Source organism: Marinobacter zhejiangensis, assembly GCF_900114775.1.
Classification (GTDB): domain Bacteria; phylum Pseudomonadota; class Gammaproteobacteria; order Pseudomonadales; family Oleiphilaceae; genus Marinobacter; species Marinobacter zhejiangensis.
On record NZ_FOUE01000002.1, the window covers coordinates 170,267 to 227,937 of the forward strand.

At 55.3% G+C, this 57,671-nt stretch carries 51 protein-coding genes (2 of these 51 running past the window's edge); 29 read left to right on the forward strand and 22 right to left on the reverse strand.

Annotated elements, in window-relative coordinates:
- Nucleotides 1-5 carry the 5' end (the start) of a UTRA domain-containing protein gene (locus BMZ67_RS18480; RefSeq protein WP_175481851.1) on the reverse strand. The gene continues 709 nt to the left of window position 1, outside the view, so 5 of the gene's 714 nt are visible here — the first part of the coding sequence; it begins with the start codon at nucleotides 3-5; the stop codon falls past the left edge of the window.
- A gap of 199 nt (nucleotides 6-204) precedes the next feature.
- Between BMZ67_RS18480 and BMZ67_RS06275 the strand changes: the two genes are divergently transcribed.
- Both BMZ67_RS06275 and BMZ67_RS06280 read left to right on the forward strand, forming a co-directional pair.
- Complete coding sequence (locus BMZ67_RS06275; RefSeq protein WP_092021104.1) at nucleotides 205-2,652, forward strand: metallophosphoesterase family protein; 2,448 nt, start codon at nucleotides 205-207, stop codon at nucleotides 2,650-2,652.
- Nucleotides 2,653-2,880: 228 nt separating this feature from the next.
- The gene (locus BMZ67_RS06280) at nucleotides 2,881-4,812 is read left to right on the forward strand and encodes a purple acid phosphatase family protein (protein WP_092021105.1); all 1,932 of its coding nucleotides are present in this window, start codon (nucleotides 2,881-2,883) and stop codon (nucleotides 4,810-4,812) included.
- Nucleotides 4,813-4,848: 36 nt separating this feature from the next.
- Here BMZ67_RS06280 and BMZ67_RS06285 read toward each other — a convergent pair whose 3' ends face one another.
- The 9 genes from BMZ67_RS06285 to BMZ67_RS06325 form a co-directional block, all read right to left on the reverse strand.
- A complete protein-coding gene (locus BMZ67_RS06285) occupies nucleotides 4,849-5,619 on the reverse strand; it encodes a glutamine amidotransferase (protein ID WP_092021106.1) in 771 nt (256 codons plus the stop codon).
- A 14-nt stretch (nucleotides 5,620-5,633) separates the two neighbouring features.
- Nucleotides 5,634-6,209 (reverse strand): NnrU family protein, encoded by a 576-nt coding sequence (locus tag BMZ67_RS06290; RefSeq protein ID WP_092021107.1) that lies wholly within the window; start codon nucleotides 6,207-6,209, stop codon nucleotides 5,634-5,636.
- 151 nt (nucleotides 6,210-6,360) lie between these two features.
- On the reverse strand, nucleotides 6,361-7,077 hold the full coding sequence (locus tag BMZ67_RS06295; RefSeq protein WP_092021108.1) for a YebC/PmpR family DNA-binding transcriptional regulator: 717 nt from the start codon (nucleotides 7,075-7,077) through the stop codon (nucleotides 6,361-6,363).
- Nucleotides 7,078-7,194: 117 nt separating this feature from the next.
- Nucleotides 7,195-7,836: a hypothetical protein gene (locus BMZ67_RS06300; RefSeq protein WP_092021109.1), complete on the reverse strand. Its 642-nt coding sequence runs from the start codon at nucleotides 7,834-7,836 to the stop codon at nucleotides 7,195-7,197.
- Between the two features lie 33 nt (nucleotides 7,837-7,869).
- Nucleotides 7,870-11,007, reverse strand: a complete 3,138-nt coding sequence (locus tag BMZ67_RS18690) for an efflux RND transporter permease subunit (RefSeq protein ID WP_092021110.1) — start codon at nucleotides 11,005-11,007, stop codon at nucleotides 7,870-7,872.
- A gap of 6 nt (nucleotides 11,008-11,013) precedes the next feature.
- Nucleotides 11,014-12,084 carry an efflux RND transporter periplasmic adaptor subunit gene (locus BMZ67_RS06310; protein WP_092021111.1) on the reverse strand — a complete coding sequence of 357 codons (1,071 nt, stop codon included), beginning with the start codon at nucleotides 12,082-12,084 and terminating at the stop codon, nucleotides 11,014-11,016.
- 176 nt (nucleotides 12,085-12,260) lie between these two features.
- A complete protein-coding gene (locus BMZ67_RS06315) occupies nucleotides 12,261-12,566 on the reverse strand; it encodes a hypothetical protein (protein WP_092021112.1) in 306 nt (101 codons plus the stop codon).
- Nucleotides 12,567-12,782: 216 nt separating this feature from the next.
- Nucleotides 12,783-13,583, reverse strand: coding sequence for an oxygen-binding di-iron domain-containing protein (locus BMZ67_RS06320; RefSeq protein WP_092021113.1), 801 nt, complete (start codon nucleotides 13,581-13,583; stop codon nucleotides 12,783-12,785).
- 188 nt (nucleotides 13,584-13,771) lie between these two features.
- The gene (locus BMZ67_RS06325; RefSeq protein WP_092021114.1) at nucleotides 13,772-14,194 is read right to left on the reverse strand and encodes an SRPBCC family protein; all 423 of its coding nucleotides are present in this window, start codon (nucleotides 14,192-14,194) and stop codon (nucleotides 13,772-13,774) included.
- 318 nt (nucleotides 14,195-14,512) lie between these two features.
- Here BMZ67_RS06325 and BMZ67_RS18820 point away from each other — a divergent pair, with 318 nt between their 5' ends.
- The 14 genes from BMZ67_RS18820 to BMZ67_RS06400 all read left to right on the forward strand — a co-directional run bounded on the left by BMZ67_RS18820 (nucleotide 14,513) and on the right by BMZ67_RS06400 (nucleotide 23,126).
- Complete coding sequence (locus BMZ67_RS18820; RefSeq protein WP_139214334.1) at nucleotides 14,513-14,785, forward strand: CPCC family cysteine-rich protein; 273 nt, start codon at nucleotides 14,513-14,515, stop codon at nucleotides 14,783-14,785.
- A gap of 361 nt (nucleotides 14,786-15,146) precedes the next feature.
- Nucleotides 15,147-15,653 carry a YdeI/OmpD-associated family protein gene (locus BMZ67_RS06340; protein WP_092021117.1) on the forward strand — a complete coding sequence of 169 codons (507 nt, stop codon included), beginning with the start codon at nucleotides 15,147-15,149 and terminating at the stop codon, nucleotides 15,651-15,653.
- A 123-nt stretch (nucleotides 15,654-15,776) separates the two neighbouring features.
- Nucleotides 15,777-16,079, forward strand: a complete 303-nt coding sequence (locus BMZ67_RS06345) for a DUF2004 domain-containing protein (RefSeq protein ID WP_092021118.1) — start codon at nucleotides 15,777-15,779, stop codon at nucleotides 16,077-16,079.
- A gap of 71 nt (nucleotides 16,080-16,150) precedes the next feature.
- Nucleotides 16,151-16,483, forward strand: a complete 333-nt coding sequence (locus BMZ67_RS06350; RefSeq protein ID WP_092021119.1) for a hypothetical protein — start codon at nucleotides 16,151-16,153, stop codon at nucleotides 16,481-16,483.
- Between the two features lie 222 nt (nucleotides 16,484-16,705).
- Nucleotides 16,706-17,389, forward strand: coding sequence for an SMI1/KNR4 family protein (locus BMZ67_RS06355; RefSeq protein ID WP_092021120.1), 684 nt, complete (start codon nucleotides 16,706-16,708; stop codon nucleotides 17,387-17,389).
- 244 nt (nucleotides 17,390-17,633) lie between these two features.
- Nucleotides 17,634-18,107 carry an SMI1/KNR4 family protein gene (locus BMZ67_RS06360; RefSeq protein ID WP_092021121.1) on the forward strand — a complete coding sequence of 158 codons (474 nt, stop codon included), beginning with the start codon at nucleotides 17,634-17,636 and terminating at the stop codon, nucleotides 18,105-18,107.
- Nucleotides 18,108-18,222: 115 nt separating this feature from the next.
- Complete coding sequence (locus BMZ67_RS06365) at nucleotides 18,223-18,771, forward strand: hypothetical protein (protein ID WP_092021122.1); 549 nt, start codon at nucleotides 18,223-18,225, stop codon at nucleotides 18,769-18,771.
- A 158-nt stretch (nucleotides 18,772-18,929) separates the two neighbouring features.
- The gene (locus BMZ67_RS06370) at nucleotides 18,930-19,502 is read left to right on the forward strand and encodes a hypothetical protein (RefSeq protein ID WP_092021123.1); all 573 of its coding nucleotides are present in this window, start codon (nucleotides 18,930-18,932) and stop codon (nucleotides 19,500-19,502) included.
- 10 nt (nucleotides 19,503-19,512) lie between these two features.
- Entirely contained in the window at nucleotides 19,513-19,791 is a 279-nt protein-coding gene (locus BMZ67_RS06375; RefSeq protein ID WP_139214335.1) for a hypothetical protein, read from the forward strand.
- A gap of 153 nt (nucleotides 19,792-19,944) precedes the next feature.
- Nucleotides 19,945-20,280, forward strand: a complete 336-nt coding sequence (locus tag BMZ67_RS18570; protein WP_175481853.1) for a hypothetical protein — start codon at nucleotides 19,945-19,947, stop codon at nucleotides 20,278-20,280.
- A gap of 43 nt (nucleotides 20,281-20,323) precedes the next feature.
- The gene (locus BMZ67_RS06385; RefSeq protein WP_092021125.1) at nucleotides 20,324-20,926 is read left to right on the forward strand and encodes a hypothetical protein; all 603 of its coding nucleotides are present in this window, start codon (nucleotides 20,324-20,326) and stop codon (nucleotides 20,924-20,926) included.
- Nucleotides 20,927-20,995: 69 nt separating this feature from the next.
- Entirely contained in the window at nucleotides 20,996-21,517 is a 522-nt protein-coding gene (locus tag BMZ67_RS06390) for a hypothetical protein (protein WP_092021126.1), read from the forward strand.
- 159 nt (nucleotides 21,518-21,676) lie between these two features.
- Nucleotides 21,677-22,282: a hypothetical protein gene (locus BMZ67_RS06395; protein WP_092021127.1), complete on the forward strand. Its 606-nt coding sequence runs from the start codon at nucleotides 21,677-21,679 to the stop codon at nucleotides 22,280-22,282.
- A complete protein-coding gene (locus tag BMZ67_RS06400; RefSeq protein ID WP_245749897.1) occupies nucleotides 22,275-23,126 on the forward strand; it encodes a sulfurtransferase in 852 nt (283 codons plus the stop codon). Before BMZ67_RS06395 ends, BMZ67_RS06400 begins: the two co-directional genes overlap by 8 nt.
- 792 nt (nucleotides 23,127-23,918) lie before the next feature.
- On the opposite strand, the gene BMZ67_RS06405 is transcribed toward BMZ67_RS06400, so the two are convergent.
- On the reverse strand, nucleotides 23,919-24,794 hold the full coding sequence (locus BMZ67_RS06405) for an AraC family transcriptional regulator (RefSeq protein WP_092021128.1): 876 nt from the start codon (nucleotides 24,792-24,794) through the stop codon (nucleotides 23,919-23,921).
- Between the two features lie 173 nt (nucleotides 24,795-24,967).
- On the opposite strand from BMZ67_RS06405, the gene BMZ67_RS06410 reads away from it, so the two are divergent.
- From BMZ67_RS06410 to BMZ67_RS06460, 11 genes are all read left to right on the forward strand, one after another.
- Nucleotides 24,968-26,458: a CoA-acylating methylmalonate-semialdehyde dehydrogenase gene (locus BMZ67_RS06410; RefSeq protein ID WP_092021129.1), complete on the forward strand. Its 1,491-nt coding sequence runs from the start codon at nucleotides 24,968-24,970 to the stop codon at nucleotides 26,456-26,458.
- 24 nt (nucleotides 26,459-26,482) lie between these two features.
- Nucleotides 26,483-27,649, forward strand: coding sequence for an acyl-CoA dehydrogenase family protein (locus BMZ67_RS06415; protein ID WP_092021130.1), 1,167 nt, complete (start codon nucleotides 26,483-26,485; stop codon nucleotides 27,647-27,649).
- A gap of 40 nt (nucleotides 27,650-27,689) precedes the next feature.
- Nucleotides 27,690-28,469, forward strand: a complete 780-nt coding sequence (locus BMZ67_RS06420) for an enoyl-CoA hydratase (RefSeq protein WP_092021131.1) — start codon at nucleotides 27,690-27,692, stop codon at nucleotides 28,467-28,469.
- A 49-nt stretch (nucleotides 28,470-28,518) separates the two neighbouring features.
- Complete coding sequence (locus tag BMZ67_RS06425) at nucleotides 28,519-29,607, forward strand: enoyl-CoA hydratase/isomerase family protein (RefSeq protein WP_092021132.1); 1,089 nt, start codon at nucleotides 28,519-28,521, stop codon at nucleotides 29,605-29,607.
- 52 nt (nucleotides 29,608-29,659) lie between these two features.
- On the forward strand, nucleotides 29,660-30,553 hold the full coding sequence (gene mmsB, locus BMZ67_RS06430) for a 3-hydroxyisobutyrate dehydrogenase (protein WP_092021133.1): 894 nt from the start codon (nucleotides 29,660-29,662) through the stop codon (nucleotides 30,551-30,553).
- Between the two features lie 621 nt (nucleotides 30,554-31,174).
- Nucleotides 31,175-32,689, forward strand: a complete 1,515-nt coding sequence (locus BMZ67_RS06435; protein WP_092021134.1) for an ATP-binding protein — start codon at nucleotides 31,175-31,177, stop codon at nucleotides 32,687-32,689.
- Nucleotides 32,690-32,691: 2 nt separating this feature from the next.
- Nucleotides 32,692-35,529: a Z1 domain-containing protein gene (locus BMZ67_RS18660; RefSeq protein ID WP_217642462.1), complete on the forward strand. Its 2,838-nt coding sequence runs from the start codon at nucleotides 32,692-32,694 to the stop codon at nucleotides 35,527-35,529.
- Nucleotides 35,522-36,532 (forward strand): PD-(D/E)XK motif protein, encoded by a 1,011-nt coding sequence (locus BMZ67_RS06445; protein WP_092021136.1) that lies wholly within the window; start codon nucleotides 35,522-35,524, stop codon nucleotides 36,530-36,532. Before BMZ67_RS18660 ends, BMZ67_RS06445 begins: the two co-directional genes overlap by 8 nt.
- On the forward strand, nucleotides 36,525-38,612 hold the full coding sequence (locus BMZ67_RS06450) for an AIPR family protein (RefSeq protein ID WP_092021137.1): 2,088 nt from the start codon (nucleotides 36,525-36,527) through the stop codon (nucleotides 38,610-38,612). Before BMZ67_RS06445 ends, BMZ67_RS06450 begins: the two co-directional genes overlap by 8 nt.
- Nucleotides 38,613-38,690: 78 nt before the next feature.
- The gene (locus BMZ67_RS06455; RefSeq protein WP_092021138.1) at nucleotides 38,691-39,347 is read left to right on the forward strand and encodes an HhH-GPD family protein; all 657 of its coding nucleotides are present in this window, start codon (nucleotides 38,691-38,693) and stop codon (nucleotides 39,345-39,347) included.
- Between the two features lie 66 nt (nucleotides 39,348-39,413).
- The gene (locus BMZ67_RS06460) at nucleotides 39,414-41,381 is read left to right on the forward strand and encodes a DNA (cytosine-5-)-methyltransferase (protein WP_092021139.1); all 1,968 of its coding nucleotides are present in this window, start codon (nucleotides 39,414-39,416) and stop codon (nucleotides 41,379-41,381) included.
- Nucleotides 41,382-41,582: 201 nt separating this feature from the next.
- Here the strand turns inward: BMZ67_RS06460 and BMZ67_RS18665 are convergent, their stop codons facing one another.
- Nucleotides 41,583-41,855: an HNH endonuclease gene (locus BMZ67_RS18665; protein WP_217642463.1), complete on the reverse strand. Its 273-nt coding sequence runs from the start codon at nucleotides 41,853-41,855 to the stop codon at nucleotides 41,583-41,585.
- A 103-nt stretch (nucleotides 41,856-41,958) separates the two neighbouring features.
- A complete protein-coding gene (locus tag BMZ67_RS18670; protein ID WP_217642464.1) occupies nucleotides 41,959-42,384 on the reverse strand; it encodes a hypothetical protein in 426 nt (141 codons plus the stop codon).
- 362 nt (nucleotides 42,385-42,746) lie between these two features.
- Here BMZ67_RS18670 and BMZ67_RS06470 point away from each other — a divergent pair, with 362 nt between their 5' ends.
- On the forward strand, nucleotides 42,747-44,879 hold the full coding sequence (locus tag BMZ67_RS06470) for a TonB-dependent siderophore receptor (protein WP_092021140.1): 2,133 nt from the start codon (nucleotides 42,747-42,749) through the stop codon (nucleotides 44,877-44,879).
- 66 nt (nucleotides 44,880-44,945) lie between these two features.
- Here the strand turns inward: BMZ67_RS06470 and BMZ67_RS06475 are convergent, their stop codons facing one another.
- The 8 genes from BMZ67_RS06475 to BMZ67_RS06510 all read right to left on the reverse strand — a co-directional run bounded on the left by BMZ67_RS06475 (nucleotide 44,946) and on the right by BMZ67_RS06510 (nucleotide 55,341).
- A complete protein-coding gene (locus BMZ67_RS06475; RefSeq protein WP_217642465.1) occupies nucleotides 44,946-45,206 on the reverse strand; it encodes an ACT domain-containing protein in 261 nt (86 codons plus the stop codon).
- Nucleotides 45,203-46,975 carry an acetolactate synthase 2 catalytic subunit gene (gene ilvG, locus BMZ67_RS06480; RefSeq protein ID WP_092021141.1) on the reverse strand — a complete coding sequence of 591 codons (1,773 nt, stop codon included), beginning with the start codon at nucleotides 46,973-46,975 and terminating at the stop codon, nucleotides 45,203-45,205. The genes BMZ67_RS06475 and ilvG overlap by 4 nt, the downstream gene beginning before the upstream one ends.
- Before the next feature lie 315 nt (nucleotides 46,976-47,290).
- Nucleotides 47,291-49,009, reverse strand: a complete 1,719-nt coding sequence (locus BMZ67_RS06485) for a neutral/alkaline non-lysosomal ceramidase N-terminal domain-containing protein (RefSeq protein WP_092021142.1) — start codon at nucleotides 49,007-49,009, stop codon at nucleotides 47,291-47,293.
- A 135-nt stretch (nucleotides 49,010-49,144) separates the two neighbouring features.
- Entirely contained in the window at nucleotides 49,145-50,770 is a 1,626-nt protein-coding gene (locus tag BMZ67_RS06490; protein ID WP_092021143.1) for a methyl-accepting chemotaxis protein, read from the reverse strand.
- Nucleotides 50,771-50,871: 101 nt separating this feature from the next.
- Nucleotides 50,872-51,621 (reverse strand): (2Fe-2S)-binding protein, encoded by a 750-nt coding sequence (locus tag BMZ67_RS06495; protein ID WP_092021144.1) that lies wholly within the window; start codon nucleotides 51,619-51,621, stop codon nucleotides 50,872-50,874.
- Nucleotides 51,608-53,629: a Fe(3+)-hydroxamate ABC transporter permease FhuB gene (fhuB, locus tag BMZ67_RS06500; RefSeq protein WP_092021145.1), complete on the reverse strand. Its 2,022-nt coding sequence runs from the start codon at nucleotides 53,627-53,629 to the stop codon at nucleotides 51,608-51,610. Before fhuB ends, BMZ67_RS06495 begins: the two co-directional genes overlap by 14 nt.
- On the reverse strand, nucleotides 53,619-54,578 hold the full coding sequence (locus BMZ67_RS06505) for an ABC transporter substrate-binding protein (protein ID WP_092021146.1): 960 nt from the start codon (nucleotides 54,576-54,578) through the stop codon (nucleotides 53,619-53,621). Before BMZ67_RS06505 ends, fhuB begins: the two co-directional genes overlap by 11 nt.
- Entirely contained in the window at nucleotides 54,568-55,341 is a 774-nt protein-coding gene (locus BMZ67_RS06510; protein ID WP_092021147.1) for an ABC transporter ATP-binding protein, read from the reverse strand. Before BMZ67_RS06510 ends, BMZ67_RS06505 begins: the two co-directional genes overlap by 11 nt.
- A gap of 205 nt (nucleotides 55,342-55,546) precedes the next feature.
- Between BMZ67_RS06510 and BMZ67_RS06515 the strand changes: the two genes are divergently transcribed.
- Nucleotides 55,547-56,314, forward strand: a complete 768-nt coding sequence (locus tag BMZ67_RS06515) for a pseudouridine synthase (protein ID WP_092021148.1) — start codon at nucleotides 55,547-55,549, stop codon at nucleotides 56,312-56,314.
- On the opposite strand, the gene BMZ67_RS06520 is transcribed toward BMZ67_RS06515, so the two are convergent.
- Nucleotides 56,307-57,671: the 3' portion of a sensor domain-containing phosphodiesterase gene (locus tag BMZ67_RS06520; protein WP_092021149.1), read on the reverse strand. Its footprint extends 504 nt past the window's final position; the window shows 1,365 of its 1,869 coding nt (coding positions 505-1,869); its start codon lies off the right edge, out of view; its stop codon occupies nucleotides 56,307-56,309. The two genes, BMZ67_RS06515 and BMZ67_RS06520, sit on opposite strands and share 8 nt — an antisense overlap.

Here is a 57,671-nt window from a genome sequence, read left to right on the forward strand (position 1 = left end):
TTCATGGCTGACCTGATGATTGAAACATTCTGGCCATTATGGCACGGCTCTGTGACGGTTTTATGGGCACCAGTTCGGCTATTTGGTACGTACCAGTTGTAACAAATTATTAAATTTCCTGAAATATTTGAATCACGTTTCTGAAACGTTCGCTCCTTATTTTGGTACGTACCAATATTGGTATATACCAAAAAGGAGCTCGTAATGTTCATCCCTTATCGCTCAGCCCTGGCACTGGGCTTGTCGGCATTGGTGCTGGCAGGTTGTGGTGATTCGTCAGACTCATCGGCCTCGGCGGACTCAGGTTCGAATTCCGGTGGCGGTAATAACATCGAAGAGCCGGTCGATCCGCAACCGGTGATTGTGCCGCCTCCCCAGGCCGAGCAGACTCCGGAATTTATTGTGCGCCCGTACCTTCAGGCGCCGGGTCCCGACACCATGACGGTGATGTTTGAAACCGAAAACAGCGAGCCGGAAGTGTGGGCGCGCCCGTTTGGATCCGGTCAGGAGTTCCATAAGGTCAGCGGTGAGGTCCACTCGGACGATGGCCTGGTGTACCGCGCGCCCCTGACGGCACTTGAGTCCAACACGCTGTATGAGTACTACGTGCTGACCCACGACGCAGAGAGTGCCCTGCGGGTGACTCAGCCGTTTGCATTCAAAACCTGGCCCAATGCTGGCGACGATGTGAGCGAAGCCCGGTTTATCGCGATCAGCGATACCCAGCTGGACCGAACAATCTACGAAGTGGTGCTCAATAATGTTGTCACCGACGGTTTCATGACCGAAGAATGTGACGGCACCAAGCCTGAGACCTGCGCTGAAAACATTGCTGCAATCACCATTTCCGGGGACGTGGTACAGACCGGTGGCAACCGGGGTAACTGGCGTAACCAGCTGTTTGGGCGGATGGCTGAGATCACCCCTTATGTACCTCTGGTAACTGTGCCAGGCAACCACGACTATTACAGTAATGCCGAGCTGCAGCTGTACCGAAGCTACATGGCCCCGCCGGAAAACGGCTCTGTTGGCTATGAAGACCATTGGTACTACCTCGACTACCTCGACCTGCGACTGGTTGGCCTGGACAGCTACCCGATTTCCGGTGCCCACGGTAAGTTCAATGCAGATACCTTGGCTGTTCAGCGGCAATGGCTCAAAGAAACACTGAGAGACGCTGAAATCCAGCAGAAACAGTTTGTAATGGGGATGTTCCACCACGGTTGTCTGTCGGAGATGTGGAATGCGGGTGAAAGCATTGGCACCTGTGAACTGGTGGCTGAACTGGAACAGTACAGTGAGCGCACTGGCGCAGTGACTGGCCATTTCTTCGGTCATACCCACAGCTATTCCCGTGGTCAGTCCCAGGACACCTCGCACCTGTGGCTGAATGCCGCCAGCGCCTCGGGTTACATCGAGCCGTTGGATGATGCTGGCTTCCAGAATAGCCAGATCAGCGACTACGACACCTTTGAGGTGAGCCGCAGCGAGTTCGGTTACAGCGTGCTGACGTACCGCTTTGGTCAGGATTCATCACTGACCTTGCAGCGTAAGAAGGGTGGTTATGACGGTGATACCGATTTCAATATTGTCGATGAAGTCACCTTTGCTGCCGCCTCGAACAGTAACTTGCCGCAAGCGACTGCCGGCACTGGAGAGCTTGCTTTGGCGGATGTCGAACTGGCGATTCAGGTTGGAGCGCCAGAGCAGGTCCATGAGGTGCAGTGGCAGGTCTCTGAAACTGCGGACTTCAGCGGCCCGGTGTTTGATGTCTGGGGCAATGATACCCGCCGTCATAACCTGTTCTATGACGAGGCTTCGCAGGTTGGCGGAGACCTCTACCAGGGGTTTGAGGCCATCGACACTCAGCAGGGCGCTGATATTTTCCGACTGGACCTCTCTGCGTTACTGGCTCGCAAGACGGTGCGCCCAGGCGGGGATGACCACTACCGCTGGAACAAGCGTTACAGCTCCCAGAACACCCACACCTCTAGCTACGATGACTATGCTGGCCAGAACCGGCCGGTGCTGGCGCTGAAGCCAGGCACGACTTACCACTGGCGCAGCCGTGTCAGGGACACCGCGATGAACTGGTCGACCTGGAGTAACAGTTACAGCTTCACTATGGAAGGAACCCGTACCGAAAACCTGCTGGTTAATGGTGGCGGAGAAGCGGGCGACCTGACTGGCTGGACCATCACCAGTGGAGCGATGAACGTGGTTGTCGGTGCGCAAAACGGGCTGGCCGCGGCCGAAGGTGAGCGCTATTTCACTGGCCGGGGTTTTGGTAACCCTCACCCGGACGACTGCTGTACCGAAGCGGCGTACCAGCTGATCGATGTGTCTGGCTATGCGGCCACGATTGATGCCGGCCAGGTTTACCTGGAGGCGGAAGTGGCTATGACAACATGGAACGGTGTTGATGAGCCTGAGTTCCGGGTGGAAGTTCTGGATGCTGGCGGCCAGCCGATGCCGTGGTCTGGGGCTGCAAGCCTGACCACCAAAGCTGCAAAAAACTGGGACACCATGACCATCAACGGGCTGCTGCCTACCGGCGCGCGAAGCATCAAGGTGCATATCGGTGGAACCCGTAAGCAGGGCAACGATAATGACGTCTACTTCGATGGCATGTCCATAAACCTGCTGTACTGAGTTTCCTGTCACCTCATAACCCGGGCCACCGTTATCGGTGTCCCGGGTTTTTTATGGTCCGGCGTTCGTGATGGCTACCAGACTGGTAACTGGTAGGTACCAATCGTCATAAAGCTTTAAAACCGTAGCAACGTAAAACTAATCAAGCTGACATGTCGGTCCGTTACATTGGCTCGCGCCAAACTGGTGTAGACCAAAAAAATAGAAGTCAGAACCAAGGAGATTGACATGGGACGCCCTTACCAGGCCTTGTTGGCGATCGGTGTTAGTGCACTGATGCTGGCCGGTTGTAACGACAGCAGTGACAGCGAGCCCAGCGGGAGTGCTGGTACAGAGCAGCCCGGCACGCCGGATCAGGAATTTGTAGCCGCACCGTCCAGCGAGCTTGCCCCGGCGTTCATAGTGCGGCCTTACCTGCAAGCACCGGATACTGACGCCATGACGGTCATGTTTGAAACCGGGGATCTGGAACCGCAGGTGTGGGTTCGTCCCTTCGGCAGCGGAGAGGCGTTTGCTGAAGTCGCGGCCGAAGTCGCGTCAGACGATGGGCTGGTTTATCGGGCGCGGGTGACTGGCCTGGTGTCGAACACTCTTTACGAATACTACGTACTGACGGCTGGCGAAGACGGAAGCCGTCGCGTCACCCAGGCCTTTGCCTTCAAAACCTGGCCGAATCCAGGAGACGGTGTCACTGATGCTACCTTTATTGCCCTTAGTGATACCCAGCTTGATCGTGAAATCTACGAACCGGTGTTGCGGAACATCGTTAACCAAGGGCTTATGGTGGAGGAGTGCCAACGGGATCAGCCCGTTACCTGTGCCGAAAAGGTTCGTGGTATCACCATATCCGGTGATGTGGTGAATATCGGTGGCACCCGCGATCAGTGGCGGGATGAGCTGTTTGGCCGGATGTCCGAGATTACCCCGTATGTGCCCTTGATTACGGTTCCCGGTAACCATGACTACGGTGGGAACGCCGAGCTTGAGTTGTACAAGACCTATATGGAACCTCCTAGGAACGGCTCAGCCAATTTTGAGGAGCACTGGTATTACCTGGATTTTCTGGATTTACGGTTGATCGGGCTGGACAGCTACCCGATCTCCGGCTCCCATGGCAACTACAACCAGCAAACCCTGACCATCCAGCGCCAGTGGTTGCGGGATGTTCTGGCAAACGCGGAGATGGAAGCCAAGCAGTTTGTTGTGGGCATGTTTCACCACGGCTGCCTGTCGGAGATGTGGACGGCTGGCGAGAGCATCGGCTCCTGTGAACTGGTGTCTGACCTGGAACAGTTCAGTCAGGATACCGGAGCCATCAGCGGCCACTTCTTTGGTCATACCCACGCCTACTCCCGGGGGCAATCCATCGATGTTCCCCACCTATGGTTGAATGCCGCCACCGCCTCCGGTTACATCGAGCCCCTGAACGATTGGAGCCATCAACTGACCCAGGTTCGTGACTACGACACCTTTGAGGTAAGCCGCAGTGAGTTCGGTTACAACGTGGTGACACTGGCGTTTGGCCAGGAACGCCGGCTAACTCTGGAGCGGAAGAAGGGCGGAGCCGACAACGATACCGGGTTTGAGGTGGTTGACCGTGTGGAGTTCCAGCCGCGGTTCAACGACAGTTTTCCAATCGCAACCGCTGGTGATGGTGATGAGCAGGTCATGAGAGTGAACCTGGGGATTCAGGTCGCCGACCCGGAGCGGGTGCGGGAGGTTCACTGGCAGATCTCTGAGAGTGAGGATTTTAGCGGAACGATCTATGACATCTGGGGCAATGAAACCCGGGTTCAGAATATCCACTATGACGATGCCGCCAAGGTCGAAGGCGATGAGTACCTGGGATACCGGTCCATCAATACTCAGGATGGTGCGGACATCTTCGCACTCGACTTGTCCGGACTGCTGGCCTGCCGTTCCATACGCCCTGGCGCCGATGCCTATTATCGCTGGCACAAGCCTTCGCTTGAGCAGAATACCCATGACTCTTCAGATGACCCGTATAGCGGAACACTGTGGCCGAAGCTGACCATCTGGCCGGCAAAGACCTATTACTGGCGAGCCAGGGTCCGTGATGAGGTGATGAGCTGGTCGATCTGGAGTCCGGTCTACCAGTTGAGCACATCGCTGTTCTACCCGCCGCGGATTTGTTCCTAGCTGGCAGCAGCCCCGGTGCCCCAGGTAATGTCGAGCTTAGCGCCCCAGTACGACCCGGGTCAGGAAGGTTTGAAGCAGCGACGCGGCGTCCGGAGTGTCGGTTACTGCACCGATCAAGTCGGCAGGTTCCAGGCCTTCGGTGCGGAGAGCGGGGCTTTGGACCTCTAGATACGCCCGCATCACGTCGGCGCTGAACTCCGGGTGGAACTGCACCCCCCAGGCCTGCCGGCCAACCCGGAAAGCCTGGTGGGGTTCATGCTCAGAGCTGGCCAGCAGGGTGGCTGCGGGCGGTAGCTCCAGCACGGACTGCAAGTGGGTCAGTTGGGCCGGGAAGCAGTCGGGTAGGGTGCCTAGCAGCGGGTCGCTGGCGGCATTTTGGTTGAGCTGAACGGAAAAGGTGCCGGATTCCCGCCCCTCGGGGTGGTACCCAACCTTGCCACCAAGGGCGTGGGCCAGCAGTTGATGGCCGTAGCATACCCCCAGAACCGGGATGCCGGCCTCCACCACCATGGCCAGCCACTGCGCCGTGGCCTCGCTCCATGGAGCTTTGTCCGACACCATGGCGGGCGAGCCGGTAATGATGACGCCATCCCAGTGATCCGGATGCCCGGGGTCTTCGCCCTCGGCGACTCGGATTGTTTGAATCTCCAGTTCCTCGCCTTCCCCAATTCCTGAGCCTGGCAAAGCCTCAGCCTCATCTTCAGACACAGTGCCTAGCCCTGCCTTGAACCATTGCTCAAAGTCGCCAAAGCGCTGGTGAATGGCGGGGTAGGTGGAGCCTGTCTTGATGATGGCGAGGCGGGGCATGGCAGGGCTCCGAATCAGAACGCGACGGGCGCTACGCCAATAAGCTTGGCGTGAAGTCCGGTGATGAAGGCCGCGTAGAGCGCCAGGCCGGCCACAATGGCAATGATATCGTTGAAGCCTGTGGTTGGCAGGGCTGGGGTGGCCCTGGGCTGCCGCCGTTTCAGGGAAATGCGGTCAACCACCGCCCAAGCCAGGAAGCCGCCAAACAGTAAAACGTCGTGCAGCATGCCATTAGCCAGAAGGTGCGCCAGCGCCCACAGTTTGACTGCAACCAGCATCGGGTGTTTCAGCGTGGTTTTAATTCGGCCGGGAAGGTAGGCGGCGAGAAACAGCGGGAACACGGGGATCAGCAGCACCATCGCCAGGTGGCGGAGGCCAGTGGGTGGTACGTAGAGTGAAACCGGGTCCAGACGGGCAAGGCCATAGCCCCAGATGATCGCAATCAGCCCGATGGCAGACACCAGGGCGTACAGGCCCTTGAACGGCCACTCACCCAGGGATTGGGCCATGCGGTTACGCAGCGGGTCATTGATAATGGACAACGAATGGATGCCCAGGAATAACACCAGGCCAACAATCAATACAGTCACGGCTTTAGCTCCCCAAGTGTGCTCGGTTTTTCAGGAGCTTAGCTAATCCGGGAGCGGCGGGGAAGGGGCGAGTGAAGGTTTGTGCGGAGTGGGGTGGTGGCGCCTGGCGGGGGACTTCCCGCCAGGACGGTCACCAGGTATTACCGGTAACTCAGAGTTCGGCGTTGTGGAACACGTTCTGAACGTCGTCCAGATCGTTAAGCATGTCCATGAACTTCTCGAACATTTCCACATCTTCCCCTTCCACGGGCGTGGTGGTCTGGGGGATGAACTGGATGTCGTCGACTTCGAACTCGATGCCTTCAAAGGCTTCGGTCAGGGCTTGCTTGGCCTTGCCGTATTCGGTGTGAGGGGCGAACACGGTGATCAGGCCGTCTTCGTTCTCAATGTCGGTCACATCGACATCGGCCATCATCAGTGCTTCCAGGGCCGCTTCTTCGTCGTCACCCTTGAATGCCAGGATAGCGCAGTGGTCAAACATGTGGCTGACGCTGCCCTGGGTTCCGATCTTGCACTTGGTCTTGGTGAAGCAGAGACGGACATCGCCGAAGGTGCGGTTCGGGTTGTCTGTCAGACAGTCAACGATCACCATGCAGTTGCCCGGCCCAAAGCCTTCGTAACGGGCCGGGTTGAAGTCTTCACCAGCACCGCCCTTGGCCTTCTCGATCGCTTTGTCGATAACGTGGGTAGGCACCTGGTCTTTCTTGGCCTTCTCGATCAGGCCACGAAGCGACAGGTTTCCGTCCGGATCACCGCCGCCCTGTTTGGCACACATGTAGATCTCGCGGCCGTACTTGCTGTAGACCTTGGTTTTTGCTGCGGCCGTTTTGGCCATGGATTCTTTTCGGTTCTGATAGGCTCTGCCCATTGCACTGCCCTGCTTGTTCTAAGGATTCGTTCTGGAATACAACGGTCCCGGAAAGTCTCAGGACCGTAGGAAAGGGCCAAATTTTACTGGACTATGGAAATTGGGGACAGGGGAAATTTAGTTCCCGCCGCCAAGCATGCCGTCGCTTTCCAGTCGGGGGACCATAACATTGCTAAAGTTCTTCACCCCGTCCTCCAGAGAAACCGGGTTAATGGTTTTGGATTGGGCCTTCCAGACCGCGTGGCCTGTTGCTGTGTCAAACAGCGTGGTCTGGATGTAGACCTCCTGCAGTGAGGTGAAGTAGCCCGGCATCATCACCGTTTCATACTGCATCCCCACATAGTTGCCAAACCGGGGCTCAACCACCGGCATGGCTACCTGGTTGACCTGGGGCGGGGTGTACTGGTCGCGCACGCTGTTGTCGATCAGCGTAGTTACCAGTACCGCGTCTGCACCGTTTTCACGGATGGCTTCTTCGGCGTGACGGTGCAGGGTTTCCTTGTCCATGGAGGCAAGGTGCCCAGGCACGTAGTCTGACGCTGCCAGGGCCACGGTACCGGTACTGGCGATCTTGCCTGCCAGCGACTGTTCGACGATGGTCCGCACCTGTTCGTTGTCGCTGATCGCCATGACCATGATTTTTTCGAACTGTCCGGGGCTTTGTTTGTCGAGGGCCACGGACAGCAGGTCGGTTGTGGTGGTGGTGCATCCTGCCAAAATCATGAAAGCCGCAGCGATCAGACTCATCCTGATATTCATTGTTCATAACTCCTTGAGTTGTCAGTAGGTTTCTTACTCACTGCGAAACCGGAAAATGGTAGCGTACAGTACTGGTACCACGACCAGTGTGAGAACGGTCGCAAATCCCAGGCCAAACATGATGGTCACCGCCATGGCGACGAAGAACGCATCGCTCAGTAGCGGCAACATGCCGAGAATGGTGGTCAATGCGGCCATGGCGACGGGAATCAAGCGGCTGACGCCGGATTCCACCACCGCTGTGACCGGTGGCCTGCCGGCCTCCAGTTCCACGTCAATCTGATCCACCAATACGATGGCGTTCTTGATCAACATGCCTGCCAGGCTCATGAACCCCAGCAGTGCCATGAAGCCAAAGGGCTGGTTGAACATCAGCAGACCAATGGTTACGCCAATGATGGCCAGCGGCACCACCAGCCAGATCACCAGGGTCTTGTACACCGAGTTGAACAGCGCCAGCACAATGAACACCATCAAGCCGAAGAAGGCCGGGATCGCCTGGGCAATGGAAGTCGCTGCCTTTACCGAGTCTTCATTCTCACCACCCCAGGCAAAGTAGTAGCCCGGCATGTCCTTGATGGGAATGCGGTCCCGATAACGGATTGGGATGGTGTTCGCGGTATGCTCGATGCTGCCACCACCATGGCGCTCCAGGTAAGTGGACAGGTCAGCGTTCAGCGCTTTTTCCACATCCACCTTGATGTCGCTCAGCAGCTCGGAGGACAGGCCATTACGTTGGTCAAAGTGCAGCCGAAGCATGGTGACACGATCCTGCCGCCAGATGTGCGGGTCTTCAAAGCCCACCTGAAAATGAGCCACCGCCTGGCCCATCGGCACCATCTTCTGTGCCACCGGGCTCCAGATGGGCGCCTGGTCGTAGTTTTCCAGACTTCGACGTTCGTTCAGCGGTGACCGTGCGATGATCGGAATCAGTTCATCACCCTCACGGTAAATACCCGCTCGGACGCCGTCCACAGAGAAGGCCATGGCATTGGCAATATCGCTCCGATCAAGCCCCAGCTTCTGCGCCTGGGCGTCGGCGAGAACCGGCTCGATCACTTGAACACGCTCACCCCATTCATCGCGGAAGCCCTTGACGTTGGGGTGGTTGCCAATGACCTCAGCGGCCGATGCGGCCAGTCGGCGCAGTTCGTCTGGGTCGGGGCCCGATATCCGTAGCTGGATCTTACCCCCGGTGGCGGGGCCGAGCACAAACTGGCGGGTGTTGATGATGGTTCCAGGCTGCAGGATTTCGAGGTCCGCCTGTACCTTGTGGGTGATATCACCAAGAATACGGTAGTCATCCACATCCACCAGCAGGCGGGCAAAGTTGAGGCCTGGTTGTTCCGGTGTGTAGGTCAACAGGAACCGAGGGGAACCACCACCGACCTGAGTGGTCACGTGGGTGACATTGTCATACCCGGCCAGCCGGGTTTCGATTTCTTTGATGTTTTCCAGGGTGGTGGAAATATCGGAATCCTGCGGATACCACACATCGACATAGAACTGTGGGCGGGTAGAGTCCGGGAAGAAGCTGTTTTTCACCCACCCGAACCCGAACACCGCCGACAGGAAGACAACACCGGTCACGCCCAGGCTGAGCCAACGGTAGCGGATGGCTTTGGTCAGCAGGCTCCGGTAGGTCTGATAGAAACCGGAGCTGTAGGCGTCATTGCCGCCACTGCTGGCCACTTTCAGGAACTCATGGCAGAGCAGGGGGGTAATAGTGACCGCGGTAAACCAGCTCAGTGACAGCGATACCAGAATCACCGTGAACAGGGAACGGGTGTATTCGCCGGTTGAATCCTGCGACGTACCAATGGCCGCAAATGCGGTAACCGCAATTGCGGTGGCGCCAAGCAAGGGCAGGGCGGTCTGGCTGACAACATCCTTCGCCGCCGTAATGGAGTCTATACCCTGTTGAAGCTTCATTCGGATGCCGTCGGTGACGACGATGGCGTTGTCCACCAACATGCCAAGGGCAATGATCAGGGCGCCGAGTGAAATACGTTCCAGGGTAATGTCCATGATGTCCATGAAGATGAACGTACCCATGATGGTGACAAGCAGCACCGCACCGATGATCAGACCACTACGCAACCCCATGAAAACCAGTAGCACCGCCACCACGATACCGATGGCCTGCAGCAGGCTGACAGTAAAGCCGCGGATAGCCTCGGTGACCGCATCGGATTGCATGGAAACCACGTTCAGCTCCATACCCAGCGGAATCTGAGGTCGCAGTTCGTCGAGCTTGGCGTACAGGCCGTCGCCCATGATGACTACGTTCCCGCCGCTGCGGGTGGCAATCGCCAGTCCAATCGCAGGCTGGCCATCAAAACGCAGCAGGTTGGATGGGGTTTCGGTCAGCCCCCGGGTGATGGTGGCGATATCCCCAAGCAGGATGTGCTGGTCGGGGTTACTGCTGCTGGTGATCAGCAACGTGGAAAACTGATCGATGGACGTAATGCCGCCGGACACTTTGATGGCCAGCCGGGCGTCGTCGGCACGGGCATAGCCGCCATAGGCTACGGTGTTCTTTTCGCCCAGTGCACGGGCAATGTCCTGAGGGGAAATGCCCAGCGCGGCAATCTTCTCCCGCCGGGGTTCAACGTAGATGACCTGCTCCGGTTCGCCGTAGAGGGCAATGCTTTTAACGTCTTCGACCTGCAGCAACTCCCGCTTCAGGAACTTGGCGAATTCGTAAACTTCGTTCTCGGTATAACCCTCGCCGGTGATGGCCAGGTAAACCCCGTAAACGTCGCCGAAGTCATCAACGACAATGGACGGACCGGCCCCAGGCGGCAGGTCTGCCTGGACGTCACCCACTTTGCGTCGAAGCTCGTCCCAGACCTGGGGCAAGGCGTCCTTGTCGAACTGGTCGAGTATCTTGACCGATACAATAGAACGGTCGCGGTAGGAGTGGGATTCGACATAGAACAGCTGGCCCATCTTCTGGGCAGCGCGCTCGATCAGGTCGCTGACCTCTTGCTCTACCTCTTCTGCGGTTGCCCCGGGGTAGGGGGTAATGACCTTCGCCTCCTTGATCGTAAATTCCGGATCTTCGAGACGGCTGAGATTGTTGAACGAGTAATAGCCTACCAGGACCAGCACCAGGGTCACCGCCCAGGTGATCACTCGGTTTTTGATACTCCATTCGGCGATATTCATCGTTGGTTAGAACTCCACCTTGTCGATGGGGTTAACCTCCAGGCCTTCCGACATCCTGGATGCACCGGCAATGACTACGACATCCCCCGGGGTCAGCCCGGAAAGCACCGTAATGTTGCTGCCGCCAACAAACTCGCCGGTGGTGACTGCCTGCCGGCTGACGCGGTTGTCCGAATCAACCAGCCAGACGCCGGGTTCATTGTCGAGGCTGCTCGACAGTGCTGACATTGGGATCACCACAGGACCCTGGCTTTCGCCATCCGATGTGGATTGTCGGGCCTTGACCGTTGCTGTCATGCCCGGCAGAAGGTTGTAACCGGCGGTCTCTTCGATGCTCAGCACATACTCAAAGGTTTGCGTGTCCTCGCTGGCCACCGTGGCAAATTCCTTGATGGTGAGCGGAAAAGTACGACCGGGAATGCCCTCGAAGGTGCCTTCAATCAAGGCCTGGGCATTCTCCGCCCGCCGCACCACCAGACTTTCCGGCACACTGACCACTACCTCCAGGTCATCGTTGTTCTGCAGGCTCAGTACCGGCTCCTTGACCTGAACCTCCTCGAAGTTCTGCACGAAGGTGCGGGCAACTACGCCGTCGAACGGTGCCACCAGACGTGTGTCGTTCAGGGCCTTCCTGGCTTTCGACACGTTGGAGACAGCGATGTTGTAGTTGGCCTCAATGGTGTCGTATTCCGCCTGGGAAACGTAGTTTTTCTCAATCAGTTCCTTGGCACGGTTGAAGTTGGCCTCGGTCCGGGACAGGTCAGCGAGGGCAGCGTCGAGGTTACTGCGGAAGTCTGAGTCATCCAGCAGGCCCAGCTCCTCCCCTTGGGTGACTTGCTGGCCTTCCTTGACGGGAAACTCAACCAGGCGGCCGGGTACCTGAAAGGCCATGGTCACCCGTTGGGCGGCACGGACCGTACCAGGGAATTCTCGGGACAGCAGGGCATCATCTCCGCCCACCGTCATCACTTTTACCGGTTGAACGACCGTTGTTGCCGGAGCTTGTGGGGGTTCACCGCAGGCGCTGATCAGGGTAGCGGCCAGGGCGTATACAGCCATCCATCGCTTGTTTCTCATACCGGTAAAACCTTCTAGCTCAAGGGGAGTGTTTCAGGGGCCCTTTAATAGTAGAAAGCGGAGGCGATGAAGGAAAGCAAATTAGCGAGAAAACACGAGGTTGCCGGGGTTGCCGGTATGTGCCGGAAAGATAGGAAGGGGAGGGAGAACCGGGAGGTCGCCCTCCCGGTGTCGGCTCACGCTGCGACGGATGGAATGTCGCGATTGAGCAGTTGCCGCTTGATATCGGTCATGAGTCGATCGGCATCGACCTCAAACCCTTGTCTGGCTTCTACAAAGTGCAGGGTCGGAACATACTGGTGGGTTACACCGTCCCGACTCCAGGTCACCACCGGAGCCCGGAAATAGCGACCAGAGGGGGCCTTCTGCTGCTGTGTGGCAAATTCGTTTTGCCAGCCAATATGCAGATCGGTTACGTGGCATGATTGCTCGATCTGCAGTTCCTGGGTCAGACCAATGATGCGGTTTGAACTAATGGCCATGGTAAGCCTCCTTTTCACATGTAATGTAACGGGAGCTGCCAACCGGATGGTTTTATTCAAGCTCCCAAACGATACCCCATTAGGCTTTCTTGGGTTACGGGCCGTCCTGGCCTCACTTGTCATTGATGTGAACAACTGTACACATTAAATGACTGTGGTGAACAGAGGGCTTTGAGCCGATGGCCTGTTATAACAATGTGGTTTGTACCTATAACCTCAGACGAAGTCCGTTGGCGGCAGGTAGTTCTCGCTGGTCATCAGGTCGACGCCGCAGTTCACGGTCGATACCCAATCGAGGAAGCGATTAATCATTTCCTTGCCTTCGAAGCGCTTGCCGTGCTGCGGGACAATCATCTCAACGTCCATGCCGCGCACCATGTCTGCCCACAGCTGGCAGACTTTCTTGGAGCAGATGTAACGTTTGTGGAAGCCAATCATGTGGGGAATATGGGCATCGAAGTCTTTGACCGGCATGTGTTCATCGCGGGCGGCCAGGGATGCACCCAAGTCACCTGAGAACAGGATCTTGGACACAGGATCGTAGAACTGCAGGTTGCCCACGGAGTGCATGAAGTGAGCCGGCAGACACTGAATGTAGCTTTCCCCGAAACGAACGTTGGCGCCTGCATCCGGGATACCGGTGATGCGGTCATAAACGTTGACGTTCAACTGGTTGACCACGTAGCCCGAGGCCAGGTGGGGCAGGAAGCGGGACCAGAGACGGGAGGTAACAATCTGGGCCTTGGTGTGTAACAGCCAGCGGTCGATGGCACCAATGATGTCCGGATCCTGGTGCGATGCAAAGACATAATCCAGCTCGCTGATACTCATGTAACGCGAGGCGGCGACAGACAGCGGCGTGTAAGTCAGGTCACCACCGGGGTCAATCAGCGCTTCGTGCTTGCCGTCCACCAGCAGGAACTGGTTGGATTGAACACCTTCGCCGGTGACCAGTGAATCGAACATCAAACATTTGTGATGGCCATTATCGAACAACACAATAGGCTCTGACGCCATGAGTATCTCCTGACTTTGCTGGAAGCGTTCAGGGCTTCCGGAAAATGCGGCCGTGGCAGCGGGCCGATGGGAGGCGTCAGGTTAAGGAAAAGCGGGAACGGGCTTTTGCCCCAAATCAATAAAGCCGACTATATCGGGTAACAGAGTGTAAAGAGAGGGAAAAGACGGCCAGAACTTGGCCGTCCCTGTTAGGCCATCCTGGGCACGCGTCGAATGCCCTTGCGGATACCTTGCTCCAGTGCGGACTGAACCAGCTTGCCGGTGAACGGAATCACATCGTCGAAGGTGATGGTGTAATTGATTCGGGTATGGCCTTCCGGAGTGTCCTCGAAACGGATACGCCCCATGTGGTTCTTCAGCGGGCTCATGCTGGTGATGGTGTACTCGATCAGCGAATCCGGCTCAAAGCCAATCACCGTTTCTTCCAGGCCAATAGGCCCGATACCGATCTTGCGCACAGAGCCCAGACCATTGGGATCCGCCTGGTCGCTGTCCTTGATGCGCTTGGCCGGCGCGCCCAGCAACTTGCCAAAGCGCTCATGCTCCGCAAACAGCGCAAACACCTTGCTCCTTGGTACCTCAAACGTTTCGTCGATCTCGATGGTGTACATGGTCCGGTCTCAGTCATTGTTGTAAGAAAAAACGTCCAGACAGAGTAGTCGGTTCGGCACTAATACGAAAGTCGTGTGTGGGTAATGGACGGTGATTGGCCCCAAAGGCAGATAAGGAATACTTCGCCCCTGTTGCCTGATCGTGTGCGCAAAAGCACGAACCTGCAGAATTTCATGGCGAAGCGATTTGGGGTTAGCTAAGCTGTTGTTTTAAATAAAATGTGATGGCGCGTATGTGCTTTGATATCGAGTAATTATGACGTAGTCATATTTTTAATTATTGAAGCGTACTATTTAATTGATGTTGTGTTTTTAGATATGAGAGAAGAGAGCCGAACCGTAGAGTGCCCTTGCTGCGGGTATATTTGTTTGAAAAGTGGAGAGTATGGTGAAATTTGCCAAATCTGTTATTGGGAGTATGACGAAGAAGTTGAGTTTCGTGGTACAAATCCGTCAGTTTTGAATCATGGGTTGACGTTAATCGAAGCTCGAAATAATTTCGATCAGTTCGGTGCCTGCGAAGAGAGATTGGTTCAGTACTGTTTGCCACCTGAAGCACGAAAAGAGTACAAGCATGTTAGCGAAACCTAGGTGCACAAACATATTGTCGGCTACATGGAAGGAAGAAAGGTATGACTAAAGCCTTTGTTATTGGCCCCTTTATTGGCGGACTTCTCTCTATTCTCTATAGCTTTTTTACCGCCTCCGCGCATGGAAGGAACGTGCTCACTGGCGAGCCCATGGACCTACAAGGGATTCAGGCAATTTATGTTTTCGTCAATGAAAATGGATTGGCTAGCTATCTGGTAACTCTGCTACCAGTATTCGTAATTACTACATTGGTTTCGTGCACAGTGGTGTACTTTTGGGGCCGGCACACATAATCCAGTCGCTTAAGCGCGCCGCTTCGTTCTGAGATCAGGCAGCCACCGATACTCTGAGAAAAAAGATCATGAAACCGTCTTTAGTAGGGAAACACTTTTCTTTTGAGGCAGATTTGGAGAGCTGGGCCGAGGGGATGGATTACTGTGCTGTCTGTGTGCCCGCGGAGATCACGAACGCCTTAGGAACCAAGGGGCCGGTATTGGTCAAAGCCAGCGTCAATGAATCAAAACCGTTTCAGGTAAGTCTTTTTCCCGTTGGTGGTGGTCAACACTACATCCGGATTAAGGCGAGCATTCGTAGGCTCACAGAAATCAAAGTGGGTGATCACATTCGGCTGAGCTTCGTGGTTTTAGATCCTGACGACGTGAAGGTTCCTGATGACCTTATGAAGGTGCTTACTACCGAAGGCATGGCTGACGCTTTTATGGCAATCCCACCAGGACAACGAAATTTCATTATCCGTCGGATACAGGAGGCTGCCAAGCCGGCTACCCGTGAAAAAAGGGTATACGAGGCGGTATCCGCTGCCCTTGAGAGAAGATCGAATATGAAAGGTCAGGATGGCGTTGGTTAATGTCCGTGACTTTATCTTTTTGGAAACTCGGGTTAACAAGCCCGCCAGAGTGATAGACGCGCCATACATCTATATATACGGAGCAAGGCTTGGCCATGCTCCTTGGGAAAAGGATGATTAAAAATGCAAAGCGCCACGCTTGAATATATCAAGGGACAGTATGGTAATGAAGACCAGGAGTATGGCGTTAATTTATTTGTTCGTCACCATCTTGAGGAAATAGAACCAGAGTACTGGATGAAGTTGGTGGGAACCAAAGAGCCGAGTTCGGCCCAGGTGCTTGACTCCCTGGTGCTGGTTGGGCAATGGGAATCGGAAGGGAATATTATCTATGACTATTCGCTTCCTGATAATGTCACTCAGTATTTAATTTCCGTAACCGTTGGAAAGGTGGGGGAGATCCTTTCTGTTGAAATGGAGAGTTGATAAATATTGTGGTACGTTAATTAAATTGAGCTTGCGCTAAGCTTCGATTTTTTTGGAAATGGAGATAATAAATGCGTCTAAATGTTGATGATGAGTTTGAGGTGGTAAATCCAGGCCATTCCGATTTGGATAAAATTATTGGTGAAATGGCTGAAGATGAGTTCATCGTGCTCATTCGCGAAGATGAATATTATATTCAGGCTTATTTCGACAGCGATCCGGAAGCGTCAGTGATTGAATATAGAGAAGGTCAGGAAGGAAACCATTTTAGCGCCTCAGCGATATCCAAGGAAAAAGTTCTTGAAGCGTTTTCGCTATATTTGGATGGAAATGAAGGCTTTAAAAAAATACATCAATGGGAAATGCTGGAAATCGATGAAATCGAGTATCTTGAAGAAGAGTGATAAGGGCTCGTTTTGTTCAATCTGACAGCGCCCTCATACTTGTTGTAACTACCCTACCTGTTTTGAGATCAATAGCGCAACGTCTGTGTATGAACGTCGCTGCTTGGGGTGATTAAAAATATCTGTATAGAGTCAATTGAAATGCCTTGGAATGATCGCTGAAACAAGAGAATTTCGGTTCACATCGATGACAGTTATGGGTAGAGGGTGAGAGTTTGAAATATGGAAGATGCCTGCACAAAAATTAAGGAAAAATTAGCAGAGCTTAGGGCCCTGGACGGTGATCAGGATTTATTTGGTGCCGCCTTTCATGGATATAAGCTCAATGAAGTTTGTTCTGAAAATGAAATTAAAGCCTTTGAGGAAAGGTTTGGTTGTGTACTACCTGCTGGCTATAAAGAATTCCTGACAAGGGTTGGCAATGGCGGGGCAGGCCCGGGTTACGGGGTGTTCCCGCTCGGGCTAATGGATAGGAATTTTGGCTTTGCCGAATGGGATAACGATTTTGTTAGCCCGGACAAACGCTTTAAATTCTCCGGCCCATATAATGATACGTCAATCCTTTATAGGGGAGCCCCAGAGCAAGCCGCGTTCTCTAACCCTGAGGAGTATGAGGCTGAGTATGAAAAATGGCTTGAGGAAAACTCTGAAGATCTTGAATTGGAGTATTGGATAAAGCATTCAATGGATGGTGCGATCCCGATTTGCCACCACGGATGCTCAAACAGGAGTTGGCTTGTGGTTTCTGAGGGAGCGGAATACGGAACGATCTGGGCTGATGATACTGCCGATTCAGGCGGGGTGTATCCGGAAACACTTGATGGGCAGCCAAGAATAGGATTTTTTGAGTGGTACCTCGATTGGCTTATAAAAAGCATTGCAGAGGTGAGAGAGGGGGGCGCCTAGCAAGGTCATCATACGGATTGGGACCGAAATGGAACTGGAACCCATGGCCCAATACCATTTTCGTGACCGTCACGTATTAGGACGTTTGATTAACTCCGTCTACTCTGCCTTTGCAGGGATAGAATAAGTGTTGCTGTCATCATCAAATAAAAATTCCCAACCCGCCTCCCTTGTTTAGTGCCTCGGGTGGAGAAGAGAAAAGGATATGCGTAGTCCTTCTCTGAAAGGAATCAAAAGAGAGTAAATGATGGATAAGAGAATAATTGAAAAGGTGTACGATTTGTTGAACACACCTTTTTCTGAAGAGTTAAGCCTGTTGGGAGAGCCCGCAACAGACGAAGAAATCGTCATGGCTGAGAACGAACTGGGCGTTGCTTTTCATGATGACTACAAGAAATTCATCAAGACTTTTGGAGGTACAACCATAGGGGTTGAGGTTTATGCCTTTCATAATAACGAAATGATGTCAAAAGACACGGTTGTCGATCTGACAAAATCATTCCGGATTGATTATGAGGATGATTACCGAAAAAGCATCATTGATGACAGTTATGTGTTTTCTATGGATGGCATGGGAAACCCCATTATGTCAGACCGGCAAGAGAGGGTGATTATCTTTTATCACGATTCAGACGAATATGAAGTGCTAACAGATTCATTTTCTAAGTTCGTAGAATGGCTGGTGGATGGAAAGGGCCTTTATGACTTTAACGGATAGACCGGCTGGTTGAGTGGTACTGAAGCAGTTCAAATCTTGGAGCAGAGAGGTTGCTCCAGATGTGTTGGGTACATGCTGGATGCGCCCAAGCTAAAGGAATTAGAGAGGCCTATAGATGAATGCAAAAGAGTTTAAAGAGCGGATTCTGGAGATCCTGGAACCCATCGACAGTTCGCTGTTTCAAGCGATTCGGGCTCAGGCCGCATCGGATAGCGATATCGCAGCGGTTGAGGCGAGTACCGGAATTCAGCTTCCAGACTATATAAGAGGGTTTGTTAACTCGGAAGGCAACTGCAATGGCCTGGCGACGTTTGCGCGGGAAGAAGTTTGGCCTGCCCCGAAAGAATTTGAGATAGGGCCAGCATGGACATTCTACCGGGGAGTAACCCTACTCGGCGTTCCGGTCTCTGATTTGCCTGATTGGGCGAGTATTCCCTGCGCTTATGAACAACTGGTCGACTTTGGTGTTAGCGACATCCTGCCACTCATCAAGGTTTGGGGAGATGGGGGGCGTCTATGGGGAGTGAATGCTTCCGGTTCGACGGTGCTTGTTCTCGATGGTGAGGTGACTGTCCTGGACGTTGCTATCAGCGATGTCTATGCGGAGCAGATCACAGAACTTGCCCAGCGACAAAAAAACATGGCTGAGCGTCTGGCAAATTAGTCAGGCCCACGGTGCCATAAAGGCGCTTTTATGTTTTGCTCGCTGTTTACAACAGAGGTTTGAAAATGCTCTGTATCTTTCTTGTCTCAGCCCAGAGCCGGAAGCGTTAATGCGAACAATAAACCTAGGTAGTGTGGGTTAATTTAATGTGTGAAAGCATGAAGTACGTTATTTGGGTTATTGAAGACGACGACTCTGAAGCCTTATATACCGGGCCAGTGGCAAGCAGTGATGCGGATTACCTGGCAAAGGTCATTCCGTTGCTTGAACCGATTTCCAATGCTGAATATAGGTCTGGGTTGGCCGCCATATTGTCTACAGCGGCAAGATTTAGCTATATCTTGCTGGGGGATGACATCGTGTGGTGCATCGAATGGTCTCCGGGTTTCATCGTGGTGAAGTTTACGCCGGATGGCCAAATTCTTGGTGCTGCAATAAGAGCCCTGAACCCCTGTTTTGGTGGCCGCGAGGCAACAGATGAAGAACTGGACGCGTTCGATGAAGATAATAACCCGCACTATAATTTGATCTTTGACCCCTGGGATGCCCAGTTCGAAGAGGATTATCGTGAATCGGGAAATTTCCAGCGCGCCAATGAAGAGGAGTTGGCGCGGTATCAGAGTGCGCTCAAGCCGGTAAGCGACTTGGAAGCACTTGACGAAGCCAGCTTTGAACAGTGCAAAGCCAATATCTGCGAATGGGCTGGAAAGGGTTTGGTGATATTGCCCTGAATTGCAGGCTTTGCGTTACGTCATTCCAGACAGAATCGAAGAAGTTTCGAATGGGAAAATCAAAAGCGACGGATACGACTATCTTGACGATGGCGTGAACTCGATGGTGATCTTCATGCTGTCAGAATCCCCAAAAGAAGGCATTCAGACCGTCCTGGACGTCTTGTCCGAAGAAAAATTCTGCGATAACTGGGTGCTTGGAAACTCGGTCATTGACCTGAACGAAAAAGGACAATACACAGTTGTCTATCCAAAAAGTTTCAAGGGTGGGTTTGAGGTTAAGGGCTAAGGTAGGAGCCTGAGATAAATACAAAATTCCCTCAGGGCATTGCTGTTGGACTGGGGCAGGCAATACAGGGCAGGCTGGAAACTAAATTCACCGATCTCTCGGGCAATTAATTGTCAGTTGTGTTGCTTTTTAGCGTTATACATAAGTCAGTGCATGGAACTAGAGACAGTAATTAATCACATATTCTCCTACAACTTCCCTACGGATGAAGTGCTTGTTCGTTTCGCTAACGAACGGCATGGGTTTGGCGGTGACGATGGCTGTTATGGCGTAACCTACCCTTCTGATCTTGATGCTTACGAAAGAGAAGTCGAGCAGCAATTTATTCCAGAGGGTAGTGTGGAAATTTACTGCTCAGCATACACAGATAAGGACATCATTATCCCTGAAAAACAGTACCTTGCGGCGTTAAAAAAGTACCTGGAGTCAACTGGCCAGTATGAATTGGCAGGTCGATTAAAAACGCCAGAGGCTGATCCTAGTTATTAGGAAGCCTGCAAGGCATTCGTGGGCACCAAACGGTAAAAAAATTATGGATCTCAATCATATAACCTACAAAGGACCTGACATCGATGATGAAGAGGTCCTGGCTTCGCTGCCAGATAATCTTGCGAACCTCCTTTCTCAGATAAATGGGTTCATTCAGTATCACGGTGGACTGCATATCTACGGCGCGTGCCGAGCTCCGCAATGGCACTCGATCAGGGAGGCATGGCACGGAGAAGCTGCGGCCCATAAGCACTATGAGTCCATCAGGGCGTCGGACGTTCCTTTGGGTGAGGATTGTTTGGGTTTTCAGTTTTTCCTGCGGGATAAACAAGTCATCTTCCTGGATGGAGAAACCGGGGACGTGGAGGAGCTCGGCCTGAGCTTAAGAGAGTTCTTTGCGTGGGTGGCAGATGATCCGGTGGATAGCTTGGGTATGCAGCCGCTTCACCAGTTCATGGAGGAGGGGAATATTTGTGAGCCAGGAAAGCTGTTGGCAGAGTACCCGTTTTTTTGCACGAAAGAATCCGAGCAGGGAGTGTCTTTAAGTGCGGTACCGTGTCTGGAGCGACGTCAATTTCTGGCCGATTTGCATAACCAGCTGAGTGGAGTTCAAGACGGTGGCAAGTTTGATGTCACACTGGTGTGACTGTTTCGCAAGCAACGGAATGTTTGGCCTATCGGCAAATTAATCTGACATGAGCAGTAAGGGATTCGAATGGATTCAAAGGTAAGGGACGTATTTTCAGAGATCGAAGAGGTACTGATCCAGGCTATTCGTGATATTCCGGTGCCTCCAGAGACATTGTACGCGTGTGGTTTTTGGTTGTTTTACTGCGATTATTCCACCATCAGTCCGCCATGTTTTGGCTACAACTCAGAGTATGGAGAGGAGGATGAGCGGTGGGCGCCTCCCGAATGGGATGTGGAAGAAGAGGAGAATGTCTTTGAAGCTCTGGAGCCGGCCTATGAAAAGCTTATGGGTCTCATGGAAGGGCGGAGTAATGAAGCGTGGGCGCAGCTTGTTGAGTTTCAGTGGCGCTTCTACACTGATTTTTGCGCCAGGTTGAACGCCAGTATGAATAGCCCGAGCTCACCATTCGCGGGTTGGAGCAAAACGGACGATTTTGTGGTGGGGGTGTTCGAAGAGCGAGAAGGCGAAGAAATATACAACCGGTTAGCGATAGACAGCGTTGGGAGAGATAGCGCCGTGAAACTGTCCATTGTTGATCTCGGATAACAACACCGTTGAGCGGCTCGGTGTGATTTGCGCATTCAAGAAAGCGGATGATTTCTCGATCCGCGGGGTTGAACACGACTACTGAGCGTCGCCTGCCACGGGCCCGCATTCCCCAACGATTTTCTCTGCCTTCTAAAGTTCTGTGAGTAAGGGTTTAACGTGAGACTTAAGTTATTTCTGCTGCTGTTTGTATTTCTGGCTGCCTGTCAGTACCTGCCCTCAGCCCTTACCAAAGACGACGTCGACCAGTACATCGAAGCCTATAAAAAACTAGCTGAGATCTCACCTGAGTTGGAGGTTCTGAGAACCAAGAGTGGAAGCATCAGCGTGTTTACCTGCTCTGCCTGTAAAGCGAGGATGGAGACCTCGGTCGTCAGCGCGGGCTATAGGAGCCTTGAGTCGTTTATGGTGATGGACCTCAGGATGTCCTACACCATGCGCTATGTGTTGTACCTGGAGTTGACCCAACTGGTGAGTGAGGCGGGAGAGGACATTCCCATAGAAAATGTCTGTTCGGTGCAGAACCGGAATAACCTCAGTGAAGCGGACCGGCAGACCTTCGACGACTACTGTGGAAAAGCGGTTCTGTACACTGGTTATATAGAACGAGTCAGCCGTTTTGTGAGTGATGTGGTGGAATACATCGTGTCCAAGGCTGACTTCGAGATTGTTGCTGAGAGCTTTGATGAGATTCACTCGGCAATCACCGATCCAAGGTTAATTTCAGACCTGAGTCGCTCGGGTGGAGGAGGTTGGGATGACTGATAGGCGGATGGCAAACCCTCTCGTCACAACGGAATGGCTCCAGTCCAACCTGGGCCATGAAAAGCTGGTGCTTATCGACGCCAGTATGGACAACGTGGTTGGCAAGGAGCCGATCGTCTACGACCAGCCCGTGTATATACCGGGGAGTCAGCACATTGATCTGGAGGGCGCGCTGTGCAATCTCGATTCGCCCCAGATCCATGCGTTCCCTACGGTCGCGCAGTTCTCTTCAGAAGCCACCCGGCTCGGGCTGGAGTCGGATAGCCTGGTGGTGCTCTACGACAACCAGGGCATTTACTCGGCGCCCCGGGCCTGGTGGATATTCAGGGCGATGGGGATCGAGAACGTCTTTGTGCTTGATGGTGGCTTGCCGCAATGGCTGGCCGAGAACCGGGAAACCGTAGCCGACCTCAAACCGGGTGGTCATCACGCAGTGGCGGCCACGGGAAACTACCAGGCAGAGATGGTGTGCGGTTCTGACTATGTTCGGGCGCATCTGGACGACGACAGCGTCCGGGTGGTTGATGCCCGTTCCAGTGCCCGTTTCCTGGCGCAGGCACCGGAGCCCCGGCCGGGTGTGCGTGGTGGCCATATCCCCAACTCCCTGAACCTGCCCTTTCTGGAGGTACTGGAAGGCCACCGCTTCAAGGATCTGGATAAGTTAGCGTCGATTTTCTCCACCCTGCTCGACAAGACCCCTCGGCACCTGGTGTTTTCCTGTGGGTCGGGCATTACGGCCTGCATCATCCTCCTGGCTGCAGTCATCGCCGGTTATGACAACCTGACGCTCTATGATGGCTCTTGGGCGGATTGGGGGAGTGACGAGTCCTTGCCCATTCAGTGACCCGCTTGTCCACAGATTCCGTGGATAACTGTGTGCGCAATGCAAGGAGAGCGTGTGGGAACCCTTGTGGCTCAAGGGTTGGCGGGATGCGGTCTATAAATGACCAGCTCGTCAGAGGGGCGGTCACTATCTGTTCGGGTCGATCGTTATCTGGACATATTGCTGGTTTTCCGTTCAATTGGGCGAGGTTGTCCACAATTTCGGCTAATTTTCCCGGTGCTCGCCCGTAAATTGTCCACAAAAACCGTGGATAACTGTGTGCGCAATGCCCGTAGAACCTATGAGATGCCTTGTGCCCCAAGGGCTTTCAAGATCCGATTCATAAATAACCAGTGGGTGGCTGCGGCGATGGATAAATGGGTGGGGTGCTGAGTATCTGGCTGGTTTGGTTGTTTTGCAGCCAATTATTGGGCGTTTTCCACAGTGTGGGCGAGTTATCCCTGTCTCGGCGTGTGGTTTGTCCACAAAATCGGTGGATAACTGTGTTAGCAAGGTAAGGAGAGAGTGTTAGAAGCTTTGCCGCACAAGGGCTAGCGATACCCGATGCTTAATTGACCAGTATGTCGGACGCGTGACGGTTTGATGATCGCTCTGGTTTTTTAGTGATCAATCGGGTGTTTTTCAACCAAAAAAGCCCGGATAACCGGCAAATAATCCACAGATCCCGTGGAAAATGGGTAAAGGGAGCCCCGAATTGTCCACAAAAACTGTGGATAACGGTGTGAGGAACAACGGGAGAGGTAGCTGAAAGCCTTGCGCCCCAAGGGCTGGAAGAATGCGGTGTCGAAATGATCAGTGTCGGTTGGTATGCCGGTAATGGCTGGGTGATTGTCCCATGACTTTCTTGAACAGCCGTGAAAAATAGTAGGCGTCGTCATACCCCAGGCTGGCGCTGATCTGGGCAAAGCTCTGGTTGCTGGTATCCAGCAACTGACAGGCCCGCTCCACTTTCAGGTGCAGGAAATGCTGGATGGGGGTGGTGCCGGTTTGGGCACGGTAACGGGTTGCAAAATGAGCGGCCGACAGTCCCACCAGTTCCGCCAGTTGCTCCAGGGTAATTCGTTCTTCCAGATGTTCCCGCATGAAATTATGAATGGTGTCCAGGTCGGTTTGCTGCGCGTTGCGGCTCGCATCCAGGGTGAGGGGGATGGCCGTCAGCAACTGGCGCAGGCGGTTGGCGGCGTGGACCAGCCCTTTACTGCGAAAACCGGTCTGCTGCACCGACAGCAGGCCGTTGAAGTCCACCAGAACTCTCGGCTGTTGGCCGAGATGAAGCACGCGAACGCTGTCTGAAAACCCCATGTAACGATGAAATGCCTCCGCCAACGGGCCGGTGTAGTGCACCCAGTGGATGGTCCAAGGATTGTCCGGGTCTGCGGTGTAGCGGTGAGACACGCCAGCGGGCAACAACACCAGGTCACCGGCTTCGGCGGTATAGGGACTTCCCTCGATATTGAGAAAGGCGCGGCCGTCAGTGCAGTAGATCAAAAGATTGTCGCGGTGATGTTCCCGGTGCATGTGATGGCCCAGCGCCTTGCGGTAGTGGCCAAAGGCCACCGGAAAAAGTTCACGGGTCAGGGGGTGTTCGGACAGGGCCTTGATCATGGGCGCAGGTAGCACATAGCGAATGCTGTCTGCGGGTACTGGCCACTGCGAGGTTTGGGTCATGGTTCGCCCTATAGGTAGTATTCAATCTAAAAATAGTCCATCAGTGGCGAAATTTAGTCAATCACGACCAGGCAGTTCCTTTGCTAGCATCAAATCATGTTCGATGCATGGGGTATGGCCATTGGGCGTGCCCGACTTACAAAAACAACAGTTGCCAACCATAGGAAGCTGCCATGAAAAACGTACCGCTCTACATCGCAGGTGAGTTTGTCCAAAGCCAGACTGACCAGTGGATCGACGTGACCAACCCGGCCACCAACGAAGTCATTGCCCGCGTACCGTGTGCAACCGATGAGGAAATGCAGCGCGCCATCACCAGCGCATCGGAAACCTTCAAGGTCTGGAAGGAAACGCCGGTCTCTGAACGGGCTCGTGTGATGATGCGTTACCAGGCCCTGCTGAAAGAGCACCACGACGAAATCGCCGAAATCCTGTCCCAGGAAACCGGCAAGACCTTCGAAGATGCCAAGGGCGACGTCTGGCGTGGTATCGAGGTGGTTGAGCACGCGGCTAACATTCCTTCCCTGATGATGGGAGAAACGGTCGAGAACGTGGCCCGCGAAGTGGACACTTACTCTTACACCCAACCGCTGGGTGTCTGTGCCGGGATCACCCCATTCAACTTCCCGGCGATGATTCCGCTGTGGATGTTCCCGGTCGCTATCGCCTGCGGTAACACCTTTATCCTCAAGCCGTCCGAGCAGGACCCACTGACCCCGACCCGTCTGGTGGAGCTGTTTGAAGAAGCCGGCGCCCCTAAAGGCGTGCTGCAGGTGGTTCATGGTGCCAAGGCCCAGGTGGACGTGCTGCTGACGGATCCGGCGATCAAGGCGGTGTCGTTCGTGGGCTCCGTTCCCGTTGGCCGCTACATCTATGAAACCGGCACCCGTAACATGAAGCGGGTACAGAGCTTCGCCGGTGCCAAGAATCACATGGTGATCATGCCGGACGCCGACAAGCAACAGGTGATCAATGCCCTGGTGGGTGCCTCCGTCGGTGCCGCTGGCCAGCGTTGCATGGCGATTTCTGTCGCGGTCTTTGTTGGTAAATCCCAGGAGTGGATTCCGGAGCTGAAGGAAGCCCTGGAGAAAGTCCGCCCGGGTGCCTGGAACGACCGCTCAGCGGCCTACGGCCCGCTGATCAGCCCGCAAGCCAAGGACCGGGTGGAATCCCTGATCGCCACCGGTGAGGCCCAGGGTGCCAAGCTGCTGGTAGACGGGCGTGGTTGTACCGTCGATGGTTTGCCAGATGGTAACTGGGTAGGACCCACCCTGTTTGCGGGGGTCACCTCGGACATGGACATCTATAAGGAAGAGATCTTCGGCCCGGTGCTGTCCTGTATGGAAGTGGATTCCCTGGCGGACGCCATCGAGCTGGTCAACAACAGCCCATATGGCAACGGCACCTCCATCTTTACCAACTGCGGCGGTAGTGCCCGTCGCTACCAACACGAAATCGATGTGGGTCAGGTGGGTATCAACATCCCCATTCCGGTGCCCCTGCCGTTCTTCTCCTTCACCGGCTGGAAAGGCTCTTTCTACGGTGATCAACATGCCTACGGCAAGCAGGCGGTCCGGTTCTACACTGAGACCAAGACCATTACCTCACGCTGGTTCCACAGCGAGATGGAAGTGGACGCGAACTTCTCCATTAACCTGCGCTAAGCACCATCAGCAGAGGATATGTGAATGGACTTCAACCTGACTGAAGACCAGCTTGCCTTCCGCGAGGCGGCCAGGGCGTTTGCCGAGAACGAAATGGCGCCCCACGCCGCCACCTGGGACGAAGAGCACATCTTCCCGGTTGACGTGATCCGCGCTGCTGGCGCCATGGGTTTCTGCGGAATCTATACCCCGGAAGCCCAGGGCGGCATGGGCCTGTCCCGGCTGGATACCTCGGTAATCGTTGAGGAACTTGCGGCAGCCTGCCCATCCACGGCGGCGTTCATCACCATCCACAACATGGCCACCTGGATGGTGGCCAACTTTGCCAACGGCCAGGTGCGGGATGATTTCGCCCCGCGCATGGCCAGTGGCGAGTGGCTGGGTTCTTACTGTCTAACTGAGCCCGGCGCGGGTTCGGACGCCGGTAACCTGCGTACCCGCGCGGTGCGCGATGGTGACGACTACGTGCTGAACGGCAGCAAGGTGTTTATCTCCGGCGCTGGCGGCACCCAGGTTCTGGTGGTAATGGCTCGTACCGGAGCACCGGACAGCGGCCCGAAAGGCATCTCCGCGTTTGTGGTACCGGCCGACAGCGACGGTATTCACTATGGCAAGAATGAAGAAAAAATGGGCTGGCACAGTCAGCCCACCCGCCAGGTGACGTTTGAAGATGTGCGGGTGCCGGTGGCCAACCGTCTGGGTGAGGAAGGTGAAGGTTTCAAGTTCGCCATGAAAGGCCTGGATGGTGGTCGTCTGAACATTGCGACCTGTTCACTCGGCGGTGCCCAGGCGGCGCTGTTGCGTGCCCGCAACTACCTGCATGAGCGCAGCCAGTTTGGCAAGCCGCTGGCCGAGTTCCAGGCTTTGCAGTTCCGCTTGGCGGATATGGCGACCAACCTGGTGGCGGCGCGGCAGATGGTTCGTCTGGCGGCGTTCAAACTGGATGCTGGCGACCCGGAGGCCACCCTGCATTGCGCCATGGCCAAACGCTTTGCCACCGATGCCTGTTTTGAGGTGTGCAACGAGGCCCTGCAGCTTCATGGTGGCTACGGCTACATCCGCGAGTATCCGCTGGAGCGTTATGTTCGCGACCTTCGGGTACACCAGATCCTGGAAGGCACCAACGAAATCATGCGGTTGATTGTGGCCCGGCGCCTGCTGGAGCCAGGGGTGGCGGAAGCCATCCAGTAAGCCGAATCACGACAACGGATAACGACAGAAGGAATACAACATGAGCGCACTGATCGACCTGGAAAAGCGCGGTCACATTGCCACTATCACCATTAATAATCCCCCGGCCAATACCTGGACCGAAGAGTCCCTGGCAGCCCTGGCGGAGACGGTGAACCAGCTCAACGAAGACAAGGATATTTTTGCCCTGGTGGTGACCGGGCAAGGCGAGAAATTCTTCTCCGCCGGTGCCGATCTGAACGCGTTCGCTGATGGTGATATCGGTCGCGCCAGCATCATGGCGCAAGCGTTCGGCAATGCCTTCGATGCCCTGACCAATTTCCGTGGCGTTTCCATTGCCGCCATTAACGGCTATGCCATGGGCGGTGGTCTGGAATGCGCGCTGGCCTGTGATATCCGGGTGGCGGAAGAGCAGGCCCAAATGGCACTGCCGGAAGCCCGCGTTGGCCTGTTGCCCTGTGCGGGCGGCACCCAGAACCTGCCCTGGCTGGTGGGTGAAGGCTGGGCCAAGCGAATGATTCTCTGCGGCGAGCGAATTACTGCCGAACGGGCCCAGCAGATTGGCCTGGTAGAAGAGGTTGTGGGCAAGGGCGAATCGTTTGCCAAGGCCTTGGAACTGGCGGAAATGGCCTGCCAGCAAAGCCCGTCGTCTATCGCCCGCTGCAAATCCCTGGTGATGAGCGCCCGTGACGGTCGCAGCCACAAGGATGGCTGGCGTATGGAGCGGGAGCTGTTTATCGAGCTGTTCTCCACCGAAGACCAGCGTGAAGGGGTAAATGCGTTCCTCGAAAAGCGGACGCCTAACTGGAAAAACCAGTAAGCGTAAAAAACGCCGCAAAGAGTGGAAGAACCGTTGATTGGACCGTGTTATGAGTAGCAATGCCGTAGTTTTTGAAGAATGGAATGTGAGTGGCGGCCGGGTGGCCGTCGCCCGGCTGAACACGCCGAAATCCCTGAACGCGCTGTCCCTGGAGATGATCCGGCTGCTGACGCCGAAGATGCAGCAGTGGCAGCAGGATGACGAGGTACTGGCGGTCTGGCTGGAAGCCGAAGGCGACAAAGCCTTCTGTGCCGGTGGTGACATCGTGGCCCTGTACCGGGACATGATTGAGCCACAGCCCGTAGGCTCTGATGGCGGTCTTGGCCAGGCGTTCTTCACTGAAGAATATGTACTGGATCAGCTGATCCACACCTTTGGCAAGCCGGTGGTTTGTTGGGGGCACGGTATCGTGATGGGGGGGGGCATTGGGCTGATGGCCGGTGCCAGTCACCGGGTGGTGACGGAGCGTTCCATGCTGGCCATGCCTGAAGCGGCCATTGGGTTATACCCGGATGTTGGGGCGGGCTGGTTCCTCAATCGCATGCCGGGGCGTACCGGCCTGTTCCTGGGCCTGACTGGCGCTCGACTGAACGGTGCGGATGCCCTGTTTGTGGGGCTGGCGGATCGCTTCATCAGCCACGAACTGAAAGCAGGCGTGATTGCAGGCCTGCAGGCGGCGGACTGGCAGCAGGCTAGCGCCGATGGGGTGGTCAATCAGGTACTGCGCCAGTTTGAGAGGGACTCGGCTGCGGCCAAACCGGAGTCTCCGGTGCGGGAGCACCTGGATGTGATCAACCGGCTCACCGATGCCGACAGCCTTGAAGGGATTGTGGCCCAGCTGAAGGCAGCAGGTGAGGGCAGCGATGCAAGCGAGTGGCTGTCCAAGTCCACCCGTTCCCTGGGTGGGGCGTCACCGACGTCACAGGCGGTGTTCTGGCGTCACCTCACGTTGGCTCGCCAGATGAGCTTGTCCGAAGTATTCAACCTGGAGCTGGGGTTGTCGCTGAAGTGCCTGAGCAAAGGCGAGTTCGCGGAAGGTGTACGGGCGCTGCTGATCGATAAAGACCAGCAACCTCGCTGGCGTTACCCTGCACTGAATGACATTGATCCGGCCTGGATCGAGGATTTCTTTCTATAACATGTGGCACTAACCTGTGCACCACCGGTTACAACAATAAGGAGAACGGAACATGGCGAAGATTGCATTCATCGGCCTGGGTAACATGGGTGGCCCCATGGCGGGCAACTTGGTTAAAGCAGGCCATGACGTTACGGTATTTGACCTGTCCAGTGCCGCGGTCGAGCACGCGGTATCCGAGGGCGCGGTTGCCGCTGACTCTGCCAAAGCGGCGGCGGCGGACAAGGACTGCGTGATCACCATGCTGCCTGCCGGGCAGCATGTGGAGTCGGTCTACCTGGGTGAGGGCGGCTTGCTGGCCTGCTTGTCGCAGCAGACACTGGTCATCGACTCTTCCACGATCGCGCCGGAAACGGCTCGCAAGGTGGCGGAAGCGGCTACTGAGCGTGGGATTACCTTCCTCGATGCACCGGTATCTGGTGGTGTCGGTGGCGCCAAGGCGGGCACCCTGTCGTTCATTTGCGGTGGCGATGACGCGGCCTTTGAGCGGGCCAAACCCATCCTGGAAGGCATGGGGAAGAACATTTTCCACGCCGGAGCCCACGGCGCAGGGCAGGTGGCCAAGATCTGCAACAACATGCTGTTGGCGATCCTGATGTCCGGTACCTGTGAAGCGCTGGCTCTGGGGGTGAAGAATGGCCTGGACCCTGCGGTGTTGTCGGAAATCATGAAGCAGAGTTCCGGTGGCAACTGGGCCCTGAACGTTTACAACCCATGGCCCGGGGTGATGGAGAATGTGCCTGCGTCCCGTGAATACGAGGGTGGCTTCCTGGTCAACCTGATGAACAAGGACCTGGGGCTGGCCTTCGACAATGCCATCAAGAACCAGGCGGCGATTCCGATGGGCTCATTGGCTCGTAACCTGTTCTCGCTGCACGCGGTCAAAGGCAACGGTACCCTGGATTTCTCCAGTATTCAGCGACTGTTCCTGGAAAGCGAGCACTAAACCTCCCCACTTCCTACATGCGGATTGTGGCTCCTGACCGGGAGCCGCAATCTGTTGCGCTGGGCTTTCTCCGGCGCTCCTGCCCCCTTTATCGCGATAGATTCAACATCCTGGCCAGCGTGTTCTCAGATATGACTGGGTACAGTTGTCAATCCATAGAAAAGGTGAGGGCCCCGATATAGAGTTCTAGGGGGCTTCAAACGTGTGATCAGCCCCCTCTGGTTTAACTCTTTCCTGCTTAGTAATGTTAATCGCAGCAGAGGATGGTGGGTATGAAGAAGCGATTTTAGGGGATGGCTACAGGTGCATACGCAATCGGATTTTCCATGCCTCAGGACAAGCACGCTCTCTTAGGATGAGTACTGGACAGTCCTTACTGATCCGCAAGAGGCAACTGAAAGCTTTATTGGATGGAGCCCCTGTAAGTAGAGACGGCTGTCCTGATTATTAGGAACGTGATTACTTGTGAAACAGAGTTTTTTTCCACCCTCAATTCTGTTAAAGATTAGCCTCAACATAAAAGTGAATCCGTTTCGCAACCTTGCGTTTCAGGCGGGTTGAACAAAGGACCCTCCTCTCCAGCAGTTTTCGGAGCGGTGCAGTTTCATCAAAGGACTGTAAATGGATTTTGAGATTTCCCCTCCCAGCGCTGCGGCCATGCTCGAGTCGCTCAGAGCCTATGGCTATTCGCTCAATTCTGCTATCGCAGATCTGATAGACAATTCCATCACGGCCAAGGCAAAAAATATCTGGATTACCCTTCGCTGGGCGGGTGAGGATTCTTGGATCATCATTCGGGATGACGGTACTGGAATGAGTGAAGAGCAGCTATCCAAAGCCATGGTTGCGGGCAGCCAGAGCCCCCTTGACCAACGAGAACAACATGACCTTGGTCGTTTCGGCCTTGGCCTGAAAACCGCGTCTCTTTCACTTGCTCGTTCACTAACGGTTGGTTCGAGAACTAGAAACAGTTCGTTAGCGATTAGAAGATGGGACCTTGACTACATAGCGGAACAACAAACAAACGAGTGGCGGCTGTTGAAAAGCGGTAGAACCAACTCCGGGGAAAAGCTGGCGGGTATCGAGAATCAAGAATCCGGCACGGTAGTCCTTCTAGAAAACCTCGACAAGCTATGTGCCGGCACTGTTGCCAACAGCCCAGCACATAGAGATGAGTTCTATCATCAGATTGACTCTTTACGCGATCATCTTGGCATGATCTTCCATCGTTTTCTGGCCACTTCTTCCAGATTGAATATCTACGTCAATGGTGAAACCGAGGCCCATCTCGTAAAGCCTTGGGACCCTTTCTTTTCAAAGCATAAAGCAACAGAACCCAAGCCAGTAACCAGAATCCCATTTGGTGAGACAGTAACGACCGTTCAGGGATTTATCCTCCCCCATAAAGACATGCTCACTCAGCAAGAATACGAGGAAGCAGGCGGTCCCCTTGGCTGGAATGCCCATCAAGGTTTTTACGTGTATCGAGGGGACCGGCTGCTGGTAAGCGGTTCTTGGCTGGGACTTAGGGAAGGCATTTCAAAGTGGCGTGCAGAAGAGCACTACAAGCTTGCGCGCATTCGGGTCGATATCACCAACGAAATGGACAGCGACTGGAAGATCGATGTCAAAAAGTCTCTAGCAACTCCCCCACAAAATGTAGCGCTTGCATTGGTCCGATACGCATCTCAGGTAAGAGCAGAGGCACGAGAAATTTTTGCGCACCGAGGCAAATACGGTAAGCGCACGCGCACTGAGAAAGTGGGCAAGGTATGGCTTGCGAAACAGATTCGGGGCCAGAACACTTATCGCCTTGATCGCGACCACCCGGTGATCAGAAGCTTTCTTGAACGGCTAGGTGGGCGGCGGAAAGAAGCAGAGGCGATTTTTAAACTGATAGAAGAAACCGTGCCGGTAGAACAGATTTGGCTTGATTCCGCAGAGTCACCGGAAATGCGCTCTTCTCCTTTCGGCTCGGCTTCAGACCAAGAAGTTATTGATGCTGCGCGTACCTTTCTTCAAATGTTGCAAGGTGACGTTTCAAGTCCATCGACGGATCTTATTGACGAAATCTGTGAACTTGAGTGTTTCGCAGACCACAAAGACATTATTTATGCTCACTTTGGAGCCGTATGAACATGGATAATCTCGACGAACTTAAGGCCTCTGTTTCCAGCAATATACAGTTACTTAAGAAGAAAAATGGGGGCAAGCTTACCAAGGAATTGATTCATAGAGCCGTCGATGTGGCCTTGCAACTCTCAGATAGTGGCGACGACCCCGGAATCAGAGACAAGCTCATAGAAATTGCAGAGTTTAACAATAAAACTTGGATGGACTCTGCACACACCATGACCGCAGAAGACCGTAACTGGTCACCGTGGCTTATAAAAACGAAACCAGACATAGCATGGCGCTACTGGGATCGTTACGCAGACTTGCTGAGACGTGACGGTTGGCCCCCAAAAGTTATTGAAACACTCGATGAGACAATCGATGAGACATTAGGACAGCTAACCGACCCGAACCAGAAGGGTAGATGGGATCGACGAGGTATGGTTGTCGGCTCTGTCCAGTCGGGCAAAACCGCGAATTATACGGGGCTCATCTGCAAAGCAGCTGATGCGGGCTATAAGGTCATTATAGTTCTGGCAGGGTTTCACAAGAATCTTCGCTCGCAGACACAGATCCGTATCGAAGAAGGTTTTCTTGGCTATGACAAAAGTGAACCGGGTAATCGAAAACTGATTGGTGTCGGAAGGATTGCCTACGATCACAAGACTCTCTCGCCAGATGCAGCAACTACTCGGGCCGATAATGGTGATTTCGTTGCGGCAGCGACAAAAAACTTCGCGAACAGCATAGATCGCCCTTTGGTCTTCGTAGTGAAGAAGAATAAATCGGTACTGGAGAATCTCATCAACTATCTGGAGGGCGAAGGAAGGGCTCAAAAAGGCATAACTGATGCGACTGAACAGGCTCCAATTTCGAAGATTCCCCTGCTACTGATTGACGACGAATCCGATCAAGGCTCAATCAATACCAACAAAACGAACCTCAAGGATGCTGGCCAAGATGGTGATGAACCGCTTGATCCGGAAGTCGATCCTACTGTCATCAATGGTCTTATCAGGAAAATTCTCAACACTTTCGAGCAATCGGCCTACGTAGCTTACACGGCAACTCCATTTGCTAACATCATGATTCACAAGGATTCTGACTCGAAAAAGTTCGGAGAGGATCTATTTCCAAGAAGTTTTATTACGTGCATTCGCCCGCCAACAAACTACGTCGGCCCTCAGAGGATGTTCGGCTACACCGATACTGAGACTGGACAGGAAACCAAGGGGTTGCCGCTCACCCGGGAAATCTCGGACTACGCGGACAGCGAGGAGCTGAACGAAAAAAATGGGTGGATGCCACCGAAACACAAAAGCAGCCATATCCCGCTCTATCAGGGAGAACCTAAAACTCCCCCGAGCCTCTATGAAGCAATCCTTTCGTACCTGCTCTCCTGTAGTGCCAGAGTTCTGAGAGGTCAGGGCCAGAAACACTCGTCTATGTTGGTTCACGTTACCCGTTTCACAGATGTTCAGAACAAGGTGACCAAGCAGGTCAAAGAAGTTTTGACCAGCGTTCGCCATTGCCTGGTTTATGGTGCCGACGATCCAAGCTTTTCTGCCTGGAAAGATATCAAGAGCATCTGGGAAAACGACTACGTCAAAACGACCAAGTCCATCGCTGAGGAACGGTGCCCGGTGCATGAGTGGTCCGAGATAGAGGAGGTCCTTCCAAAAGTTGTCCAGACTGTCGTCGTCAAGGAGATAAATGGAACCGCAGGAGATGTACTCGATTACGAAAGGCACCGCGAGAGCGGGCTAAATGTGATTGCAATTGGCGGTGACAAACTCTCAAGGGGGCTTACGCTTGAGGGGCTACTGGTAAGTTACTTCACACGGCCTAGCAAAACTTACGACACACTTATGCAAATGGGCCGCTGGTTCGGCTACAGGGATGGTTTCGTAGACCTTACCCGACTTTTCGCGCCTAAAGAGCTTATCAACTGGTTCCGGCATATTTCAGACGCGGACACCGAGCTGAGAAACGATTTTGAAACAATGTGCGCCGTTGGTGCGACTCCGGAGAACTTCGGACATAGAGTCCGAACCCACCCCCTTCTGCAAGTCACCTCTCCGGTGAAAATGAGAGCTGGCCAGAAGGAAAAATGCAGTTACAGTGGCGACCTCATACAGACCATTGTCTTTGACGCGCAAAAGACTTCGCGAGAGCACAATCTCGCCACTGCAAAAAAATTGATTCACGAGGCAGACGAAAAAGGAAGGTTCGATTCTAACAGCCCCAACCATCGTCCAATCTGGCATGGCATTCCGACGAGATCGATTCTCAATTTTCTTGAATCATACAAACCCGGTTCAGAGGGAAGTATCCGGAGAGTCGATACCAGCCTGCTGGCAAAATACATTAGCGCCCAGAATACAAAGGGTAACCTGTCGGACTGGACTATCTTGGTATCAGGCATTGTTCCAAAAGAACCAGAGTTGACTCTCGATCTGGGGCGCTTTTCAGTTGGCCTTCGCGACCGTGGCGACAAGGCAAATACAAAGGAATATTTCCGTCCCGGCGTCATTACTGATCCTATAGATGAAGACGTCATAGATATCGGTGATGAGAATCGCGAGAGAGCGCTAGCTGAAAGACGAAAGATTGTGGAGCAGAAAAGTGGCCCTGAGGAGGCTGCAAAAGTCCAATCACCCGGGGGGCCACAATTGCGGAAGTACCGGCCGAGTACCAAAGGCTTACTGATCATATACCCCATTGACCCAAATGCACACAAGCTAAGCGATGTAGACGTTCCATTCATTGGATTCGCAATTAGCTTCCCCGGGATTGATGGCGAAAACGACATCCCTGTTGAGTACATAGTGAACCCGGTCGGACAGCAAACCAATGGCTGACGTTATCGATCAAATCTTCGAAACTTGGGAAAGCCTGCTTGATGAGCCAGGAACAGGTTCTCAAAGTGCGAGATACCGAATCTCTGGTTCGCCCAGATTCGGTGCTTACCTCGCTATTCGTTTTGATGACAGGGCCCCGGTTCTCGAATTTGGACCGATTACTCCCGATCTCCTGAAGGATGCTCCCCTGCCGTCAATAAAGGGAGTTGATTCGGGTCTTTCGTATCACAGCCAGGAACTATTTCTATCGCTAACTCTGAAGCAGCCCGCCTCAATCGATATTTTTCTGACGTTGGCTGCCCGCCTCACCGATGAGCTATCAGGAGTGGATTACCCGATTACCGGGTACAACGTCATCAGAAAAGTCCTGATCGTCTGGAGAGCTTTCTTTTCTTCCGAGAAGAAAATCCTTTCAGGTTCCGAGCAAACAGGGCTGGCAGGGGAGCTTATCTTAGCAACCATGTTCATGGATAACGGCATTGAAGTAGCCGCTGTTATCCGAGCGTGGAAGGGCAGTGAGAGAAGCCATCATGACTTCCAGCTTCCTCTCGCTTCTGTCGAGGTAAAGGCCACTGTCGCACACAATATTGAAACTGTTTCCATCAGCAGCTTACGTCAACTCGATCCTACGGGGACCAAAAAGCTGTTCCTTGCTCAGGTGGCAATGGACTCTCATGATTATGGCGACCAGACCCTGCCTCGCCTGATAGAGAATATTCGCCAACGCCTCTCATCTTTTCCGGCTGATAGGCTCGAGTTCGAGGAGAAGCTCCTTGCGTCCGGCTACCGAGACAAAGATGAATCCCATTACGCTCAGCAATCCTTTCAAATAAGGAAAGTCCGTGCTTTTAGAGTCGATGAAAACTTTCCGAAGCTAACTCATGACTCAATCCCCGAAGGGATCGTTGAGGCCACTTACCAGATCAATCTGGGCACAGTGGCCCTGCAAGCCCTCACTTTCGATGACTTAATGCTAGCGGTATCGAGTAGCCAAAATGATTGACTCAAGCGTTCAGGAGTTCCGGTATCAGCTCCTCTCAGACATCTCTGACCCTGATAATGGCAATCTGTCTGAAGAATATCCCGTGGAGAGATTTACCGAATATGTGACAGCAATGCTCTCCGAATCAGGCGCATCGTTCGATCTTTCCATTGGACACATAGAGCGACAGTTCGGCGCTGGCAGTGTTCGCTGTGATGCCTGGGGGGCTGACCTTTCGGAAGGAAGGCTGGATCTGGTGGTATCAGACTATTTCGGAGTTGATAACCCTGAAGCGATCAACAAATCCGACCTTGAATCCTCCTTGAAGCGTGCACTTCGGTTACTGGATTTCTGCAAAAAAACGCAACTGTCGGAAATTGAACCCTCTTCCAAGACATATGACTGCGTTTCGTTAATCAAGGAATCCCTCGGATCGATCGGCCAGATCCGACTTCACTACGTGACTGACTCCGAGATTTCGCTCAGGGAAGAGCCGGAAATTGAGGGGCCTGCCGGTATCGATCTTCAAATTCACAAGTGGGATATCGTCCGGCTAAGCAGGGCACAGGCATCGGATACGAATCAGGAACGCATAGAGATAGATCTGGTTGAACGCTTTGGCCGCGGCCTGCCCTGCCTATCCATGCCCGGAAACAGCGATGAGTACAGTGGCTATCTCGCAATTCTGCCCGGCGAGTGGCTGGCTGATCTCTACGAGGAATATGCTGGAAGACTGATGGAGTTGAATGTTCGTTCGTTTCTCCAACAGAAAGGTAAGGTTAATAAGGGCATCAGAAACACTATTCTCAATGAGCCAAGCCGGTTTCTGGCATACAACAACGGCATTTCAGCAACGGTTGAGTCTCTCAATGTAGAGAAAAACGAATCGGGTCAGGAAGTCATAACCTCCATGCGCGGTCTTCAGATTGTAAATGGAGGTCAGACTGTGGCTTCCATCCATCGCGCGAAAAAGGCTGATAGGTGTCCCCACCTCGATCGGGTAGCAGTTCAGGCAAAAATCACCAAGGTTAATCCCGAAAGTCTCGACGAGCTGGTTCCCCAGATCAGTCGATACTCGAATACCCAGAATAAGGTGAACGAGGCAGATTTCGCAGCGAATGACAGCTTTCACGTTGAGATTGAACGCCTTTCCCAGACGGTCTGGGCTCCAGGCCAACAATTCAAATGGTTCTACGAGCGCGCTCGTGGCCAATACCAAGTTGCCAAAAGTCGAGCCTCAACCACACCTGCGAAACGGAGGCAGTTCGAATCCATCAATCCGTCTAATAGAAAGTTTGTCAAAACGGATCTTGCCAGATACCAGAATGCCTGGGCACAACTGCCATACATTGTGTCCAGGGGTGCACAAAAGAACTTCGTTCATTACATGTCCAAACTGAAGCAGGAAAGAAAGAACGAAATTCCAGATATCGATTTCTACAAGGATCTCATTGCCAAAACCATTATTTTCAAGAAAGCCGAATCGATTGCGCGTCAGCACGCTTTCTCCGCATATCGTGCAAACGCCGTGGCCTACACGGTCGCCCTGCTATCCCATAAAACATACGGTCGGATTGTTCTGAAGGATATCTGGGACCGCCAGGAAGTAACCCCGTCAATCAACAAAGTGCTTTATGACTGGATGCCGGATGTTCTGGAGCGGATCGTAGAAACGGCTGAAGGTAGGAACGTCACTGAATGGGCAAAGAACGAGCAGTGCTGGAAAGTCATCAAAGAAATGGAACTTGTTGTACCAGAGGAACTGGAGGTCGAACTCGCCGAGGGTGATCACCTGCCAACAGTCGGTGCGGACGCAAGAAAGGGCAAAGTCACAATGACCTCCGAGGATCGCAAAAATATTGCGGTTACCATGGGACTGGAGGCTGATACTTGGTGGAAGATCACAAAGTGGGGACAGGAAAAGGGCGAACTTTCCGATTTCCAATGCAGCCTTGCTACGACAATGGCTGGTTATGCCTTGGGGGGCTGGGTAAAGGTTCCATCGGTAAAGCAAGCCAAGCATGCTGCAAAAATAGTCTTTGATCTTCAGGAGAGAGGAATTATCGATTCCATTGCAGAAGAAGAGACGTATACAGACTGATCAAGGTCGATTAATTTCAGTTCCTTAGCGCTCAAAAGAGCGCTAAGGAACAACGGTTCGAAAAGTTGAATATGAATTATGGCAATTTTGGGGAAGCCGGAGAAAGAACGACTGCTTGCCTGGTACCAAGATAATGGTCGCCACGAACTACCGTGGAGAAAGCTTCAAACACCGTGGGCTATATTTGTCGCTGAGAGCCTTCTGAGACGAACAAAAGCATCAACTGTTGCTGGCATATACCCCTCCCTCATCGATGAGTTTCGCTGCCCCGAAGATGTCCTTGGCAAAAAAAATCTATGGCAACAGAAAACTAATGCCCTTGGCATCGCATCGAGAGCGAATCAGTTTTTTTCAGCTTGTGAGCAGCTAATTCAACAGCACCAAGGAGAGGTTCCCGGCAACTATAATGATCTGATTACTCTTCCGGGTGTGGGACACTACATAGCCAACGCTGTTATCTCTTTCGGCTACCATCGACCTGCCTACATCATTGATACCAATACCATACGCGTCGCTTCTAGAGTTACGGGGGAACAAATTACACAAGCAGAACACCGCTCAAAAAAAGCAAAACGTCTTCTTGAACACTGCTTTGGCGACCAGGATGGCCTCTCGCCCCACCTGAACTTCGCGCTGCTAGATCTGGCGTTTTCAATCTGCAAGCCCTCAAAACCAGACTGCAATGCCTGTCCTCTCTCGAACTGCTGTCAATACAGTGCAGCCCCTGGCTCATAGACCTGGCAATGCGAGGCAATCCTGGTATTCTATCCAGCCTTACCACACTATCGATCCGATCTTGAAATGAGTCAACCTAGCGACAAAGTAAAAATCATTGATCTCTTTGCAGGCCCCGGCGGTTTGGGAGAGGGGTTCAGCAATTGCGACAATTCTCCTTTCGAAATTGCCATGTCAGTCGAGAAGGAAAAAAACGCTCACAAGACTCTGACGCTGAGGTCGTTCTATAGAAAGCTCAAAGATAAATTCCTATATGTCCGCTACGTGACATGCACCGACGAGTCTTCAAAGAGACTCGTCATGGACGAGATCGAAAAAACGGACGAGTGGCGGGCTGCATGCGAAGAAACTCTGCAAAGGCCTCATGCGCTAGGTAACAGTAAAGTTTTTGAGAAATGGAAAAACGGAGAAGTTCCGGACGAAAAAGACTTCGAGGAAGAGACTCCCGAGCAACGAGAGATAAACAGGAAGATTGATGAAGTTTGCCGATCAACCGGAGAAGATCGACGCTCAAACCTGAGAAGCTGTTCACCGTTAATTGTGATTGGTGGTCCACCCTGTCAAGCGTACTCGACAATAGGTCGCGCCAGGCGCGTGGGCATAGCAAATCATAACCAAGACCATGACGAACGCTTTTTTCTTTACAAAGAATACGCAGATGTCATTGACCGAGCGCGGCCCGACTTGTTCGTGATGGAAAATGTTTCGGGAATCGGTTCGGCAAAACTCGCTAACGGAGTCAGAATATTTCCGGAGATCATCAAGCGCTTGGAGTACCTCAAAGAAAACCCAGATCCTGAAAAGGATCAGAAGCAGTACCACATATATTCGCTCGTCACTGATAAAGATAACTTCATTGGCTCAGAAGGAAATCCGTCAGACAAGGATTTCGTTATCAATGCGGCTGACTTTGGCGTGCCCCAAGAGCGGAGGAGGGTCATTCTCCTCGGAATAAATGCGGAACATGACAAAGACGGATCACTTCCGTTAACTATGGAATCGAAGCTAGCCCCACGCGCACCCTCTATCTCGGAAACGATCGCTTCGTTGCCCAAGATCCGGAGTTCGATCAGCACTGCGAACCGATCATCAGGCCCTGCCCAAATTACTGAAGACAGTCCATCTGACAGCGACCTCGAATGGCACAAAATCAGAAACCAGTGCCTCGATGAGATTCGTAGAATTGTGTCGGGAAGGGATGCCATCGAACGAGGTATTCGGGACATCATGGAGTGGGAGCGTAGAAGCCTCAGATTCGAAAAAGCGCGGCAAGTGAAGGCTACAAGAGACATATCCGAGCATGACCTTGTCCGGATTTTCCTCTCCAATGAGGAAGAGCACTTTATCGAGTGTCGGGAGGGCGAATACCGGCATATTTTATCAACAATTTATCCGAAAATTGCCCGGCTCCTCGATGAACTGGAAACAGGGGAGCAGCTGAGTACCGGGTGTAATTTCTATTTGAACTCCCAATCAGCCAAAGCTTTGACCGGCAGTAATGAAGACTACGAGAAGCTTGAAAACTGGCTGGCCAACAAATACTTCTCCGGAGTGCTGAACCACCGGGCAAAACAGCATATGCCCAGTGATATGACCCGTTACATGTTCTCTGCACTGTGGACTGAAGCGCAAATGCTCATTGACGCTGAACGTTCATCGCACGTGAGTAGGCGTCAGACCTCCACTTCGCCGACGACAAAGTTTTTTCCTCCGAACTTGGCTTCTCAGCACAAAAGTTGGTACTCAAGGAACTTCCAAGATCGCTTCAGGTGCTATCCTCGACTTCATCGAGCAAAGACTGTCACGTCCCATATGCATAAGGATGGCCATGCAAACATCCACTATGACCCCGCACAGATGAGATCACTGACAGTGAGAGAGGCTGCACGAATACAAACGTTCCCTGACGATTATTATTTTGAGGGAGGGCAAAGTGCTCAGTACCTTCAAGTCGGGAATGCGGTGCCACCATTTCTGGCGAAGCAAATAGCTGAGCACGTGCTTGAAGTAATGAAACTTAAAAAGATTCTCTGAGCAATTATTTCGGGCACGATTTTTACGGCAATTGAAACTATTGCTTGGCCGGCTTAGGTAGGTGCTGATGACCTGTGATTTGACTTGCCCTGCGACACGTAACTCGAGTTAGCTGCTCCCCTCACAATTTTCCGGGCTGGCAGACTCCTGGTGCGTCTCCTAAAACTTTGCAGCTGGCCCCAGCACCTAAACTCATACAGCTCACTGGTGCCGGAGCTTTTTCTTTATCTCCGGATATTCGAGCCCGTCTTTCTTCATATAGATGTGTACTGCTCTATGGCAGTTTGGGCACAGCAATGCAAAATCATTTTGGCTTAAAACGTAAGTAGAGGAGTATGCCGCGATAGGCACCTTATGGTGCGCTTCTATGTATTCGACGCCATACCGCCCGGAAAAGTTTAAATCGCAAATATCGCAAACCGAGGCCGAGTTGGCTTTGAGCGCCTTGACGGCTCCTCGGTCACGCTCAGCCATCAGGTGCATCACGTACTTTCTGCCGCCCTCTTGGTACAGAACCTCTTCCTGAGGCAGAGACCGCTCTGGCGCGAAGCCAGACCCGCGTTCTAGAACGACGAATTTAGTCTCGATTGCAGATACAAAAAAAAGTACCCTCGAAAACCCAGGAATTGCTGCTCTCTGTGAACAACAACACGGGATATTGGTACTGAGGCTGATTAATGAGTGCCGTATTTGCCTTTTCCGAGTAAGAAACTTCGCCGCCCCTAGCTTTAAAAGAGTAATGGTATGAAGCCTTGCCATCATCTGCCCACCCATCCTCTTCATATGACCCCGGCCGAGTCTTGATGATCACTCCGTGCCATGCTGGTGGTTCGCCAATCCAATTGATCCCCTGCTGCGGTGTGTTGTTTATTCTTACCTCTGCACCTCCCCAGAACTGAGAGTCAGCAACCTTGGAGTATTGAATTAGATCAAAGAGATTGCGCTTCGTGACGACATCTCCCGAAGCGAGCAGAAATAGATCCTGTGGTTTTTTCAGCTCCATGGGCACATCCTTTCCGGGAAGCCTTACAGATATTGGTAGCAGTCTATAGCATGGCATAGAGTTGATGGCTACGTGATTGCTGGAAGAGACCTTTCTACTGCTGAAACCACAGGTGACCGATTTTGAATCTCACCGTAGTTTGGTAACTCTGGGTTTATGGCGGTCCTCAATGGGTATAAGTTTATTAAATTCAAAGAACTACCACTGACAGGCATCATGAGATTGGATATCAATCTCGACTTGGGCTGACACAGTCTCGTTTTTCAGTGCGTATTTATCTTGAGATTTTTTTTTGCAAACAAGAAGTGTTATCATTACGATTCGCTCCGAATTGAATCGATTGGTCAAGTTGGAGCGCCGTTATGTCTCATCGTTTGCCCCCTGTTTTCCGCCGCAGCAGTCTGGCAACTGCTGTTCTCCTGGCGACCCTGCCTACCCTGTCCGTTGCAGAGGACGTCATTGTGTTGGATGCCGTTGAAGTCAGCGGCCAGCGCGGTGAGCCGTCATCCGAATCCACCGGGAGCTACACCGTAGGATCGACGAGCACGGCCACCAAGCTTGACCTGACCGCCAGGGAAACCCCGCAAGCGGTATCGGTAGCAACGCGCCAGCAAATGGATGACTTTGGCCAGGACGACATAAACGACGTCCTTGACAGCACCACCGGCGTCACCGTGGAGCGGGCCGAAACAGACCGTACCTACTACACCTCTCGCGGCTTCGATATCACCAACTTCCAGTACGACGGTGTGGGTCTGCCCATGGTGTACGGCAATGTGCTGGGCAAGATCGATACGGCGTTCTTTGACCGGGTAGAGGTACTGCGTGGTGCCAATGGTTTGATGACCGGGATTGGCAATCCATCTGCGACCGTGAACTTTATCCGCAAGCGGCCGACGGTCGATACCCAGGCGTCCGTTGCGGCGACTGTTGGGTCTCACGAGTACGGTCGCCTGGTATCGGACGTGTCTGGCTCCATGTCGGACTCCGGTAACGTCCGTGGCCGTCTGGTGGTGGGTGGAGAGGGGAGCGAAAGCTACCTGGATCGTTATGAAACCACTCGCCAGATGCTGTATGGCGTTATTGAAGCAGATCTGACCGATACCACTTTGCTGACCCTTGGGCACTTTACCCAGACCTCGGATGCCGACAGTCCCATGTGGGGTTCCCTGCCGCTGTTCTACAGTGATGGCACGCCCACCAACTACACCCGCTCCACCAGTACATCGGCGGATTGGGCCTATTGGAACAGTCGCTACCACAACACCTTTGTGGAGTTGGGTCAGCAGTTGGGGGGAGGCTGGCAGGCCAAACTGAATGTCACCCGGCTGGAAATCGACAGCGACTCGAAGCTGTTCTATCAGTACGGCACGCCCGATAAGGACACCGGCCTCGGCCTGGCGGCCTACCCGAGTGAGTACGACCTGACTAAAGAGCAGTGGATTGCCGACCTGTATGCGTCCGGTCCCTTCTCCCTGGCGGGGCGCACCCATGAACTGGTGGTGGGCAGCAACTGGTCTTATTCGGAACTGGATGACGTTTCCCGCTACGGCCAGGGCATCGGGACACCGCTGCCGCCGCTGGAACAGTGGACGGGGAACTATCCGGAACCGTCCTTCGATGCCCGTGTCGATGGCAGTGACTGGACCGATAAGTACATCAGCAGCTATGCCGCTGCGCGTTGGTCCCTGACTGATCGTCTGAGCGCGATCACCGGGTTGCGCATGACCTGGCTCGACAGCCATGGCACCAACTACGGCGACAGCAAGGACACCAGCTACGACGCGGTGGACACTCCGTATGCCGGCCTGATCTATGACCTCAACGACCAGCACTCGGTGTACGCCAGCTACACCGAGATCTTCACCCCGCAGACCGAAGAAGACCTGAGTGGCGACCGCCTGGACCCGATTGAGGGGCAGAACTACGAGCTGGGGCTCAAGAGCGAATACCTTGACCGCCGCCTGCAGACCACCGTGGCCGTGTTTCATACCGACCAGAAAAACGTTGCCACGCAGGCCGGTCTGCTGGCCAATGGGGATGCCTACTACGAGGCTGAAGACGGGCTGAGCAGCGATGGTATCGAAATGGAAGTTGTGGGTGCGATTGGTGAGCGTATCCAGCTCACGGCGGGCTATTCCTATGTGGATATCGAAGACGAGGCCAACAATGCGGCCCGCACTTTTGTCCCGGAACACCTGGTACGGGCGAAGGGAACCTACGATGTGCCTGCCGTTAACGGGTTGAAGGTCGGTGCCCTGGTGCGTTGGCAGTCTGACATCAGCGCCATGGTGGGGGATGTTGAAGTCAAGCAGGACAGCTATGCCCTGGTTGACCTGATGGCCAACTATCGCTTCAGTGATAACTGGACCACGACCCTGAACGTCTACAACGTCACTGATGAAAAGTACCTGAGCAGCCTCTATTGGGGCGGGAGCCAGAGCTACTATGGAGCACCGGTCAGTGCCGACCTGACGGTGAAATGGACGTACTGATTCATCGCAGAACAAAGAAGCCCGGCGATGACCGGGCTTCTTTTTGTCAGGCTGTTGTGGGGTAACTCAGGCCCGTTGGGCGGCAGCGACGGCGGGCATCCGGTGTACCCGGTTGACCGTGTGCAGCTTCTCAAGCTGTGATTGCAGCATGGCAACCGGGCGGCTGCCCTTGAGGGTCAGTGCCATTTCCCAGGTGCCGTCCCGAAGTTCGGCATTCATGCCGGTTACCTCAAAGCCCCGGACTCGGATGACCTGACACAGGCGCTCAATGGCGGCAGGCTCCGGGTTCATTTCACAGTAGATACGATGCTGGTCTGGCTGGCTCATGCGGCATTCTCCTTGGCATTTCGTTTGGGCGCCTGGGCGCTGCTGGCACTGCTTGTTGGGTGTTCTGTTGGTGTCTGGCCCGCAGACATGTTCTGGTGTCGCTGGGTATGCTCATCCAGCATGTCGCCGTTGCTGGCGCCCGGTTTGACGATGGGCCAGACGTTGTCCTGGCGGGCAATGGCCACATGCAGGAGCATGGGGCCGTCGTAGGCCAGTATGGTTTCGATTCCCCGGCGAATCTGGTCGCTCCGCTGGATGCTGATGGCCGGAATGTCGAACGCCCGCGCCATTGCCACGAAGTCCGGGTTATCGTCCAGGTTGATCTGGCTCTCCCGGTTACCGTAGAACAGTTCCTGTTGCTGGCGGACCATGCCCAGGCACTGGTTGTCCATGATGATCAGCTTGACCGGCAGCCGGTAGCGGCGGATGGTCGCCAGCTCCTGGGCGTTCATCATGAACGAACCGTCACCGCTGACGTTGATCACGGTTTTCCCCCGGCAGGCGAACTGGGCACCAATGGCCGCCGGAAGGCCAAAGCCCATGGTGCCCAGGCCACCACTGGTGAGGTGGTGACGGGGGTGAGCAAAGCGATAGTGCTGGGCGACCCACATCTGGTGCTGGCCAACGTCGCAGGCAATGACGGTGTCATCGCCGGTAATCCGGGACAGCTGGCGCACAAACGCGGGGCCGCTGATTGGCGCTTCCGGCTCGTCGTTATCGGCAGCAGGAAAGCCCTTGGTGGCGCGCCACTCCTGGCATTGCTGTTGCCAGTCGCCAATGGCCAGTGGGGTGCCAGACGTGGCCTGGGTAAACGCCTGCATCAGGCTGCCAAGATCCCCATTCAAGGCAATATCCGCTTTCCGCAGCTTGTTGAATTCGGCGGCATCCGCGTCAATGTGGATGACCCGGGCGTTCGGGGCAAAGCCGTCGAGCTTGCCGGTGGCCCGGTCATCGAGCCGCGCGCCAACAACCATCAGCAGGTCGCAGGCGTCTACCGCCAGGTTAGCGCCCCGTGAACCGTGCATCCCCAGCATGCCCAAATGGTAGGGGTCATGCCGGCTGTGGTTACCAATACCCTTAAGGGTAACAACGCTGGGTATGCCAGCCTGGTCGGCGAACTGACGGAAGGCTTGTTCTGCACCAGCCAGGCTGACACCGCCACCACTGTAGAGCAGGGGGCGACGAGCCTCGCTGAGCAGGGCCAACGCCTCGTCGATGGCGCAGGGGGCCGTTGCAACCGGGGTTATCGGGGCCATGGCCGTCGGCGGGATATCGGTCAACAGGATGTCTTTGGGGATATCAACCCACACCGGGCCGGGGCGGCCGTCCTGGGCCAGATGGATGGCTTCTTCCATAATCGCCGGAAGTTCCGCCGGGTCGGTGACCAGGTAACTGTGCTTGACGATCCCCAGGGCCATTCCGAGAACGTCGGTTTCCTGGAAGGCATCGGTACCGATCAGCGCTGAAGGCACCTGGCCGGTGATCACCAGCATGGGAATGGAGTCGCGGTGGGCATTGGCGACGCCGGTGATCAGGTTGGTGGCACCGGGGCCGGAGGTGGCGATGCACACACCGAGGCGACCACTGGCACGGGCATAGCCGTCTGCGGCGAGGGCACAGCCTTGCTCGTGGCGGCACAGCACATGCTCGATCCCCACCGAGTCCACCAGGGCGTCGTACAGCGGCATGATGCAGCCGCCGGGGTAGCCGAAAACGGTGTCGATCTGGTGGCGATGAAACGCCTCAAGTATGTGTTGTGCGCCGTTCATTTTCATTTTCCCTTGGTTTTCTGGTCGCAAAAAAAAGCCCCCGGAACCTTTCGGTGCCGGGGGCTTTGGTGTTCATTCTGGATGTGTGTCGTTATCTCATCCGCTTGTCCACGCAAAAGCCCCCGGTTGGTACCACGACCACCAGGACTAGCTTCACTAGGACGATAACGGCGTTGAAGTTCATTAAGTTCAGTTCTTCACATAAAAGAGTTCGACAACAAGTGCGTAAAATCTAACCTACGTATTTGGCTGTTTTCAAGCCTTTTTTTCAACGAATGACTGTTGGCCGGAATAAATGGCTCCGGAAATGAGCGCTCAAAGACCGGGGGGCGGGACGTTGCTGCGCAGGGCGAGTTCCGCTTCCGGCACCGGTGTCGGACGGGTTTCCCGGTCATAGGTACGTTGCTCCGGCGCCTTGTTGAGCTGCCTTGCCAGTTCGGCGAACTCGGTCTGAAAGACCGCGAGGCTCCACTGGCCGAAGACCGTGTGGCCGCCTTCGTATCGTTGCCGCTGATACTCCTCGCGGGTGGTTACGTAGCCCATGTAATCGTTGCAGTAGGTGAGCAGCAGCACCTGTTCGATGCCGGTGTTTGCCAGTTGAGCTGAGACGGTATCACGCACCCGCTGGCCAGCAACTGTGGTGAATTCGCCGGGGCAGCAGACCACGGCAATTTGGCCCAGGGTAACGATCTGCAGCGGTAGCACAGAGGGCACCAGGTCACTCTGGTTAAGCGCACCCAGGCGGGCCTGGCGTTTCATCTCGGCAACCAGAGGGTCCGCCCAGCCCGGCAGGGGAAGGCGATCAAGCGTGTGCCCCAGCACCTGCTTCCGTCCCGCCTCCAGCAGGATATCCTTGTTGCCCTGGGCTTGGTAGAGCTGTTGGTAGTACGAACGGTCACTGTCGTCCGCTGAACCATTGAGGCGTTTCCGTCGCAGCCGGCGCGCCAGCCAGCCGGCAGATCTGGCCAGCAGTGAGGGCATGCCCGGGCCATCGACCGGGGTACCGGCGAAGAACGGTACGCCGTGGCAGGGGGCGCTGGTATAGGCATCATCAACACCGTTGGCATAAGCCGGGTCAGCTTTGCGCCCCGGCATGGCGATGTAGCTGAGCAGCGCGTCGAGCCCCTCGGATTCAATGCGCGTGGCCTCTTCGCCAAGAGCCCCCAAAGCCAGCGTACTCTGGTACTCGCCGTTACGGCGTGCGTACTGGTATTCGGCCTCACCGTGAATAGCCTTGCGTCTGCGGGCCTGCCCGGGGCCATGGTAGTGGGGGGACACATCCCCGGCCGTGCCTTGGGCGAAGATGGCAACTGGGTTGGCGATACCCGTGGCTTCCAGTTGGCTCTCGGCATTGCGGGCGGCATAGCCCTTGTTGTCGCCGTCAAAGGCGGTCTGCTGACTGCTCACGCAGGTGGCATGGACGCCAAACAGCGACATCAGCGCATGGGTCTGGCCATTCCTCTGGAAATCCAGGACGGGCATGGTCCGGTCCAGTGCCAGGTGGGCATGGAGATCATCCCTGGGGACAATCTCGGGGTTCTCGTTATAGGCATCGAGGGAGCGGTTCCAGGCAACCGGGATCTCATTCTCAAAATGGCCGGTGGAAAGGCTGATCTCTGTGGGTTCAGCGCTGTTCCAGGCTTCCAGGATGGTTTCGGCAGTGGTGGTGACAATGGCTTCCACGTAGTCCGGGACATACCCTGGGGTGACCAGGTTATAGAGCCCATCGTGGCTGCAGCCACCCGGGCCGGAATGGGTATGGGTACAGGTCAGGACCAGCTGTTCGGGGGTGAAATCGCCCCCCAGTACTGTGGTGAGGTGGTCGCACACACCTTGGCGAATGGCGTAGGTGATGTACCCCAGATCAAGGCAGCAGAAAACCAGGTGCTGGTGCCCATGATGGAGAACGATTGTGCGGCACATCAGCGGCAGGCGTGTGGAGCGGGCCCGGTGGTGCCATTGGCCGTAGCCATGCATGGCATAGCCCCGTGGGGTGAGGGGAAGTGGTTGCTTGCTCCAGCCAGCCAGGTACATGAACACCTCTGTACACTCGTAGAATGATATTAACGTGACATTGTGTCACTTAATCGCATGCTAGCGAAATTGGCTGGCCCTGTCATGGGGGCAGGAGGGAATGGCCCTGAAGGACAGGGCCTGAACCATTGGGTACTACTGGCGGAAGCGGGAGGCGATGGCCTCGGCTTCGCTGGCCATCCGCTCCAGTTCGGGCAGAGTGCTCAGGTTTTCCTTGGCTGCCCGGTTCATGTTTTCGGAGATCTCCGCAACCTCAGTCACGTTCCGGCTGATGTCCTCGCTGACGCTGGTCTGTTCCTCGGCGGCTGTGGCCACTTGAGTGGTGGCGTCGTTGACACTGGCCATACGCTGGTTGATGTCGTTCAGACTCGCCCGGACAGCGGCCACCGCTTCGGCGGTTTCCTGGGTGACGATCTCGCTGGCCTGCATATACTCGGTGGCGTCCCGGGAGCCGGAGGCTATGGCGTCGATGATCCGGTCGATTTCGACGGTGGCATCCTGGGTCTTGGCCGCAAGGTTGCGCACTTCGTCAGCGACGACGGCGAAGCCCCGGCCCGCTTCCCCGGCGCGGGCCGCTTCGATGGCAGCGTTCAGGGCCAGCAGGTTGGTCTGGTCGGCAATCTCCCGGATGACCTTCATCACGTCGCTGACCCGGCGGCCGTCTCCGGCCAGCTGGTTGACGGTCTCTGTCGAGGTCCGTATCTGCTCAGCCAGGCGGGTCATGCTGTCCATGGCGCCATTGATTTGGGTATCCGCATCGTTGGTCTGGGCCGACGTTTCCTGCACCTGGCTGGCGACCGCCGCGGCATGGGTGGCGACATCCTGGGCCGTTGCCGACATTTCGTTCATGGCGGTGGCGATCTGGTCAATGCGCAGGTGAGCCTGCTCCGACTCGATGGAGACCTGATCGGCGTTGGTCGAGATCGTGTCTCGGGTATCGTTGAGCTGGCGCGCCGTTGTGGTCATCTGGGCGCTGGTCGTGGACAGGAAGTCGTGGAGGCGGCGGGCTGCGTTGGCGAGCTGGCCCAGCTCATCCTCACGATCCAGGGTTACCGGGTCAGACAGGTTGCCGTTACCGAGTTTGTCCAGCTGGCCGATGATGGTTTGGGTAGGCCGAATGATGGCTCTCATCAGCACCAGTAAGCAGGCGGCGGTACCCAGGATGATGGCCAGCAACAGCGCGGTGCCGATCTGCCAGGTCGATGAGGTCACCTGACTGGCCAGGGATTCCGCATGGCTGAGAGCTTCGTCATGAATGACCTGAACGGCTTCGTCGATCAGCTTGGCCGGCTCCCGGTCAATGCCGGAAACTGCCTGGTCTCCCACATGCGCATCCATGCCAGCATTGATAAACGCCTGGTAGCCCTGACGATAGGCTTGCCCCATTGAGAGGTGAGCACGCTGGAACTGGGTCAGCAAGGCCTGTGCATTAGCGCTGGTAACTTGCGGGATCAGGGTGCCTAGCTCTGTCTGGATGTCGCTTTCACGTTGTTGGAAGCGGTTCCAGTATTTGTCGAGTTGCGCAGGATCGGCGCCGCGGATCAAAACGTTCTTCCACTCCTGGACCTGGGTCTTGAAATCGATCAGTACATCCTGGGTTTCCAGCGCTGCAACCATCTCGACACTGGCGAGTTCGTCGTAGCTATCCTTGGCTTTCAGCGAATTAACAACATAGATACCGGCTATGATGGCAAACAAAAGGTTGACGGCAACGATGATGGTGAGGATGCGGTTTAGGATGCTGCGGGAATACCATTTCACTGGCGTGTCTCCGAGGACGTTTGGCTGGCTGCAGAAAAAATGGCCGTTACTCTAGCAGTATAAGAACGATTTCCAGGTAGGGGTAATGTTGCGAATTTGTTTCAGACTGTGGCGCCAGAGGCCATTCGTTGCTTGCGGTAGATCCCGCAAGTACCGCAATAGCCTCCATCTGGCAGCCGGTATTTCTGGCAGCACCCCCGGCGTTGGGGAATGGCACATGGGGTGGGACCAGCGTTGAATGGAATCCAGTTGATGAAACGCCGGGCATCACAGTCAAATCGGGATAGCCAGCGGCTGGCCTCGTCGCACAGACTCTCGGGCGGGGCACAGTCGTACAGTGCCGAATAGGGGGCGCAGAGCCCCAGCCCGGAGCTGCTCCAGTAGGCCCCGGCGCTGACGCCCAATGCTGTGCGAAACGTCGGGTACCACTGGTTGACCAGCGTCGTGACCTGCCTGATGTATGTGCTGGCGGACACCTTGGGGCCGCCACCACAGCGATGCCAGCGGCCTGACGCCTGGTTAGGGTCAAACCACAGCTCCCTGGGGTCTGGCAGGTCGCTTTCACCGGTGAGGAATAATGTGGTTGTCAGCGGGCCGAGGATGTCCAGCGCCAGGTTCTGATGAATGACCGAGGCCAGCACCCGCCGTTCGACCTGGCGAGCCTCGGCGGGCACTTCAAGCTGCCGGGCAAACCACTCGGGATTGTCGAGCACGTCTGCCAGGAATATGGCACCTTCGGACGGCGCGGCAGCCCGGGCGGGCAAAGTGGCCAGGAGTTGTTCGGGCGTTTTTCCGGCCAGCGCCAGCAGCTCCGGGTAGGCGGCCAGCGAATCAGGCTCATGCCTTACCATGGCGGCTTAACCCCCAGAAGAAATACAAACCACCAACCAGGGCCGCGAGAATGCCGGCCGGTAACTGGTTGGGGAACAGGATCACCCGTGACAAATAGTCTGCCGCTGCCAGCAGGGTGGCACCGACCAGGGCGGCCAGGAGCAACTGACGGGCAACGGTTTGTTGCCCGAGCATGCGGGCCAGGTGAGGCGCCATCAGGCCGACAAAACTGAGTGGCCCAATGATGATGGTGGCGGCGGACGTCAGCAGGGCGGCCAGTAGTAGGAGCACAGCCCTTGCCAGGGGGACTCGGACACCGAGGGCCTGGGCCGTCGCCCCTCCCAGTGGTAACACAGTCAGCAGCCGCGAACAGAGCAGCGCGGTTGCCAGCAGGATGATGCCAATAAGCGCCAGAGCCCAGGCTTCGGAACCTGTGACCAGCCAGGTTGAGCCAGACAACCAGTTCAGCAACTTCATGGCCTCGGTGTCGCCTTTGGACAGCACCAGGCGAATGCCGGCATCCATAAAGACATAGATGGCGACCCCACCCAACAGCAGATGATGGCCGGAGAACCGGTGACGGCGGGACAGCAGGAACAGCAGCATGAGTACAACGGCTGCTCCCGCTGCTCCAGCGATTAATTGCCCGCCTCGCCCGGCGCTGATGCCCAGCAGGCTCAACGCCACCATGGCCAGGGCAGCACCGCCACTGATGCCGAGCAGCTCTGGGCTGGCCATGACATTTCCGGTCAGGCGCTGAATCAGGGTGCCGGCCCCACCGAGGATCATGCCTGCTAATAGCGCCGCGACCAGCCGCGGGCCTCGCCATTGCCAGGCGTTGGCCCACTCGGACGGCGGTGTCCACTGCCAACCTGCAAGGCTTGGTGACCAGGCGAGGGAAAGCGTGGTGACGATTGCCAGCAGCATCAGGGTGATCAACATGGGCGGCCACAGGGAGCGCCGTGAACGGGCAAAGGAGGCGGGGTTGCTGGTGAGGTTGCTGGTATGGGTTGGTGCTTGGTGGTCATTGCGCAGGCCCCGCAGGGCGAGCAGCAGGATTGGCCCGCCAATCAGCGCCGTGGTGGTGCCGGTGGGGATCAGTGAGCCGCCAATCCACTGGGTGGCGAGTTGGGCAAGGGCATCTGCCAGCAGCAGCACGCCAGCACCGATCAGTGTGCTCCAGAACAGCTGTTGCTGAAGGGTTCGAGCCCCGAGCAGACGCGCCAGTGCGGGGGCTGCCAGTCCGATGAAGGCGACCACGCCAACCCGGCTCACCACGCAGGCCGTCATCAGGATCACCAGTAACAGTGCGAGCAGGCGCAATGCCGTTACCCGCGCTCCCAGTGCTCGAGCCCTGCCGGCCCCGAGCTGCAGCAGCTGCAGCGGACGCATCAGCAGGATCATGCCAATGGTGAGCACAACGACCCGCGGCCACAGAGCCTGGAACTGGGACCAGTCATTCTGGACCAGGGAGCCGGCGCCCCAGATGAACAGGTGCCCCAGAAACTCTCCGTTCAGTAGCAGCAGTGCATAGTTGATGGCGCCGAGCACAAAGCTCACCACCATGCCGGCGAGAATGACCGTGACCGGAGAGAAGCCCAGGCGCCACGTCAGGGCAATAACCAGACCGGTCCCAAGCAGCCCCCCGGCCACCGCTGTCAGGTCCGGGCTGAACACCAGCAGGCCGGGGATATGAAGCGAAGCAATGGCAATGGCCAGTTGTGCGCCGGATTCCACGCCGAGGGTGGTCGGGGAGGCCAGCGGGTTGCGCAGCACCTGTTGCAGCACAGCCCCTGCAAGGCCAAGCCCCGAGCCAATCAGCACTGCCATGGCGACCCGGGGGGCCCAGCTGTAGTGCACCATGATCTGGTCAAACTGGCTGGTGTCCGGGGCGGCAGATGCCGTCACCAGCGTAATCAGCGACATTTTGTCGAGCCAGGGCCAGGACACGGCCACCAGACCAAGTGTCCAGATCAACAGGGTGCTGGCCGGTAGCTTCGGGGTTGGCGCTGTGGTGTCAGCGGACATTGTCGCTACCGCCTTGTAGCAAGGCCTGGGTCAGCAGGTCGCTGAATCGGCGAATGGCATTGACTCCGCCAAAGGTCCAGACCGGGTCGATCTGGTAGACCTCGCGGTCTGCCACCGCTGGCAGGTGTCGCCAAAACGGGCTCTGGGCCAACTGCTCCCTGAGCCCCGGAAGCGTGGGAGAAATTACCACCAGACGGGTGTTATCCAGTGGTGCGATGCTTTCCAGGCCAACCAGTGAAAAGCCCCAGAAGTTACCGTCGGCGGGCCAGCCATTGTCCAGTCCCAATCCGTCGAGGCCGGCCTGGAGCAAGCCGTTGCTGGCGTTGATGCGAACATGGCGGTCATCCATAAACCCCACCACGGCTATGGCTTTGTCATTGAGGCCGTTGGCTGCCAGCAGGGCACGGTTGGCGCTCAGGTCGGCATCGATTTCCGCCAGCACTTCACGGGCCCTGTCTGCCCGCCCCAGCATTTCACCAAGGGTGAGAAACATTGCTCTGGCTTGATCAGGCGGGCTGACCGCTTTGTCGTAGACACTGAGGACGTAGGTGGGTGCTATGGACCGGATCTGCTCGTAGGCGGGGGCCAACTGGCCGCTGGTCACGATCAAATCTGGTGCCAACTCGCTGATGGCTTCCAGGCTGGGTGCGCTACGTGCGCCGACGTTGGCGATGCCGTCCGGCAGTGGCGGGTCCTGGACCCAGACCGGGTAATAATCCCGGTCGGCCATGCCAACCGGGGTGACCCCCAGTAATAGCAAGGCTTCGGTTGCCGCCCAGTTGAGAGAGACCACGCGCTGGGGAACTTCCTCCAGACGCAGGGTGCCGCGCTCGTGTTGCCAGCTGGCGGCCTGGGCACTGGAGCCAACAAGCAACAGCAGGGTCAGCAGCGGCAGGAGCGTTACCGAACGGAAGGCGGAGCCGATACATGGGCGTTGGTCAGTGGACATAGGACACCCAATGGCCGGGTGCCCGCTCCATGACGCCCATGGGAACGCCATAGATGGATTCCAGGGTAGGGCTGTTCATGGTTTCGTGGGGGGAGCCGTCGGCGGTCAGAGTTCCGGCTTTCAGGGCGACCAGGCGGTCGCAGAAGCGGGCGGCCAAGTCTACATCGTGGAGCACCATGATGACGGTGAGGCCCCGTTTCCGGGCCAGCGAACGGATCAGTCGGAGCGTTTCTACCTGGTGCAGGACATCCAGCGCCGAAATCGGCTCGTCAAGCAGCAGGCAGCGGGTTTGTTGGGCCAGCAGCAGGGCGATCCAGGCTCGTTGGCGCTCTCCACCGGAAAGCGTGTCGACGCTGCGATGGCTGAATGAGCCGAGGCCGGTGTCGTCGATCGCCTGATCGATGATCCGGTGGTCATCCGGCTGGTAGCGCCCAAGGGGGCCTTTCCAGGGATACCGGCCCAGGGCAACCAGCTCCCGAACAGTCAGCCCGTCCGTTGCCGGCGGGTGCTGGGGCATGTAGCCAACCTGGCGGGCAAAATCCCGTTGACCGATCTGGCTAAACGGGGTGCCATTGAGGCTAAGCGTGCCGCCTTTGGGTGAAAGCTGGCGGGCCAGGGCTTTGAGCAGGGTGGATTTGCCTGAGCCATTATGGCCGAGCAGAGCGGTTACCTCACCGTTGGCGAAGTCCAGGGTGATGTTCCGGAGAATCTCCGTGCCACCAACAGCGACCCCGAGACTCTGGATATTGAAGAAAGCCGACATGTGCGTTCCTGGAAGGGCGTCGATCGTTGTGAGGAGCCCAGCGATGGGCTCGTATGATGGCATGAAATATTAATAAAAATGCGAACGATTATCAATAAGCTTGATTTGGTTGTAGTCAGGGTATCGGGAGGGCTGGGGGAATGGCCGTTGTCCGCGTAGAATGCCAGCCTATCCTTTTGGAACAGATGAGCCGTCGCCTACGATCATGCAACACCCGACACCCGCTAACCCATTAACCCTGCTCTACGAAGATCCGGCCCTGTTGGTGGTTCACAAGCCGGCGGGGTTACTGGTGCACCGCAGCCCGATCGATCGTCACGAAACCGAATTTGCCTTGCAGTACGCCCGGGCCATGAACGGTGGCCGGCATGTCTATCCGGTGCACCGCCTGGATCGGCCGACCTCCGGGGTGCTGGTGTTTGCCCGTGACCGTGACAGCGCCCGAACGCTTGGGGTGGATATGATGGCGGGTGAGGTCGGCAAGACCTACCTGGCGATTGTTCGTGGCTGGCCACCCGCATCCGGTGTGATTGATTACCCACTTCGGGACGAGCCGGAAGACCGGCGGCTGAAAGGGCAGGAGCAGACGGTCAGGGATGCGTTGACGGAGCACCTGACACTGGCCACTACTGAGCTGGATGTTGCCATCGAAACCTACCCCACCAGCCGTTACGCCTTGGTACAGTTACACCCAAAAACCGGGCGCAAGCATCAGTTGCGGCGTCATATGAAACACATCAGCCATCCCATCATCGGCGATGCCAATCACGGCCGGGGCCGGCACAATCGTTACTTTGCGGAGCGGTTTGGGCAGGGGCGGTTATTGCTGGCGGCGACCCGAATCGAGTTTCGTCACCCGGTAGGCGGTCAACCGGTGATTGTTGAGGCGCCGTTGGAAGAGAGCTTTCGCCAGGTTCTGGAGATTTTTCCGCAACCGGTTATCCAGTCGTTGTCCGGCGATGCGTTCAGCTAGTCGTAGCGACGAATTCGCTGATCAGGGTGTTGAAATCCACGGGCTTGCTGTACAGAAAGCCCTGTACGTACTGGCATCCATGGATGCCAAGCCAGGTTTCGTGTTCCACTGATTCCACGCCTTCTGCAATCAGGGACAATCCCAGCCCCTTGGCCAGACCAATGATGGACAGGGTGATCGCGCAGTCATCCTCATCATTGGGGATGTCGCGAATAAACGAGCGGTCGATCTTCAGCTTGGAGAAGGGCATGGCTTTCAGCCGGGAGAGGGACGAGTACCCGGTTCCGAAGTCATCAATCGCAAGTTCAGAGCCCAAAGCGACAATGCGGTTCAGGTTCTGACTCACCAGCTTTGAGTCGCCCTGAATGGCGTCCTCGGTGACTTCAAAGTGCAGAGTACTCTGCGGTACCGAGTAGGCCTGACAGGTTTTGGCGATGCGGTCGGGAAGGTCCGGGTCGAGTACCTGCTCGGATGCCAGGTTAACACTGATGTACGGCAGCTCTATGCCCTGTTTCCGGGCTTGCTGAATATGGCGACAAACTTCACGCAGCACTGACTCCCCCAGCGCGTTCATCAGGCCCGCACTGCGTGCGATCTCCAGAAATTCGATGGGGGACATCATGCCACGGCTTGGGTGCTGCCAGCGAACCAGGGCTTCCGCGCCGACCAGAGTCTTGGTCCGGGTATCAAAAATCGGTTGGTAGTGCACGCTCAGGTGATCCCGGAGAATCGCATCGCGGAGCTCTCGTTCCATTGCAAAACGGGATCTCGCTGTGGCCCGTATTGAAGTATTAAAGCGGTGGGCCTGCCCCTGCCCCTGCCCCTGTTTCTTGGCGTAGTACATGGCGGCTTCCGCGTTGCGCAACAGACTTTCTGCATCTTCGCCATCGTCCGGGTAGCGGCAGATGCCAATGCTGGCGCTGATGATCAACTGGTGGCCATGGACGTCAATGGGCTGGCTGGTTAGGGACTGGATGGTCTGAACCAGGTCGTCCAGTTGTAGCTCCTGCCCCTGGTCCTCAACCAGCAGGGCAAATTCGTCCCCGCCAATTCGGGCGAGCAAATCGGCCTGGTTGATCGGCAGTGTGCTCAAGCGTCGACCGGTCTCGGCAATGACTTGATCACCGATGTCGGGGCCTAGCCCGTCGTTAATGACCTTGAGCCGGTCCAGGTCGATCCAGAGCAGCAGGAAGTCGCCGCCGCCCTTGCGCAGTGCCCGGCTGATTCGGTAACCCAGACGCTCACGGAGGGAGTAGAGATTGGCAAGGCCGGTCAGGCTGTCGTAGTGGGTCAGGTAGTCGAGTTTGCGTTTCGATTCGAGCCAGGCTTCGTGGGTATTGATCAGGCTGACGGTATC

Bases quoted from the DNA above. Each gene is read 5' to 3' on its own strand.
- BMZ67_RS18670 (WP_217642464.1), bottom strand. From the start codon at position 42,384: ATGGAGCTGAAAAAACCACAGGATCTATTTCTGCTCGCTTCGGGAGAT.
- BMZ67_RS06310 (WP_092021111.1), bottom strand. From the start codon at position 12,084: ATGAGAAACAAGCGATGGATGGCTGTATACGCCCTGGCCGCTACCCTG.
- BMZ67_RS06385 (WP_092021125.1), top strand. From the start codon at position 20,324: ATGGATCTCAATCATATAACCTACAAAGGACCTGACATCGATGATGAA.
- BMZ67_RS06505 (WP_092021146.1), bottom strand. From the start codon at position 54,578: ATGTCCACTGACCAACGCCCATGTATCGGCTCCGCCTTCCGTTCGGTA.
- BMZ67_RS06405 (WP_092021128.1), bottom strand. From the start codon at position 24,794: ATGACCCAAACCTCGCAGTGGCCAGTACCCGCAGACAGCATTCGCTAT.
- BMZ67_RS06420 (WP_092021131.1), top strand. From the start codon at position 27,690: ATGAGCGCACTGATCGACCTGGAAAAGCGCGGTCACATTGCCACTATC.
- BMZ67_RS06295 (WP_092021108.1), bottom strand. From the start codon at position 7,077: ATGGGCAGAGCCTATCAGAACCGAAAAGAATCCATGGCCAAAACGGCC.
- BMZ67_RS06455 (WP_092021138.1), top strand. From the start codon at position 38,691: ATGGCAATTTTGGGGAAGCCGGAGAAAGAACGACTGCTTGCCTGGTAC.
- ilvG (WP_092021141.1), bottom strand. From the start codon at position 46,975: ATGAACGGCGCACAACACATACTTGAGGCGTTTCATCGCCACCAGATC.
- BMZ67_RS06285 (WP_092021106.1), bottom strand. From the start codon at position 5,619: ATGCCCCGCCTCGCCATCATCAAGACAGGCTCCACCTACCCCGCCATT.
- BMZ67_RS06340 (WP_092021117.1), top strand. From the start codon at position 15,147: ATGAAACCGTCTTTAGTAGGGAAACACTTTTCTTTTGAGGCAGATTTG.
- BMZ67_RS06475 (WP_217642465.1), bottom strand. From the start codon at position 45,206: ATGAGCCAGCCAGACCAGCATCGTATCTACTGTGAAATGAACCCGGAG.
- BMZ67_RS06460 (WP_092021139.1), top strand. From the start codon at position 39,414: ATGAGTCAACCTAGCGACAAAGTAAAAATCATTGATCTCTTTGCAGGC.
- BMZ67_RS18660 (WP_217642462.1), top strand. From the start codon at position 32,692: ATGGATAATCTCGACGAACTTAAGGCCTCTGTTTCCAGCAATATACAG.
- BMZ67_RS06300 (WP_092021109.1), bottom strand. From the start codon at position 7,836: ATGAATATCAGGATGAGTCTGATCGCTGCGGCTTTCATGATTTTGGCA.
- BMZ67_RS06450 (WP_092021137.1), top strand. From the start codon at position 36,525: ATGATTGACTCAAGCGTTCAGGAGTTCCGGTATCAGCTCCTCTCAGAC.
- BMZ67_RS06415 (WP_092021130.1), top strand. From the start codon at position 26,483: ATGGACTTCAACCTGACTGAAGACCAGCTTGCCTTCCGCGAGGCGGCC.
- BMZ67_RS18665 (WP_217642463.1), bottom strand. From the start codon at position 41,855: ATGGCTGAGCGTGACCGAGGAGCCGTCAAGGCGCTCAAAGCCAACTCG.
- BMZ67_RS06280 (WP_092021105.1), top strand. From the start codon at position 2,881: ATGGGACGCCCTTACCAGGCCTTGTTGGCGATCGGTGTTAGTGCACTG.
- BMZ67_RS18690 (WP_092021110.1), bottom strand. From the start codon at position 11,007: ATGAATATCGCCGAATGGAGTATCAAAAACCGAGTGATCACCTGGGCG.
- BMZ67_RS06515 (WP_092021148.1), top strand. From the start codon at position 55,547: ATGCAACACCCGACACCCGCTAACCCATTAACCCTGCTCTACGAAGAT.
- BMZ67_RS06355 (WP_092021120.1), top strand. From the start codon at position 16,706: ATGGAAGATGCCTGCACAAAAATTAAGGAAAAATTAGCAGAGCTTAGG.
- BMZ67_RS06435 (WP_092021134.1), top strand. From the start codon at position 31,175: ATGGATTTTGAGATTTCCCCTCCCAGCGCTGCGGCCATGCTCGAGTCG.
- BMZ67_RS06365 (WP_092021122.1), top strand. From the start codon at position 18,223: ATGAATGCAAAAGAGTTTAAAGAGCGGATTCTGGAGATCCTGGAACCC.
- BMZ67_RS06325 (WP_092021114.1), bottom strand. From the start codon at position 14,194: ATGTACACCATCGAGATCGACGAAACGTTTGAGGTACCAAGGAGCAAG.
- BMZ67_RS06345 (WP_092021118.1), top strand. From the start codon at position 15,777: ATGCAAAGCGCCACGCTTGAATATATCAAGGGACAGTATGGTAATGAA.
- fhuB (WP_092021145.1), bottom strand. From the start codon at position 53,629: ATGTCCGCTGACACCACAGCGCCAACCCCGAAGCTACCGGCCAGCACC.
- BMZ67_RS06370 (WP_092021123.1), top strand. From the start codon at position 18,930: ATGAAGTACGTTATTTGGGTTATTGAAGACGACGACTCTGAAGCCTTA.
- BMZ67_RS06470 (WP_092021140.1), top strand. From the start codon at position 42,747: ATGTCTCATCGTTTGCCCCCTGTTTTCCGCCGCAGCAGTCTGGCAACT.
- BMZ67_RS06315 (WP_092021112.1), bottom strand. From the start codon at position 12,566: ATGGCCATTAGTTCAAACCGCATCATTGGTCTGACCCAGGAACTGCAG.
- BMZ67_RS18820 (WP_139214334.1), top strand. From the start codon at position 14,513: ATGAGAGAAGAGAGCCGAACCGTAGAGTGCCCTTGCTGCGGGTATATT.
- BMZ67_RS18570 (WP_175481853.1), top strand. From the start codon at position 19,945: ATGGAACTAGAGACAGTAATTAATCACATATTCTCCTACAACTTCCCT.
- mmsB (WP_092021133.1), top strand. From the start codon at position 29,660: ATGGCGAAGATTGCATTCATCGGCCTGGGTAACATGGGTGGCCCCATG.
- BMZ67_RS06390 (WP_092021126.1), top strand. From the start codon at position 20,996: ATGGATTCAAAGGTAAGGGACGTATTTTCAGAGATCGAAGAGGTACTG.
- BMZ67_RS06485 (WP_092021142.1), bottom strand. From the start codon at position 49,009: ATGTACCTGGCTGGCTGGAGCAAGCAACCACTTCCCCTCACCCCACGG.
- BMZ67_RS06445 (WP_092021136.1), top strand. From the start codon at position 35,522: ATGGCTGACGTTATCGATCAAATCTTCGAAACTTGGGAAAGCCTGCTT.
- BMZ67_RS06425 (WP_092021132.1), top strand. From the start codon at position 28,519: ATGAGTAGCAATGCCGTAGTTTTTGAAGAATGGAATGTGAGTGGCGGC.
- BMZ67_RS06400 (WP_245749897.1), top strand. From the start codon at position 22,275: ATGACTGATAGGCGGATGGCAAACCCTCTCGTCACAACGGAATGGCTC.
- BMZ67_RS06320 (WP_092021113.1), bottom strand. From the start codon at position 13,583: ATGGCGTCAGAGCCTATTGTGTTGTTCGATAATGGCCATCACAAATGT.
- BMZ67_RS06360 (WP_092021121.1), top strand. From the start codon at position 17,634: ATGATGGATAAGAGAATAATTGAAAAGGTGTACGATTTGTTGAACACA.
- BMZ67_RS06275 (WP_092021104.1), top strand. From the start codon at position 205: ATGTTCATCCCTTATCGCTCAGCCCTGGCACTGGGCTTGTCGGCATTG.
- BMZ67_RS06350 (WP_092021119.1), top strand. From the start codon at position 16,151: ATGCGTCTAAATGTTGATGATGAGTTTGAGGTGGTAAATCCAGGCCAT.
- BMZ67_RS06410 (WP_092021129.1), top strand. From the start codon at position 24,968: ATGAAAAACGTACCGCTCTACATCGCAGGTGAGTTTGTCCAAAGCCAG.
- BMZ67_RS06510 (WP_092021147.1), bottom strand. From the start codon at position 55,341: ATGTCGGCTTTCTTCAATATCCAGAGTCTCGGGGTCGCTGTTGGTGGC.
- BMZ67_RS06495 (WP_092021144.1), bottom strand. From the start codon at position 51,621: ATGGTAAGGCATGAGCCTGATTCGCTGGCCGCCTACCCGGAGCTGCTG.